Source organism: Thiorhodococcus minor (genome assembly GCF_010820565.1).
GTDB classification, from domain to species: Bacteria; Pseudomonadota; Gammaproteobacteria; order Chromatiales; family Chromatiaceae; genus Thiorhodococcus; species Thiorhodococcus minor.
In genome coordinates this window covers 1-50,667 of sequence record NZ_JAAIJQ010000042.1, presented here as the reverse complement: position 1 = coordinate 50,667, position 50,667 = coordinate 1, and the positions used below count along the sequence as shown (strand labels likewise).

The window sequence follows — 50,667 nt, the reverse complement described above, 5'->3', positions numbered from 1 at the left end:
CTTGGTCCCCTCTTTTTTTTTTCTTGGGGGGGGGGTGGGCCCCTCTCTGGGGCCGCCCCCCCCCTGGGGCCCAAAAAACCCCCGGGCGGCGGGGGGCGGGCGACTCGGCCACGTCAAGATGTCAGCAAGTCAGCGTGCTTGGTCCTGAGCTTGGCGAGCTTGGGCGAGATGACGACGCTACAGTAGCCTTGGCCGGGATTGCGACGGAAGTAGTCCTGGTGATAGCTCTCGGCGGGGTAGAAGGTCGGCGCCGGCTGGAGCTGGGTGACGATGGGATCGGACCAGGTGCCTGCCTCTGACAGCCTGGCCATGACCTGCTCTGCCGTCAGGCGCTGCTCATCCGAGTGGTGGAAGATCACCGAGCGGTATTGGGTCCCGACGTCCGCACCCTGGCGATTCAGGGTCGTGGGGTCGTGGATGGTGAAGAAGACCTCGAGCAGAGTCTCGAAATCGACTTGCGCATTGTCGAAGCTGATCTGCACCACCTCGGCGTGGCCGGTCGCGCCGGTACAGACTTGCTGATAGGTGGGATCCGGCCGCGCACCGCCGGCATAGCCGGACACCACGGATTGCACGCCGCGGACCTGCTGAAACGCCGCTTCCAGACACCAGAAGCAGCCGCCGCCGAGCGTCGTCGTTTCGATTGCCATGCGTCTTGATCCCCTTATGAGCGCCAGCTAGAGGCGCGGTTTGGCCGCCGAGTGCGGCGGCCTGCTTCGCAGTCAGTTGGGGATCAGCCCGTAGCGCTCAAGCTTGCTGCGCAGTCCAACGCGTGACAGACCCAGCTCGTCGGCGGCCTGGGTCTTGTTCCATTGATGGCGGATCAGGGTCTCGCGAAGGATTCTGGCCTCCAGGGCCTCGACGCGATCCTTCAGGGTGCCGTCCGCGGGCAGGGCTTCCGCGCGGTTGGGCTCGGCGAAGGGCACGTCGGCATCGTCCGCGCGCAGGATTCTAGGGTCGAGGAGATCCGCCGTGAGCTGATGCCCGGGAGCCAGCACCAGGACGCGCTGGATCTCGTTCTGAAGCTCACGCACGTTCCCCGGCCAGGAGTAGCGCGCCATGCAGTCGAGCGCTTCCTGCGTAAAGCCCTCGACGGGCTTGGCGAAGTCCCGCACCGCTTCGGCGAGGATGTGCTCGGCGATGGGCCAGATGTCCATCGGACGCTCGCGCAGCGGCGGGAGATGGACCCGGACGCCCGCGAGCCGGTAGTAGAGATCTTCCCGGAAACGGCCCTCGCGGATCTCCTGCTCCAGGTCGCGGTTGGTCGCAGCGACCACCCGAACATTGACCTTGCGGCGCCGATTGGAGCCGATCGGCCGCACCTCCTGCTCTTGCAGGACGCGCAGCAGCTTGACCTGAAAGCTGGTCGAGACCTCGCCGATCTCGTCGAGGAAGATGGTGCCGCCATCGGCCTGCTCGAAGAGCCCGACCCGGGCATTGACGGCGCCGGTGAAGGCGCCCTTCTCGTGCCCGAAAAGCTCGCTCTCGAGGAGCTGATCCGGCATGGCGCCCGTGTTCTCCGCGACGAAGGGCTTGTCGGCCCGCGGGCTGTTGTAGTGCAGCGCACGGGCGAGCAGCTCCTTTCCCGTACCGGACTCGCCGGTGAGCAGCACCGGGATGTCATAGGGTGCGATCTGCGCGATCTGGTCGCAGACCTGGTTGATGGGGCTCTCGGGGCTGCGCACGATGGCGTCGAGGTTGAAGTTGCGCTTGAGGCGCTCGCGCTGCTTGGCGACGCGCTGCTCCAGGGACTGCCCCGTCATCTTCATCTCGAGCGCCAGCAAGGCATTCTCGCGCTGCAGCTCGACCAATCGGCAGGCGTTGCGCACGATCAGCAGCAGGTTGTCCGGGTGCCAGGGCTTGGTGATGTACTGGTGGATGCCGGCGCGATTGATCCCATCGATGATGTCCTCGGCTTCCGTGTAGCCGGAGATGATGATGCGCGCCATGTCCGGCCAGCGATCACGCACCCGCGCCAGCAGCTCGACCCCCGTCATTTCGGGCATGCGCTGATCGGAGATGACGACCTGGATCCAGTCTTCCTCCAGGATGCGCTCGGCATCGAAGGGGTTGGTCGCGGTGCGGACGTCGAACTCCTCGTCGAGGATGCGCGCGAGCGTCTCCAACGACAGCGGCTCATCGTCGACCAGGAGGACCCTTGGTCGACTCATTTTGGGTCCTCGTGGATGGTCACGCGCACCTGCGGCTGCTCGCCGTCGAGCTCGCGAATGATGTCGCCCGAGTACATGACGCCCTGGCGCTCATGGCGCCGATCCTCGAAGTAGAGATCGAGCGTCTCGCGCACCGTCTGGAAGGCAATGAGGTCCCGGGGGATCTCGTCCTCCTCGAACAGCCGGACCTCCAGACTCTCCTCGCCCGGACTGAACCCCAGGTCCAGAAGGCGCGCGCGGAACAGCAGGTAGACTTGGTCGATGTGCGGGAGGTTGAAGAGGCTGTAGAGTGGGCCGACCTCGACCCGCGCGTTCGCCTCCTCCAGGGTCTCGCGCGCGGCGCCCTCGCGGGTCGTCTCGCCGCGCTCCATGAAGCCGGCCGGAAGGGTCCAAAGGCCGTGGCGGGGTTGAATCGCGCGCCGACAGAGCAGAATCTTGTCCTCCCACTCGGGGATGCAGCCGACGACGACCTTGGGATTCTGGTAGTGGATGGTCCCGCAGGCGTCGCAGACATGGCGCTGGCGATTATCCCCGGGCGGGATCTGGAGACTGACGGGAGCCCCGCAGTCACTGCAATATCTCATCTGTACCCTGTCGATCGCTTGGGAAGCATCCGCCCAAGTAGACAGCATTCACAGCGTTTTTCATACAGCGGGAGCCCAAGTCGCCATCATGCATGCCGAGCTGATTCGCGTCCGCGGACTGGTCCAAGGCGTCGGTTTTCGCCCGACCGTCTGGCGATTGGCACAGACCCACGCACTGGTCGGCGAGGTGCTGAACGACGGCGAGGGCGTGCTGATCCGCGCCCAGCCAGCCGCGGGTGGAGACGCTAGCGCACTGGATGCCTTCTGCGACGCACTTCGGGCCGAATGCCCGCCGCTGGCCCGCATCGACGCCATCGAGCGCAGCGCGCTCGACAGCCCCTTATCGACCGGCAGCTTCATCATCCGTGCCAGCGACGCCTCCGAGGTACACACGGGCATCGTCCCGGACGCGGCGACCTGCCCCGACTGCGCGGCCGAGATCCGCGACCCGGCCAACCGGCGCTACCACTACCCCTTCACCAACTGCACCCACTGCGGCCCGCGACTCACAATCGTTAAGGGCATCCCCTACGACCGGGCCAAGACCAGCATGGCCGTCTTTCCGATGTGTCCGCGCTGTGCCGCCGAGTACGCAAATCCAGCCGATCGGCGCTTTCACGCCCAGCCCAACGCCTGCGGAGACTGCGGCCCCAGCGTCTGGCTGGTCGACAGCAAGGGCGAACGACTCGACCCTGCCGGCCTTGGCGACCCAGATGCCGTCGCAACCGCAAGCAGACTCCTGCGGGAGGGACGCATTCTGGCGGTCAAGGGCATCGGCGGATTCCATCTCGCCTGTGATGCGACCAATGCGGCGAGCGTCGCCGAGCTGCGCCGCCGCAAGCGGCGGTTCGGCAAGCCCTTCGCCCTCATGGCCCGAGATCTCGGCGTCATCCGCGCCTATTGCCACGTCGGCGCAGACGAGGCCGCACTGCTGCAGAGCTCGGCCGCCCCCATCCTGCTCCTGGATCAAGCCCGCTCCAGCCAGGCAGCACCACTGGCGCCGGACATCGCCCCAGGTCAGCGCGCGCTCGGCTTCATGCTGCCCTACAGCCCGCTCCATCACTTGCTGCTGCAGGATTGGGACAAGCCACTCGTCATGACGAGCGGCAATCTGAGCGAGGAGCCCCAGTGCATCGACAATGCGGACGCGGCCGACCGTCTGGGCAGGCTCGCCGATCTGACCCTGCTGCATGACCGCGAGATCGTCAATCGCGTCGACGATTCCGTGGTCCGCCGCATGGCGGGTGCCCCACGCCTGCTGCGAAGGGCTCGCGGCTACGCCCCAGCCCCGATTCTTCTGCCACCTGGCTTCGAGCACAGCCCCCCGATCCTCGCCCTGGGCGGCGAGCTGAAGAGCGCCTTTTGCCTGCTGAGCGATGGTCAGGCCATGCTGTCCCAGCATCTCGGCGACCTCGAAAACGCCCGCACCGCGCGCGAGCTGGAGGTCACGCTGGATCTCTATCTCGAGCTCTTTCAGCAGGCCCCGGAGCGCATCGCCGTCGACCTGCATCCGGACTATCGCTCGACCTTGCTGGGTCGCGAGCGCGCGGCACGCAACGGCCTGCCGCTCGAGAGCGTCCAGCATCATCACGCCCACCTGGCCTCGACCTTGGCGGACAACGGCTGGGCCATGGATGCGGGGCCGGTCCTCGGGATCATCCTGGACGGGCTCGGCTTCGGGCCGGACGGCAAGATCTGGGGCGGAGACCTGCTGATCGGTGACTACCTGGACTTCGAGCGCGTCGCCCACCTCAAGCCAGTCGCCATGCCGGGTGGCACCAAGGCTATCCTGGAGCCTTGGCGCAATCTCTTTGCGCAGTTGGAGGCGGCGGGCGGATGGGAAGTCCTGCACGAGCGCCATCCGTCGATCGAGAGCCTCCGACGGCTCGGCGATCGCCCGCTGGAGGTGCTTGGGCAGATGATGGCCCGCGGCGTCAACGCCCCGCTCTCGAGCTCCGCCGGCCGCCTCTTCGACGCAGCTGCGGCGGCGCTCGGAATCGGTGGGGACAGCATCACCTACGAAGGACAGGCGGCCATCGAGCTGGAAGCGCTGGCCGCGGAAGCCATGGACCCCGGCCTGGAGGGCTACCCGCTCACGGCAACCAAGCAGGCTTCCGGGGTGGTGATCGATCCTGCCAGTCTTTGGAGCCAGCTCCTTGCCGATCTCGAACGAGGCGTGCCGAAGACGCTGGTCGCCGCACATTTCCATGCGGGCCTGGCGCGAGCACTCACCACGCTGGCGATCGAGCTTGCCGAAGCGCATGCGCTGGGAAGGATCGCACTCTCCGGAGGGGTCTTCCAGAATCGGATCCTGCTGGAATCCGTTCAGGCCCAGCTCACCGCCGCGGGGCTCGAGGTACTGCTCCAGCGCCAGGTCCCGCCCAACGACGGCGGACTTTCGCTCGGCCAGGCCTGCATCGCGGCGGCACGAGCCATTCGGGCAGGCTGACGGCGGCATCCGCCGCCGCCTCAGCCTCAGGCCGCCAGGGACGGCTCCGATCGCTCTTGGGTCTCGACCGCATCCACGATCTCGAGAAGCTCGAGGACGCGGTCACGCGACGGGCCGTTGAGGTCCGTTCCGTAGCGCGAATCATAGTTTTCGCAGAAGGCGACCGCGAGCCGATAGCCCTCGGAGGGGCCGGCGGGATCGTAGAGAAAGACCTCGAGTCCCATCTCGATGATCAAGAGACGCTTGCTTTGGATCGTTCGGACGCGCCCCCATCCAAGCCGCTTGTACTCGTCCTGGAAGGCCTTGAGGCGGCCGTGAAGGATCTTCGCCGCCACACGGTCGGGCGCGGGCGCGTCGAGCGACCAGTCGCCGAGCAGATTCCGGGCGAGATCCAAGAGACAAGGATCCTCGCCGTCCGCGACATCCTCGACCCTGGCCGCCCTTGCAGCGAGCGACAGGGCAAAGCGCTGGAGCCGCTTAGGCTGCTGGAGCCACTTCTTCAGAGCGGTCAGCCGCATCTGGTTGGCGTGTCCAGTGCGATCGATCTCGTCGACGATCGCGGCCAACTTATCCTGAATGCGTCGCGTCATCGCCATACCCCCCAAAAGAAAACGGGCCAGCTGCATCAGCAGCTAGCCCGTTCTTCTCAGATGGCGTCCCCACGGGGGTTCGAACCCCGGTTACCGCCGTGAAAGGGCGGTGTCCTAGGCCACTAGACGATGGGGACAGAAACACTTCCCAAAAGAAAACCGGCTCATGACCAACTTGCCGGATTTCCTCTAAATTGGTGGAGCCAGGCGGGATCGAACCGCCGACCTCAACACTGCCAGTGTTGCGCTCTCCCAGCTGAGCTATGGCCCCGTTGAGCTGAGACGCGGCATATTAAAGGCCGATTTCCGCGATGTCCAGCATTTTTTCGCTTTTGTTGGCTTGCCGATGTCCCTATATGCTGTGCCGATATCTTGCGGCAACCGTCGGGGCCAGTACCCCTCAGCGAAGGCCGCGTATAGTACAGAGATTCCCCCTCGTTGACTAGGAGCTTTTGATCCATGATGCGAATCTTTTTGTTCCTGGCGACCAATGTGGCGATCCTGGTCGTCATCAGCGTCGTCTTCCGCTTGCTGGGGATCGACGGCATCCTCCAGGAGAGCGGCGGCATCGACATGGGCGCGCTGCTGATCATGGCCGCCATCATCGGCTTCAGCGGCTCGCTGATCTCGCTCTTCCTGTCGAAGACCTTGGCGAAGCGCTCGATGGGCGTGCAGATCATCGCGCACCCGTCCACCCCGTTCGAGCAATGGCTGGTCGATCTGGTCGCACGCCAATCCGAGCGGGCCGGCATCCAGATGCCTGAGGTCGGCATCTTCGACTCACCGGACCCCAACGCCTTCGCGACCGGCTGGAACCGCAACGATGCCCTGGTCGCGGTCAGCACCGGGCTGCTGCAGCACATGAACAAGGACGAGGTGGAAGCCGTCGTCGGCCATGAGATCAGCCATGTCGCCAACGGCGACATGGTGACGCTTGCGCTCATTCAGGGCGTGGTCAACACCTTCGTCGTCTTCCTCGCCCGCATCATCGGTCACGTCGTCGACCGCGTGGTGCTGAAGAACGAACAGGGCTATGGGATCGGCTACTTCGTCACCTCCATCATCGCCGAGATCATGCTCTCCGTCCTGGCGACCATGATCGTCATGTGGTTCTCGCGCTATCGCGAATTCCGCGCCGACGCCGGTGGTGCCATGCTGACCAGCCGTCATCAAATGGCCGATGCCCTGCGCGCGCTTCAGCGTGTGCACGAGCCCCAGGACCTGCCCGCCGGCGAGTTCGCCGCCTTCGGCATCTCGGGCAAGATCGGCGAGGGCTTCGCCGCCCTCTTCCGCAGCCATCCGCCACTCGACAAGCGTATCGCCGCCCTGGAGCACGCCGAGACCTGATCGACGACCTCGAGCAAGTTGCACCCTCCTCGCCCGCAAGCGGGCTCCTACGCGAGCGTCGCCGCCGTAGGAGGCTGCTTGCGGGCGACGATCCCGCAGGATTGACTCAAGGATCCGCGGCCTCCAGGTACTCCATACCGCGAGCAGATAGCAGAGCCGGGGTCATCCTGCATGTGGCGCAGCACGGAGAACGCCTATGGTCTGGTCACCATCCTCTTTCATTGGCTGACCGCGCTCGCCGTGATCGCGCTCTTCGGCCTTGGCCTCTGGATGGTGGAGCTGACCTACTATGACGCCTGGTACCGAACGGCGCCCTGGATCCACAAGAGCCTCGGCGCACTGCTGCTCATCGCGCTGGCATGGCGTCTTGGCTGGCGCATCATCGACAGACCACCGCCCCCTGAGCCCAGCTTGAGCCGCTTCGAGCGCATCGCGTCCCGCTCCACGCACTTGATCCTCTACCTGCTGCTCTTCGCCGTCGCGATAACCGGCTATCTGATCTCGACCGCTGAGGGTCAAGGGATCAGCGTCTTTGGCGTTTTCGAGATCCCGGCGACGCTGAGCCACCTCCCTGGTCAGGCGGACTGGGCTGGCGAGCTTCACTTGGCCCTCGCCATGGCCCTGATCGGCCTGGCCGCGGCGCATGCCCTAGCGGCCTTGAAGCATCATTTTCTCGACCGCGACCGCACACTGCTGCGCATGCTCGGTCGCTCCAGCTCTCCACAACAGCCCACTCAAGAGAGGAGCCCCAGATGAAGCCAGCCATCTCGACCCTCGCCGGCCTCGTTCTAGTCTTTGCCTGCCAGGCCAGCCTCTTCGCCGCGCCCGAGCGCTACCTGATCGATACCGAAGGTGGCCATGCGTTCATCCAGTTCCGCATCAAGCACCTCGGCTACAGCTGGCTGTACGGGCGCTTCGACGACTTCGAAGGGAGCTTCGTCTACGACCCTGACGACACCAAGCAGTCATCGATCGAGGTCAAGATCCGGACCGCGAGCCTCGACTCCAATCATGCGGAGCGCGACAAGCATCTACGCGGGGATGACTTCCTCGACGTCGGCAGGTATCCGACGGCGTCTTTCAAGAGCACGTCCTATCGCGAGACTGGATTCAACAAGTCCGTGCTGGAGGGCGAGCTGACGCTCAAGGGGATCACCAAGCCCATCACGGTCGAGGTGAGGCGAATCGGCAACGGCCCGGACCCCTGGGGCGGCTACCGGCGCGGGTTCCAGGGCTCGACCGAATTCGCGCTGAAGGATTTCGGCATCGACTACAACCTGGGTCCAGCGTCGCGGAAGGTCGAGATGATCTTGTCGATCGAAGGCATCCGGCAGTAAGCGCCTGCGAATAGCGGCCAGCCAGTGCCTGGCCATCATGCCCGGCAGCCGAATCTGGCCTCAGTCAGTCGAGTAGCTCGGGGAAACTGTCTCGCAAGGCCGATGTGAGCGCGTCCAGGTCGACGGCGTCGAAGTCTGGGGCAGGAATTTCCCTGGGCCAAGGACGACGCGGCGCGAAACGCCCGGTTCGCACCAGAGCGGTCCTCATGCCGAGACGCTCCGCTCCAGCGATGTCCGTATCCGGCCGGTCGCCGATCATGATGCACTCGCCCGCCGAGCAGCCAAGCAGCTCAAGGGCCATCTCGTAGAGCAAGGGCTCGGGCTTGCCGATGATGGTCGGCGTCACGCCCGTGGCCGTCGCAAAGGGCGCGATGAGCGCGCCGCCGCCAGGAAGCACGATCCGCCTTCCGTTGCGGACTGCATCCACACTGTGATCGGGATTGGTCCCGATGAGGCGCGCACCTCGGTCGAGGATGAGGTTGATGCCCAGGGTCAGCTGCTCGAAGTCGAGCCCAGGCCCCTCGCCCACGATCACGAAATCCGCCTGCTCGGCATCCGGCCGACCGACGGCGCGCAAGGCGGCATCCAGGCCTCCCGCCCCGACGGCGAAATAGCGGAATCCGGGGTGAACGCGCGCAAGCCAGCGCGCGGTGGCAAGCGCGGACGTCAGGATCAAGCTGGGGTCTGGCCGGGGAAGCCCCATGGGTCCGAAAGACTCGGCAACCTCGTTTGGGGTCCGAATTGGGTTGTTGGTCAGGTAGGCGTGCGGCACATCCGCCAGCGACTCAAGGAGATCCGCCGCGCCCGGAAGCGGCTGGTGTCCGTGAAAGAGAACGCCGTCCATATCGAGCAGGACGGCGCGCGGATCGGGTCTCTTCATCTCCTGCACATGGACCCAACTCCTCTCGGGCGAGGCCTAGCCTAGGTCGGCGGTCAGTGAATCGCGGACGTCCGGCCTGGCCTCGACCTGGTAGCTGTAATCCGGATGGTCGGAGCCTACCCTGAGCGAGGCCCCTTCCTTCATGGCCGCGACCATGGACGGGGTGAGCTCGAAGCGCATGAAATGGACCGACGACGTCTTGGTCTCATCTTCCCGCTCCAGGTCTTCGTCCGCAATGGCGAAGACCTTGTCGAAGCCCGACACCTGTACCCAGACCATAGCCTCGATGCCACGCAGCCGCATCAAGGCCTCGCGCCGCTCGTCCGGGCTCTCGTACTCGATCATGAAGGTCGCCTTCCAGTTCGAGCCGTCCGGGATCAGCGGATTGTAGGCATTCAGCTCGTCCTCGATGCCCTCGGGCTCGAAGATGCGCTCGACCCGCAGCATCTCTTGAATCTGATACTGGATCGTCAACTGGTCCTCGAAATAGAGGGTGGTGTGCGCACCGATCGGCACCTGGCGGGTTTTCTTGTGCGCCATGACCTTGGCGCGGAAGTCGCCGCGTGCTTGCGCGTATTGCTCGAGGCTGAAGAGGTCGTTGCGTGTCAGCTGCATGCCTATCTCCGAATCTTGAGGCCGGCGAACATCAGACTGCACCGGCGATTAGATGCCATAAGCCAAGCGCAGCAGCGTGATTGGATGCTGCTGCTCCCCGTCCTGCCCCAGCGCGTGGGCAATGTGGGCACCCGCCATCGGGCAGTCGCTGCCGAAGTGGTCCGCCGCGGCCTTCTCGACCCGGCTGGCGACGGGCTTGACAATCTTCATCGAGGAGGCATGGAACTCCTTCTTCACCGCATAGGTCCCGTCGTGACCTGAGCAGCGCTCGATCACCTCCACCTTGGTGTCCGGAACCAGCGCGAGGACGTCGCGCGTCTTCGGCCCGATGTTCTGCACGCGCTGATGACAGGAAGCCTGGTAAACCACGGTCCCAAGCGGTTGCTTGAAGTCCATGTTCATCCTGCCACCTTTGTGGCGCAGCATCAGGTATTCAAAGGGATCGTAAATGTGGTCTTTGACCAGGAGGACGTCGGCATCGCCCGGAAACATCAAGGGCAGCTCCTGCTTGAACATCAGCACGCAGGAGGGGATGGTCGCGACGATGTCCCAGCCCTGCTCGATCAAGCCCTTGAGCACCGGGATGTTGGCCTCCTTGGCCTGACGCACCGCATCGAGGTCGCCGAGCTCGAGCTTGGGCATGCCGCAGCACTGCTCCTTCTCGGCCAGTGTCACGGGAATGCCGTTGTGCTCGAAGACGCGGATCAGGTCTTGATTGACGCCAGGCTCGTTGTAGTTGCCGTAGCAGGTCGCGAAGAGCGCGACCTTGCCGGTCGTGGGACCGGCCGGCTCTCCAGTTGCCTCGCGACCGATCCGCCCCTTCTCCGCCTTGCGCAGCGCCGGGCTGGTATAAGGCGGGACGCGCGCGTCCTTATGGACCTCCAGCACGGACTCCAGCGCCTTGCGCCCCAGCGAGCTGGCATTGAGGGCGTTGACGATGCCGTTGATCACCGGGATGCCAGCAAGGCTGCCGACCTGGTCGGTGCTGGTCAGGATGCGGTCGCGGAGCTTGACGTCTCCCTGCTTGAGCTTGACCGCCTTGGCGCGAAGCATCAGATGCGGAAAGTCCAGGTTCCACTCGTGCGGCGGCACATAGGGACACTTGGTCATGTAGCAGAGGTCGCAGAGATAGCAGTGATCGACCACCTTCCAGTAGTCGTCCTTCGCAACCCCATCGACCTCCATGCTCTCGGACTCGTCGACCAGGTCGAACAAGGTAGGAAAGGACTGGCACAGGCTGACGCAGCGCCGGCAGCCGTGGCAGATGTCGAAGACGCGCTCGAGCTCCGCGAAGAGCGCGCCGCTATCATAGAAGTCGGGATTCTGCCAGTCGATCGGATGCCGGGTGGGCGCTTCGAGACTTCCCTCCCGAAGAGTTGGCGACGCCATGATTGTCCTCCCGCTATTTAGGATTATGGTTGCGAGCCTCGCCGGTCAGAGGTGTCCCGCCGCTCGATCGGCGCGCGGCGCTCTGGGCCGATCGAATCCTTGTGATCCGCGAAACTTAAGACCAAGCGCCCAAGGAATCCAATCGCCGCTTCAAATTGAGGTCATCGAGCCGACCCATCGCCGCCGGACCCGTCGCCGTCACAAGAGCTTGTCGATCGCCTTGACGACCTTGCCACTCTGCGGCTTGGTGATGCTGGTGTAATAGTCGACCAGGTTGCCCTCGCGATCGATCAGGTACTTATAGAAGTTCCACTTCGGGTAGGGGGCGCCGGCGGCGGCAAGACGGTCGAAGAGAGGCGCCGCCTTACCCTTCTTGACGCTAACCTTTTCGAACATCGGGAACTCGACCGAGTAGGTCAGGCGGCAGAAGGACTTGATCTCCTCCTCGGAGCCCGGCTCCTGGTTGGCGAAGTCGTTGGAGGGGAAGCCGAGGACGACCAGCCCCTTGTCCTGATAGTCGCGGTAGAGCTTCTCCAGCCCCTCGTACTGCGGCGTAAAACCGCACTTGCTCGCCGTGTTCACGAGCAAGATGACCTTGCCCTGATAGGCCTCGCACAGGTTCACCACCTCGTCGCTCGCCAGCCGACGCACGTCCAGATCGAGCAATGACGCGCAGCGCTTCGGCTCGGCGATCGCGTTCGTACTCATCGCCGCCAATCCGAGCAATAGCCAGGGGTATCTCATGTTGAAATCCTCGTTTCGAGAAAAGACCACGACGCCGACTAGGTAGAGCGGGCGAAACGGGATTGCAATGCCGGTTGAAGGACCGATCATCCAGGAACAACGCCACCGGCGCGTCTCCACCCGCCCGATCTCCGGCGGATTCGACCGGCCACAACCTGGGGCCGCAGATCGAAGGGGATGCAGGCCAGGCAGAGCGCCCAAGACTCAGCGTCTAGGTAGCAGTCGATCACCACAGAGAGCAGGACAGGATATGAACGATTGGGTCAAAGCGAAGGTCGTGGGTAAGCATCAGTGGACGGAGGGGCTCTACAGTCTGCAGTTCGACGCGCCGATCGCGGACTTCGTTGCAGGTCAGTACATCAAGGTTGGTCTGGATATCGATGGCGAGCGCGTCGGGCGCCCCTATTCGCTAGTCAACCCGCCTCAACAACGCCCGCTGGAGATCTTCTTCAACGAGGTACCCCAGGGCCCGCTCACGCCGCCGCTCTCAGTGCTCGAGCCCGGTGACCAGGTGTGGCTCACCGGCACCGCGAGTGGGATTTTCACGCTGGAGACGGTTCAACCGGCCGACACGCTCTGGATGCTCGCCACCGGCACCGGCCTAGGGGTGTATCTCTCCATTCTGCGCACACCGGATCCCTGGGAGCGCTTCAAGCGGGTCATCCTCGTCCATGGCGTCCGCATGAGCAGCGACCTCGCCTATGCGGAGACCTTGAACGAGATCGCCACTCAGTACGGCGATCGCTTCACCTACCTGCCAGCGGTAAGTCGCGAAACGCAGTCCGGAACCTTGCAAGGGCGCATCACTGACCTGCTCAATGACGGCCAGCTCGAGGCCCGTGCCGGTGCCGCCATCGCTCCGGAGACGAGTCACGTCATGCTCTGCGGCAACTCGGCGATGATCAAGGACGCCAAGGCGATCCTAGAGGGTCGGGGACTCGTGCGTCATCGCCGGCAAGCCCCCGGGCACTACACCACCGAGGGCTATCACTGACCTGGGCCTCGCCCGCGGACGGCGCCGCAAGGCGGGCGCCGACGGGGGCGGCCCAACGCGAGAGGTAGACCGATGAACGCCGACGTCATCATCGTTGGGGCCGGACTCTCCGGGCTGGCCTGTGCCTTGACCCTGCGCGATGGCGGGCTGGAGCCGCTGATCGTCGAGGCCTCGGACGGCGTCGGCGGACGCGTGCGCACGGACCATCGCGAGGGATTCCTGCTAGATCGTGGCTTTCAGGTCCTGCAAACCTGGTATCCGCAGGCCCGAGAGATGCTGGACTACAGCCGGCTCGATCTGCGGGCCTTTTACCCAGGCGCGCTGATTCGCACCCAAGGCCGCTTTCAGCGGGTGAGTGACGTCTGGCGCAAACCGGCACGGCTGCCCGAAATGCTGCTCTCACCGGTCGGCACCCTGACCGACAAGCTGCGGCTCCTCGCCCTGCGGCGACATTGCCTGAAGGGGGACTTGGAAAGGCTGTATCGCCGTCCCGAGTCGACCGCCATCGAGCATCTGCGCGCACTCGGCTTCTCGACACCCATGATCGAGCGTTTCTTCAAGCCCTTCTTCAGCGGCGTCTTCTTCGAGCCCGAGCTGAACGTCTCCTCGCGCAGCTTCGAATTCGTCTTCCGCGCCTTCGCCCTCGGCGACACCGCGCTACCGGCACGCGGCATGGGCGAGATCCCAGCGCAGCTCGCGGCACGTCTTCCGAATCACGTCGTTCGACTCGGCGCCAAGGTCGATCGCATCGAGCGCACAGACGTGCATCTCGAATCCGGCGAGCGGCTCAAGGCGCGGGCCGTCGTCATCGCCACGGAAGCGAAAGAGACGGCCCGCCTCCTCCATCGACCCTTTTCCGAGCCACCCGGCCGCGGCACCACCTGCTTCTACTTCGGTGCCCATCACGCACCCATCCAAGGCAGCTACCTCGTCCTCAACGGCGAAGGGCGTGGCCGCATCAACAGCATGCTCTTCCCGAGCAACCTCTCCGAGTACTATGCACCGCCCGGCCGCAGCCTCATCACCGTCAACGTCCACGGCACCGAAGAGAATCCGGACGCGCTCGAAACACGCATCCGCTCCGAGCTCTATCCCTGGGTGGGCGAGCAGGTCCGTGACTGGCGGCGCGTCGCCGTCTATCGCCTCCCCAACGCCCTACCCGCCCAACAGCCGCCCGTACCCTACCCAGGGTCGCAAGAGCTACGCCGGTCGGAGTGGCTCTGGAGCTGCGGCGAATACCAAGCAGCACCCTCCATCCAGTGGGCGCTTCACTCGGGCCGACGGGCGGGGCGCGAGGTTGCCGCTGCACTCAAGGGCACATCCATGAGCCAGCTCGCCAACACCAGGCATCCGACGCACTAGGGCGATTTCTGTCAATTCCCATACCATCTGGCTTGTCTTGACGCCCGCCTTCTGTGTCGCCCCGCCAGTCACATAGCCCAGCCATGCTCCTGGCGGCGCTCCTTGAAGGCGGACCTCAATCCGGCGCCGCCTGGTATAAGAATTTCCGGCAATCGCCTAATCGCCGACAACGCGCCGCCGGGCGGCCATCCTCTTTCGCTTCTCGACAAAGGCCTGGGCCGAGGGCGTTGCGCTCAACAGGTCGAGCGATTCTTCTTGACCCTCCGCATCCGGCGTCATGGCGACATCTCTGTAGGCACTGGGATTCGGATCTGCCAGCACCTTCGCGAGAATGCTGCGGTAGCGCCTGTGCATCCGATAGGCTCCCGCATACTTCGCGAGGAATTCCCAAGCCAGCTTCGGATAGAAGCGCCAAGCGCTCTCTACGGGAAATCCGGAACGCCGATCGCGCCGTCGCTTGATGCGGATCAGCCCGCCTTCCAGCGGATGCATGCGCTCGTAGACGATGGGCGCATGGAAGGCGAAGAGCTTGGCGAGCATCTGCTTCGGGTCATAGCCCCAGGCACGCGCGCGCCGCAGCACGGTCTCGACGTGGGCATCCGAGTAGTAGAGATCCCAAACCTCGCGATAGATCGCCTCCCACTCGGCCTTGGTCATGAGCGGATGGGCCGTGGTGACGTGCTGGGTATCGTAGTTGTTCATGTCGGGGTCGAGCGGCACGCCCTCCTCGACCAGACGCTGATGATCCTTGGAGCCGGGCAGCGGCGTCAGAATGAAGAACTCCATGATGTCGATCGGCAGCTCGCGCTGGATGATGCCGATGTCCCGCCGAATGGTCTCGGGCGTATCGCCTGGAAAGCCGATGATGTAGCCGGCGTAGGTCAGCACGCCGGCGCGGTGCCAGGCCTGCAGCATGCTGCGGTAGTCGGTGATCTTGTTCTGCCCCTTCTGCGCACCCTTGAGCGCATCCGGGTTGATGTTCTCCATGCCGATGAAGACGCGGTCGACGCCGGCGCGCCCGGCCTTCTCGATGAAGCCGGGGATACGATGCGATTGGGTGTCCGCCTGAATCACCAGCCGGACCGGCAGACCGGCCGCCTTGAGCGCGATGATCCGGTCGAAGATCGCCTCCCAGTTCTGATTGCGCGCGAAGTTGTCGTCCGTGATGAAGAAGTTGCTGATACCGTCCTCGGCACTCGCGCGGATCAGGCGCTCGACGTCATCCGCCGAGCGATGGCGGGACTTGCGGCCCTGGACGTTGATGATGGTGCAGAAGCTGCAGAGATAGGGACAGCCGCGACCGGCGTCGAAGCTGGCCCGTTTTCCCATCGTGAGACGGATACGGTCAGGAGGCAGATAGGGCGGCGGCGTCCCGCGCATGTCGGGCAAATCGCCGAGATAGTCGTAGACTGGCTTCAAGCTCCCGCTCGCCGCGTCTTGAAGCAAGGTCTCGAGCCGTCCCTCCAGCTCGCCGGCGAAGAGACTGATGCCGAGCCCAAGGGCCTCCTCTAGCTCAGGCGGACGCTGCTTGAGCATGGACAGGCAGCCACTCACGTGGAAACCGCCGATCACGACGCTGATGCCCGCCGCGCGAAACCGCTTCGCGAGGTCCATCGCACGCGGATACTGGTTGGTCTGGACGCCGACCATGCCCACCAGGGCATCGCCGCCAGCGGCATGGATCCCGTGCGCGATCCGCTCGACGTCGATGCGCGTATTGGTCTCGTCGAGCACCTGGATGCGGATCTCGACGTCGCGGCCGAGCACGGATCGCTGTGCGCAATCCAGCGCGTTGCCGTAGACGGCCGCCAGGCTGTTGGAGGGCAGCGAAGAGCGCCACCACTGAATCACGTAGCCGTCGTCGTCATAGTGCGACGGCTTGATCAGAACGAGATGAAAAGGATGCGGATCTGTCGTGGACTGTTTGTTGGGCACCTGTGCTTGGCTCCGAATACCGAGCGCCGACACCGTGCCGGCAAGAACGACGGCTCAAGGACGCTGCGGATACGGCTCCTTGCCCCGCAGCGGCACGAGCACCGCTTCTGCGGGCTAGATTACGCAATTCGGCACTAACGCGCCCCGTCACTTGCCCCGAACACAGAGCCTCGACGGCAGTAGGCAGGGCTCTGGCGTCACCTCCTCAGGATCGGGGCACGCTCACTCCAGGGGCCAAAGCCAAGCCGCCCCGCGTACCCCTGAGGCATCGCCATGGCGTGCCGGTAAGAGCCTGGTGACCACAGCGTCCGAGAAGATGTGCGGCAGCCAAAGCCTGGGGACTTCCTGGTAGAGCCGGCCGAGCTTGGAAAGCCCGCCACCAAGCACGATGACATCTGGGTCGACCAGATTGATGACCACGGCCAGGGCGCGCGCCAGCCGCCGTTCGTAGCGCTGGAGGCTGTCCAGACAAGCGGGATCGCCTGCGGCGCCAGCGGCGGCGATATCCACCGCCGCGAGCGCGCCGCCTTGGCGGCGGGCGTGGTCCAGCGCCAGGCCCGGCCCGGACAGATAGGTCTCGACACAGCCAGCCCGCCCGCAATAGCAAGCCGGCAAGGGGTAATCCTCGGCGTCCGGCTGCGGCAGCGGCGAGTGGCCCCACTCGCCGGCGATCGCGTTCGCGCCGGTGAGCAACGCCTTGTTCACGACCAGCCCGCCGCCAACACCTGTCCCCAGGATCGCCGCGAAGACCACAGCGGCAGCGGCGCCCGCGCCGTCCGTGGCCTCGGACACGGCGAGACAGTTGGCGTCATTGGCGAGACGAATCTCACGATCCAGCCGGGTCTCCAGATCCTCCTTGAGCGGCCGTGCGTTGAGCCAGGTGGAATTGGCATTCCGGACCACGCCCGTGCGAGGAGAGACCGAGCCCGGAATGCCAACCCCAAGCTGCGCCTGGACCCCGAGGTCACGCTCGGCCGCCTCCACGAGATCGGCGATGGCCGCAACCGTGCCCGCGTAATCGCCCTGGGGCGTTGGCACACGCCTGCGCCACAGCTCGCGCCCATCCGGCCCCAGGGCAAGCAGCTCGATCTTGGTCCCACCCAGGTCGACACCCATACGTACCATGGCTCAGCTCCCCGCAGGGTCCTCCAGCGCAGGCGCCGGTCGCGCCGATGGATGCGCCCATGCTCGAGCCCAGCGCACCTCCAGCGGCAGGTCTCGCTCGGTCATGCAGACGCTCGGAAGCGCAGCGGCAGCGCCATGCTGGGGAGATGCGAAGACCAGATCGGCCCACTGCTGCCAATCCGATCTCGACGCGAGCGGCCTATTCGGGCAGGCGCGGCGCAGGGGCTTTGTCGCTCCCGCTTTGCGGCGTGACGACGATGGTGCCACCTGGACCCGATCCGGGGTAGCCGCCCCAAGGAGCAGCGCCATCGCCATAGGGACTCTCCAGTGGCACCCGCTGGCTCGGGTCCGCAAGCGGGCTCCGACGCGGTCTTCTCGGTAGGAGCCCGCTTGCGGGCGATGCCTCCGGGACCGGAGTGTCGCGTCTGCGCTCGTGATACCCGTCGGGTCGATCCCTCGCCGACGGGACTCGCGCAGGGCGACAACCTTCTCAGCCCGGGCCGTCCCGCTCCGGGTCGCTGCTCCACCTCGAGTAGCGCCGTCGACGCACTCGGGCTGCGCACGACCCTACGACGAATGACTCTACGGCGTGTGTGACTGCGCTCTGCATATTGCCTTCACGACGAAGGACTAACGCCCTTCGCCATTCCGGCAATACGCCCGCGCACACGCCTACCCGGGACTACCGGCCTCGCGCTTTGCGCTTCCCTGGCCGGCAGCGGACGCGGGATCGATGAGCCATCAGGGGCGCCAGGCTCTCATCCCCCAGGCGCTTGCGGAGCATCCTGGGCTTCCCGAGCGCCATGGGTTGTTGGTACGGCAGTTTTGAGAAATCGCCTTAGCGTCATGAGGGGGAGCCAACACCTATCGAGCCGCCGCCCAGCGTCCTTGGACCCCGGACCACAAGACTGGTGATCGGGCGACCGATTCGCGCGAGATGCCAGACTGGATGCGGAGCAGAGTCAGGGTTGGTCCCCCTTGCCCACGCGGCGCAATGGACGGGCGACATACTGCCACGACGCGACAGCCAGTGCCGCAAGGCCAATCAGTCGCATCATCCAAGCCGCTTCGTGATAGCCGGCATCATCGAACAAGAGCGTCAAGGCCAATGCGGCCGCGATGAGCACGAAGCTGAGATGAAGGGCGACATTGGCCGCGGGTCCGGGCCAGCGCGCGCTCAGCCATCCACCGAGCCAAGCCGCAAGGGACCCGCCCATGAGGCCGAAGGCGACATCCACCGGCCAGTGCACACCAACGGCGACCCGGCTCAGCCCCACCAGGATGGCAAGCAGCAGCCAGAGGACGCGCAGCTCGATCCAACGCGAATGGTAGATGAGGACGCCGAAGAAGACGGCGGCGGTGACGCTGTGGCCCGAGGGGAAGCTGTGGCGCTCATGCCCCGGACCCAGCAGATGAAAGCTCTCGGCCGGCAGCACCGCCGGCGGACGCATGGCGTCGAAGAGCTCCTTGAAGCCGCGGCTGTAGGCGATGGCGATCAGCGCCGCGACGATCAGCGTCCAGAAGACCCTGGGATAGCTCAGCGAGAAGAAGAGCGTCAGCGCGAAGGCCGTGCGCTCGTCGCCCAGGACCGTCAGACACTGCCAGACCCAGCTCGGATAGGTCGCGGCAATGTCGTTTAGGCGGATGAAGCCGGCATGGTAGCCGCAGGCCAGATAGAGGCTCAGCCCGACGATCAGGCACACCAGCGCCAAGCCCGGCAGCCAAAGGTCACCGCCACGCGGCTGCAGCGGCGTCCGTGCGAGACCCGCCTCCAGCTGAGCCCGCCAAGCGTCTCGCCAATCGACGGCTTTCAGCTCTGAAATCACGCCTTGCCTCCTAGATCGATCCAATCGCGTGGGACTATTCCGGGCGCCGGGCGCGCAAGAGCGCGACGGCCCCGCGCTGATAGATGAGCTCCAGCTCCAATCTGGGGTCGTCCGCGACCAGCTTCTGGAGCTTGTCGGTGCGCAGGAAGACCAGCTCGCCGTCCTTCGGGATTCGATTCGGTGTGATGGCGTCGCGATAGACACTGAAGCTCGGCATGGAGGTGCGGTAGACGACGGTCGGCAAGCCCATGGCTTTCGCCTTGAGCGCGGCCTCCTTCACCGGCGTCTGCATGGTGTCGAAGACACGCGGCACCAGGACACCGAAGACGATGACCGTCTGCAGGATCCCGACGAAGACCAAAGCCTGCCAGACCAGCGTCCTCGACCAGCGCATCAAGACAATGGTCAGCGCCACCCCGGCCAGCGTGGCGAGCACATAGGGGCGGTCGATCACCTTGCGGCCGTACTCGAAGAGCGCAACCTCATGGGGTTTGTCCGCCAGCACGATGGCGACGTCCAGTACCGCCGGCAGCAGGGCCAGGAGCACGAAGAAGAGGATCGGCGGCACAAAGGCCAGCCATCGGCTCCTGAGCGCGTCCCGGTGCTTCGCCATGAGAATGAAGAGGGGCGTCGCGCCATAGAGCAGATAGTGCGGCAGCTTGGTACCTGAGAAGGAAAAGAAGACGAAGACGACCAGAAACCAGAGCCACAGGAAGCGGTCGAGCGGATCCTGCCACGCCGATTTGTAGCCTTTGAAGAGACTCAAGAACCATCCGGTGAAAGGCAGCAGAATGAGCGGCAGGATGACGAAGTAATAGCCGGGGAAGCCGCCGTGGCTATGCTTGACCCCGTCGAAACGGCCGACGTTGTGCTCGAGAAAGAAGCTGCGGAAGAAGCCGCCGCCATCGTCGATGAGGATCGCCAGGTACCAAGGCCCGGCCACGAGCAGAAAGATCAGCCAGCCGCTGCCCGCGAAGGCCGCGCGAAACCAGCGCCCGAAGGTCTTCCAGCTCGCACGCGTGAGGCGCAGCTCGGACAGGAAGAAGAGGAAGCTGACGACGACCGGAAAGAAAACCGCGACCGGCCCCTTGGTCAGGAAGCCCAGCCCCATCCACAGGTAGGCGCGCCAGATGTACTTGCGGTTGCGCCCTGGATCCGGCTCCAGGTAGTAGCGATAGATCTCGAAGAAGGTCAGCGCGATGAAGAGATTGAGCAAGGCGTCCGCGACCGCGGCCTTGGCGATGATGGACACCTGAAGACACAGCGCCATCACCAGACCGGCGACCGTTGCCGTGGGCGCATCGACCCGAGCGCGCACGAAGAGCCAGAGCGCCAGCACCCAGAGCGTGGCGGCGATGGCCGATGGCAGCCTGAGCGCGAATTCGCTGAAGCCGAGCCATTGGACCGACGCCGCCTGCGCCCAGTAGATGAGCACCGGCTTGTCGTAGCGCGGCTCGCCGTCCTTGTGCGGCGTGATGAAGTTGCCGCTGGCGAGCATCTCCCGAGTCGCCTCGGTGAAGGCACCCTCGTCCAGGTCGTAGAGGGGCACGGCGCCCAGCTCCCAGAAGAAGCTCAGCGCGAGCACCAGCGCCAGCAAGAGCGGCGAGGTCATGATGCTCCGCACGGCCTCCTGACGCCGGCCAGGCAGGGTCGATGTGTCAGTCGTCATCGGCAAGTCTTCCAGCCGGCCGTCTCCGGATCGGACGCCCAGCGAATGCGGTGATGGGTGCGCTCACCCGTGGCATAGAAGGTCCGTGTCAGCAGCTCGGCCAGCACACCGGTCGTGAGGAACTGCAGCGAGGCCACCAGGAACAGAATGGCGACGAAGAGCAGCGGCCGATTGCCGATATCCTCTCCCAGCCCGAATTTCACCACCATCAAATGGGCCATCATCAGCCCGCCGAGCAGGCCGAAGAGGATCCCGATCGAGCCGAAAAAGTGGCCTGGTCGCGATCCGAAGCGGAGAAAGAAGAAGGCCGCCAGCAAGTCGAGCAGCACGCGAAAGGTCCGCGAGATCCCATACTTGGAGCGCCCGAACTGCCGCGCCTGGTGGGCGACCTGGGTCTCGCCGATGCGCTCAGGGGCGGTCACGCCCGCCACCCACACAGGGATGAATCGATGCATCTCGCCGAGCAGCCTCACCTCCTGGATCACCTCGGCGCGATAGACCTTGAGGCTGCAGCCATAGTCGTGCAGGCGCACCCCGGTGACCTTGCCGATGATGGCGTTGGCGATCCGCGAGGGGATCTTGCGCATCACGAGGTCGTCCTGCCGCTTGTGCCGCCAGCCTTGCAGGAGGTCGAGATCGCGCGCCAACAGCTCGTCGACCATGCGCGGGATGTCCGCCGGGTCGTTCTGCAGATCGCCGTCCAGGGTCGCGATCAGCTCACCCCGCGCCGCGTCGAAGCCGGCCTGCATGGCGGCTGTCTGACCGAAGTTGCGCCGCAGCTGGAGGACGCGCACATGCGGACCGGCCTCCTTCGCGATCTCCCTCAGGCGAGTCCCCGTCCCATCGCGACTGCCGTCATCGACGCAGATCAGCTCCCAGTCACCTGGATAGGCCGCGAGCCCCTCGTGGACGCGCTCGACCATGGGCCCCAGGCTCTCGATCTCCTCGTACATGGGGATGACGACGGAGAGAGCGGGCCGTCTCGACGGATTCTGATCGGCAGCGGCGGATAAGGACATCTTCGGGGGTGAATCCTGCGCTCAGAGCAAAGTCGCTCCAGCCGCGGCAAGCTATACGCCAGCGCTGGAAAATTCAACCTGAGCAGGATTCCGCGCGCAGGGACACACCACGAAGGACTGCCCTGCTCCGATGGGCATCGCGACGCTTTGCGTCGCGAAGCATCACCAGTCGGTGACCACATCGATCAGGCCCGGCAGCCCCTCGTAGTTGCGCGCACTGGAGTAACGCCAGTGGACGGGGCTATCGACATAGCCTCGACTGACCGGAGTGTTGTGGATGTAGGTCAGCTTCTGCAGCGCCATCTTCCGGCCTTCGACCATCTCTGGGTGTGAGCCTTCCTGCCAGAGCTGGTAATCGCGGTCGACTTTGTGCCGAGCCTTGTGGAATGCCAGGAGGTCCAGCATGGGCGACCGTCGTACAGCCAGTCGGTCGATGATCTGGCGGGCGGTGAAGGACTTGAAGCTCGCAACGGCCTTGCCGAGCTCAGGAGAGCGGGCGAGCAGGTGGCAGTGATTCTCGAGGATGACATAGCCTTAGAGGCGGAGACGTGAATGGTCCTGCAGGTACTGGAGAGAATCGAGAAAGATCTGGGCGTGGGCTGGCTGGGCGAAGACGGGGAGCCACTGGACGACGGTACAGGTGAGGAAATGCGGCGCAGTGGGGTCGAGGATGCGGCAGCGGTCTCTTGCCATTCAGCGGCTCCTTGCTTCGGCTGACGCGACGCTGGAGCCTCGCTTGACTGCTCCCACGCGGAGCGTGGGAGCTAGAGGAACGCAGAGCGTGGGAGCTAGAGGGCATCATGCTCCATCGCCTCGCGGAGGAAGCGGAAGAGCTTGCGCGGGGCGTCCGGCTTGCCGCGCTCGCTATCCTTCTTAGCCTTGCGGACCAGGGCGCGGAGCTGTTGGCGATCGACGCTGGGGCAATCGTCGACGAATTCGGTGACGGCGGCATCGCCTTCGGCGATCAAGCGCTCGCGCCAGCGCTCCAGGGCATGATGGCGGGCGGTCTCCTCACGCTCGCGGACATCCGCCTCGTCGACCAAAACGCGCACGGCGTGCATCTCCTCGCGCTCCAAGAGATTGGCGATGCGCTTCCAGTGGCGCTTGCGGGCGCGCAGGTCCTTGATGCGCGGCGTCTCGTCGATAGCGGCCCAGGTCGCCTCGCTGAGATTCAGACGCTCCAGCTCGTGCCTGGGCATGCCGGCCATGCGCTCGGCGAGGGCTTGCAGGGCGTGCTTGTCCCGCTTGATCTGGCTCTTGCTGGGCCCCTCGGGCAGGTCTTCCAGCGTCTCGTCGAGGTCGTCTTCGTACTCTGTCATGGCATCGGTCCGATCGCGGTCAAGTGAGCGCCTCCAGGTGGTCCAGCATGAGCTGCGGCGCGCGGACGCCACGATACTCGTTCACGTCCAAGCGGTAGGCGAGACGGATCTTGCCGCACGCCCTCGACAAGTGCTCGCCCAGGTTGAAGCCGATGGCATCGATCTGCAGCCCGGGCTCCGGCGAGACCCTGAGCTTGAGGTGACGCTCCCCGACCAAGCGGGCGCTCAGCACCTCGAAGCTGCCGTCGAAGCATGGCTCGGGGAAGCCCTTGCCCCAGGGGCCGGCCAGACGCAGCAGCTCCGCGGTCTCCAGGCTCATGAGACGCGGGGGCAGCGCGCCGTCCGAGAGGATCTCGGGCTGCGGAGGCACGTCGCCGAGCTGCGCGCGCACCGCCTCGACGAAGGCATCGCGAAAGGGATCCAGGCAGGCGCTCCTCAAGGTCAGGCCGGCGGCCATGGCATGTCCGCCGAAGCGCTCGACGAGACCAGGGTGCGTGCGGTCGACCAGGTCGATGGCATCGCGCATGTGCAGTCCGTCGATAGAGCGGGCCGAGCCCCGCAGCCGGCCGTCACCGGCATCGGCGAAGGCGATCACCGGACGGTGATAGCGCTCGCGGATCCGCGCGGCGACGATTCCCGAGACACCCTGGTGCCAATCCTCGCCGAAGAGACAGAGGGCCGGCGGCAAGGCTTCGCCGTCCAGGCTGAGGGTCTCCAGCAGAAGCTCGGCCTCGTCCTTCATGCCGTCCTCGATCTCGCGACGCCGCCGATTCAGCTCATGGAGCTGCCGCGCCATCTCGGCGGCGCGGGCGGGATCCTCGGTGATCAGACAGTCGACACCCAGTGACATTTCCTCGAGCCGCCCGGCCGCGTTCAGGCGGGGCGCGGCGAAGAACCCGAGATCCGTCGCCGTGACCCGACTGGGGTCGCGTCCCGCCACCTCGAGCAGCGCCTTCACCCCGGCGCAGCAGCGACCAGCACGGATCCGGCGCAGCCCCTGCTCGACCAGGATGCGGTTGTTGCGATCCAGGGTAACGACATCGGCGACCGTCCCCAGCGCCACCAGGTCCAGCAGCTCGGCGAGATTGGGCTCGCGCCGGTCGGCCCCGAGCCAACCTGTCTCGCGGAGGCGGGTGCGCAGGGCGACCAAGAGGTAGAAGACCACGCCGACGCCGGCCAGGTGCTTGCTGGGAAAGGCGCAGCCGCCCTGGTTGGGATTGACGATGGCAGCCGCATCCGGGATGCGCTCTCCGGGGAGATGATGGTCCGTGACCAGCACCGGAATGCCAAGCGCATTGGCGCGCTCGACGCCGGACAGGCTGGAGATCCCATTGTCGACCGTCATGATGAGGTCTGGCGCCAGCTCGGCGGCCGCCTCCACAACCGCCGGGCTCAGACCATAACCATTGTCGAAGCGGCTCGGCACCAAGAAGGACACCCTGGCCGCCCCCAAGGCCCGCAAGCCACGCACGGCCACGGCGCTGCCGGTCGCGCCGTCCGCGTCATAGTCGCCGACGACGACGATGTGTCCGCCGCCGCGAAGCCGCTCGGCAAGCAGGTCAACCGCGGCGTCCAGCCCCCGCAGCTGGGACACGGGCGCAAGATCCGCGAGACCGGGCGCGGCCTGCGTGGGGTCCATCAGTCCGCGATTGGCATAGATGGCTGTCAGCAGGTCGTCGGGCGAGCAGGCCTGGCGACAGGCGTCGTCCGGGGCACGGCGGCGGATGCGGATAGGGGTCACTGCGTGGCTTTGAGGTCGCTGAGCTGAAGGGATACGCCGAGATCACGGGCGTGCAGCGCCCATTGAGCATTCGGCGGCAGTCTATCTCGCATCGCCAGCGCGGACTAGGTCGAGCAGTGGACACGCCGTCGCCGCCCGGACCGGCGGCGCGGCAACCGCGCGCGACATGGGCCCGAGACGCCATGGCCTGGTTGGCAAGCGGCATGGGCGCTTCGAGATCGCTGAGGACGAAAGGGTCGGCCTGCCCCGCCACGCGGATGGAGCGCGGCCGCAATGACCGAAGGTCGCGATCGAGCGGGCGATGGGGGTGCCGGTCGATGCGCTCCTTCAGGTCGTGGATGACGCCGTCCAGATCCTTCAGTCTAGAAAGAGCTGCCAGCCACCAGCAGCCAGCTGAAAGCTTTGTTTTGGTGCTGCTTTCAGGTCTTCTCCGAGGGCGTCGATCATCAGGCCGCCCAGTCGGTTGACCGGGCGCCGCGCATCCTTGAAGCAAAGCGACGTGGGAGCGGCGCCTCGCCGCGATCACGCGACCGTCGCGGCGGGGCGCCGCTCCCACCGGTCGTGCGCTTGGACAAAACGATGATCAAGGCCTCTCCGAGTCACCCAAGGGGTGAGCGGCTGGCCGGCCACAAAGTCCGGCAACTGTATGATTTTCCTCCGCTGGCGGCTGGAAGCTGACTGCTCCAATTAGGTTCGGCGTCGACGCTGCCAGTGTTGCGAATGTCCACGCGAGGCCGACAGCTGTTGACCTGGCGGTCGACATTCACGGAGGCGCCTGAGCCACAAGCTGGCCCAGGAATTCGATTTGACCCACCCGCAATAAGCACATTCTAATAGTGGGCTTGGTCTTTCGGTGCCCAGTCGCGCGCTTTGCGTCACTGGGGTAAACGGGAAGTCCGGTGCCCGACCGCTTGGGTCGGAAGGCCGGCGCTGCCCCCGCAACGGTAGACGAGTCAAAGCGCGACAAGATGCCACTGTGATCCGTCATGGGAAGGCGTCGCGCTGGGGTCATCACCCCGCTCGTGAGCCCGGATACCGGCCGTGAGACCCGAGGCCCTTCGCCGATCACGAAGCAACAGGCTGACGTCTTCCCGACGTGCGGCCTTGCGGGTGCTCTGGCGGAGCGGCCTCCGAACCGGGGTCGCGAGGGGCGATTTCCCGCGACGCCACTGGAGCCCCGTGCTTCCATCCTCGTGCTCGCCTGCCTCCCTCGACGCCACCTCTTGAGCAGACCCGTGCGGGTGCGCGCGGCTCACAGTTGGAGCACCTTGATGAAACATTCCCTGATGCTGGCGGCCTGCTCGCTGTCGCTGGCAAGCGTGGCCTTTGCCGAAGAGCCCGTCACGTCCCTCGAGCCCGTGGTGGTCACCGCCACGCGAACACCGCAAGCCGATTCATTGGCATCCGTCACCGTCATCGATCGCGCCGAGATCGAGCGCAGACAGGCGCGCTCCGTCCCCGATCTGCTTCAAGGACTTGCTGGAATCACGGTCTCGCGCAGCGGCGGCGCCGGCCAGGGCGCGTCCGTCTTTCTGCGCGGGACCAATTCGGACCACGTGCTGGTGCTGGTCGACGGCGTCAAGATCGGCTCGTCGACGGCCGGACAGACGCCCTTCGAGAATCTGCCGATCGACCAGATCGACCGCATCGAGATCGTCCGCGGCCCGCGCTCCAGCCTCTACGGCTCTGAGGCGATCGGCGGCGTCATTCAGATCTTCACCAGGCGCGGTGGTGGCGCCCTGACGCCGCGCGTCAGCGTCAGCGCTGGCAGCCGCGGCGCCGCGGATGTTGCGGCAAGCCTCGGCGGTGGGGGCGAGCAAGCCTGGTGGAGTGCGGGCGCCAACCTGACGAGCACGGACGGCATCAATGCCTGCGACGGGCGCGCCTCCCCCTTCGCCGGGTGCGGCGTCGAGCAGCCGGACCGCGACGGCTACCGCAATACGAGCCTCAGCCTGCGCGGCGGCTACGCCTTCAGCGATGCGGCCAAGCTGGATGTCTACCTGCTGCGCTCGGAGAACCGCACCGAGTTCGATGGCTCCGAGTACGCCGGCAACCTCTCCCGCGCCGAGCAGCAGGTGCTGGGCACCACGGCGGTCCTGCAACCGCTCGAGCCCTGGACCCTGAGGCTCACCGCCGGGCGTAGCTGGGACAAGTACCGCGCCTATTTCGAGGATCCGGACACTGGGGCGGACGAGACCTTCGTCGACAGCTTCGACACCGAGCGCGACACCTTCTCGCTGCAGAACGACCTGACCATCGGGACGGCGCACCTGGTCACGCTCGGGCTCGACTATCAGGAAGACCGTGTCGGCGGCAGCGTCGACTACAGCGAGGATTCACGCGACAACCTCGGCGTCTTCGGGCAGTATCAGGGCTATCTCGGCGCGACGGACCTGGAGCTCAGCCTGCGCCACGACGACAACCAGCAATTCGACGGCCATACCACGGGAAGCGCCGCCATCGGCTATCGCATCGGCCCTGACACGCGCGTCTCGCTTTCATACGGCACGGCCTTCAAGGCACCCACGTTCAACGACCTCTACTACCCCAGCTACGGCAGCCCAGATCTGGACCCGGAGCAATCCGAGAGCCTCGAGCTCGGCTTGACCGGCATCCTGCCACTCGGAGCGAGCGCGAGCGGCAGCTGGGACGTCCGCCTCTACGAGACCCGCATCGACGACCTCATCGCCTATGACGCGGCCGCGAGCGCGGTCGCCAACGTCCAAGAGGCGCGCATCCGTGGGCTGGAGGTATCGAGCACGGTGCGCTACGCCGACTGGAGCACCCAGGCCAACCTGACCCTCTTGGATCCGGAGAACCGCTCCGAGGGGCCGAGCCAAGGCAATCTCTTGCCGCGCCGTCCTCAGCAGAGCTTCCGGCTCGACATCGATCGCCAGCTCGCGCGCTGGGCCGCCGGGGCATCCCTCTACGTCGCCGGACGCAGCTTCGACGACCTCGCCAACGACGACCGTCTCGACGGCTATGCCTTGGTCGATCTGCGCGCGGAGTACGCGCTCACCCAGGCACTCAAGATCCAGGCGCGGGTCGAAAACCTGCTCGACGAAGACGATGAGACCGCCTACCTGTACAACAGGCCCGGCAGGTCCTTCTATCTGACCCTGAGCTACCAGCCGGCGAGCGCCAATTGACCTGACTCCCCGCATCGCCTTGGCATCGGCTTGCTCCGGCCAAGCAGGACCGGAGCCACCACAGACAGAGACCACGACGCAGCATGACCACACCATTGAGACAGACCCCTGCCCTCGCGGCCCCCACCATGGCCGCAATCACCTGCCCCGTCGGCGGAGACGCATCATGAGCACAGACGTCAGCTGGGTGCACGCGCCTTGCCACCCCATCGACTCAGAGGCCGCCGAGGCCGCGCGCCAGCGCCAGGATCAACTGACCAAGCCCCAGGGCTCGCTTGGCAGACTGGAAGAAATGGCGATCCGGCTCGCCGGAATGCAGGCCACCGCCTCCCCATCGGTCGACCCCGTGCAGATCCTGCAGTTCGTCTCGGATCACGGGGTGGCCGCCGAGGGCGTCTCGCTCTTCCCGCAGGAAGTCACCATTCAGATGCTCCGCAACATCGCGCGCGGCGGCGCGGCCGTCTCCGTCATGGCCGAGGCCATCGGGGCACGCATGGAGATCTTCGATATCGGGATCGCGACCGACCCAGGTCCGGTCGAGGGCGTCATCTCCGCTCGGCTCGGCGCCGGCAGCGGCAACATCGCGCGCGAGCCGGCCATGACCGAAGCGCAGCTCGCCGACGCCCTCGCGCTCGGACGCACGGCGGTCGAGCGCGCGCTCGACAATGGCGCACGCCTCATCGTCTGTGGCGAGATGGGCATCGGCAACACCACGCCCGCGACCGCCCTGTCATGCGCCCTGCTCGAGCTCGAGCCGCATGAGCTGACAGGTCCGGGCACAGGGCTGAGCGCCGAGGGCGTCGCGCGCAAGACCCAGGTCGTCGCGCAGGCGCTGGCGCTGCATGCCGCCTCCGAGCAGTCGCCGCTGGAGCTGCTGCGCCGACTCGGCGGCTTCGACACCGCCGCCTCCACGGGCGCCTTCATCGCGGCGGCCCAGCATGGCCTGCCCATCCTGGTCGACGGCTTCATCATCAGCTCGGCGGCCCTAGCCGCGGTGCGCATCAATCCGGACACGCGTCACTGGATGCTCTTCTCGCACAGTTCCGCCGAGCCCGGCCACAGACGTATGATGGAGGCACTGGGCGGCGACCCTTACTTGAATCTCGGACTACGCCTCGGCGAGGCCACTGGAGCGGCTGCCGTCGTCCCCTTGCTCCGTCTCGCCTGTACCATTCATCGCAAGATGGCGACCTTTGGAGAAGCAGGTGTCAGCGAAGCTTGATGAGGTGACCGACCGTCATGTGGATCTCTTGCGCCACGGCGAGGTCGCGGGCGGCGTCTGCTTTCGCGGTCGCTCCGACGACCCCTTGAGCGACCTGGGCTGGGCGCAGATGTCACAGGCGGTGGCCGATGCCCCGACCTGGACGAGCATCCTCAGCTCCCCCTTGCAACGCTGCGCCGCCTTCGGCGAGTGCTTCGCCGACACCCATGCCCTGAGGTTGGAGCGCGTGGATGCCTTGAGCGAGCGCGACTTCGGTGCCTGGGAAGGCATGCCCGCCCATGAGATCGCAACAGAGGATCTGACCCGCTTCTGGGCGGACCCCGCCAGTTTCACGCCGCCGGAGGCCGAGCCGTTCGAGGCCTTCCGCAGGCGCGTCCTGGAGACCTGGCAGAAGCTCCTCGAGCGGCCGGACCCGCACAGCCTCGTCATTACGCACGGCGGTGTGATCCGCGTGATCCTCGCGGAGCTGCTGCAGATGCCGACGACGTCGCTGCTGCTAATCGACGTGCCGCACGCCTGCCGCACCCGCATCCGCATCCCCAAGCCACCCGGGCGTCCGAGCCTGGTCTTTCATCGGTGCAACTGAGTAACGCCGGGCCCATGAGACTGCGCCCGCTGTGGATCGCAGGCCGCTTCCTGAGCCGGCTGCCCTTCCCAGACCCCGGCGAGGCAACGGCGGAGGACATCGGGCGCTCCGTGCCCTGGTATCCCCTCATCGGGCTCATCATGGGGCTCCTGGCGGCACTCACTGCCGCGGGCACTGGCGCTCTCGGCCCCGAGCTGGCGGCCACGCTGACGCTCATGGTCTGGGTCTGGTCGAGCGGCGCGCTGCATCTGGATGGCCTGGCCGACAGCGCCGACGCCTGGATCGGCGGACTGGGCAGCCGCGAGCGCACGCTGGAGATCATGAAGGATCCCCGCAGCGGCCCAGCGGCCGTCACCCTGATCGGCCTGGTCCTGATCGCCAAGTGGTCTGGGCTCAAGGTGCTGATCGAGGCAGACGCGCCTTGGCTGCTGCTTTGGCTGCCGATGCTGGCGCGGGTGCAGCTCTTGCTGGTGCTGCGCTCGATCCCCTACGCGCGCGAGCAGGGCATGGCGGCGGCCCAGTCGCGCCAACTGCCCCGGCGGGCAACCTGGATCGCCATGCTCTTGGCCTCCGGTGCCTGCGTCCTCGCCACCGGATGGACGGGGCTCGTCCTGCTCACCGCCACCCTCGCCGGCTTCGCGCTCGCAAGACGCAGCATGATGCAGCGCCTGGGCGGATTCACGGGCGACACAGCCGGCGCCCTGGTCGAGCTGACAGAGACCCTATTGCTGCTCATCTGCGCCGCCCTGCTTTAGCCGCCAGCTCGGCTCCGGCCTGTGGGTCCAGAGACGTCGGTGCTCCTCGCGATAGCCGATCGGCGGCTGGATGATCCCGGAAGGCCCCATCTCGAAGCGGATCGCGCCGGCGGAGGCGGTATCGAGAACCCACGCGCCAGCGGCTTGCAGCCGCCGCACGACCTCCGGCGTCGGAAACCCGAAGGCGTTCGCATAGCCCGAGGAGACCAGCGCCCACGCCGGCGAGACGGCCTGGACGAGCGCCGTCGAGGTCGAGGTGCGGCTGCCATGATGCCCGGCGATGAGCACGTCGGCGTCCAGCTGGGTGCCAAGGCGCTCGACCAGATCCAGCTCGACCGCCCGCTCGACATCTCCCATTACCAGCAAGGCGGCTCCTGCCGTCCTCACCATGAGGACACAGGAGGCATCGTTGCCGGTTGCGCCCTGTCCTTGCGGATGCAGATAACGGAAGGAGACGCCGGACCACTCCCAGCCCGCACCCGCGCGGCAGGGCTCTGCGCCTGGGATGTCGAGGTCGTCCGACTCGCCACTGTGGATCTCCTCGACCTGGATCGATGCCATGAGGCCCTCCACGCCGCCCGCATGGTCGCGGTCCGCATGGCTGAGGACGAGCCGATCCAGGCGGTCGATGCCCTGGGCACGCAGGAACGGGGCGACGACGGTCGACCCGGTCTCGAAGCCGCTCGGATACCTGGGGCCGGTGTCGTACACCAGGGTGCCCTCGGCAGTCCGCACCACCAGGGACAGCCCCTGGCCGACGTCCAGCAGCGTCAGCCAGGCCACGCCATCAGGCGGATGCGGAGGACGCGCCAAGAACATCGGGAGCAGCAAGATGCCTCCGAGCCATCGACCTGGGAGCCCGCGCGGCGCCAGCAAGAGGAGCGCCCCGAGACCAGCGAGACCCCACACCCAAGGCGGTCGCGCGGAAAGCGTCATCGCCGCCCAGGGCCGATCCGACAGCCAGGCCAAGCCACGCACCGCGAGGTCCAGCAGGTCCGCCGTCGCCGCCAGCGGCCACTCGAGCCCTGGAATGAAGCTCAAGAGGGTGCCGACCAGGACCAGCGGCAGGAGCAGCAGACTGAACAGCGGCACGGCGACCAGATTCACCAGGGGCGCAATCACAGATGCCTTGGCGAAGAAGTGGAAGAGCAGCGGCATCAGGCCGATGCCGATCGCCCACTGCGCGCGGCCCCAGCGCGTCCAGGGGTCCCGACTCGGCAGACGCTGACCGAGACTGAAGAGCAGCAGGCCCACGGCGCCGAACGAGAGCCAAAAGCCGAAAGACAGCACGGCTTGGGGATCCCAGATCAAGACACCGACGAGCGCCAGGGTCAGCGCATGGTAGGGCCTCAGGGTGCGGCGCCATAGGACGGCACCCAAGACCACCGCCAGCATGATGAGCGCGCGCTGGGTCGAGATGGCGAAACCGGCCAGACCGGCATAGACCAAAGCGGCCAAGCCGGCGGCAATGGCCGCGGCGCGCGGCGCGGCGAGCAGAGAGACCGCCCGCCCCGAGAGCGCCCAGCCAAGCCGCACCAGAAAAAAGACAGCGGCGGCAATCAAACCGACATGAAGCCCGGAGATCGCCATCAGGTGATTGGTGCCCGTGCGCGTGAGCACGTCCCAAGTCGCGCGGTCGACACCAGAGCGCTCGCCCAGGGTCAGGGCCTGCACCAGACCAAGCTGGCGCGACTCCCCGAGGACGACCGCGAGATGCGCGGCAAGGGCCTGACGCCAGCGGGTCAGCCAGTAGGTTCCTGTGCCGGCATCCAATCGCTCCAGCTCCGGGCCGCGTCGCGTGTAGCCGGTCGCGAGAATCCCGGCCTCGAACAGCCAGCGCTCGTAGTCGAAGCCATTCGGGCTGGCAAAGCCATGCCTGGGCTTGAGGCGCACGGGGAAGCGCCAGCGCTCGCCCGCCTTGAGATCTGGGCAGTCCCTGTAGCAGGAAAGACGGACCAGGCCCCGGAACGGCAGCGCCTGGCCATCGCGCGAGGTACGCTCGATCTCGAAACGAAAGCGCGTGCTGTGCGCCCCTTGGACAGGGAGCGAGGCGATGCGGCCCTCGACAAGGAGCGTGGCGCGCGCCAAGGCATCGGGAAACGGCTCACAGAGGATGAGGCAGGCGTGCCACTGGGCCCAGCAGGCGCCGAGCACGAAGACCAGCACCGGACGCAGCCACAACACGCGCCAGGCAAACAGAGCTGTCGCGAACAGCGCCCCGGCCCCGAGCCAAAGCGGCGGCATCTGCCAAAGGAGATGGAAGGACGCCACACCTGCGGCGAAGGCGAGACCGAGCGCTAGCACGGCAACCGCCCCTTCCCGGCATCGCGCTCTGGCTGGGCCGCGCAGAACGAAGGCCCTTGATGTGCATTAGGTTTGCCGTCCATGACAAAAGTCCACGGGGATGTCGCAGTCTGACCTATACTCGCGCCTTCTGATTGGGCCTGAGACCGAGCGAGCTTGTCGCGTGAAGAAGTGGCTTAGAAGGGTCATGCCGCCGCCTAAAGCGATCCACGGCAACCGTTGTCTTGGCGTCTTCGGCAAGCTGCTGCAGGATCCCAATCTCTGGCACCTCAATCGGCACTCCGTGGCCGGGGCCTTCGCAGTCGGGCTCTTCGTCATGTACCTGCCGCCAGTCGGGCACGTGCTCATCGCCGGCGGCCTCGCCATCTATCTGCGCGTCAACCTACCGATCGCGATCACGCTGGTGTGGATCTCCAATCCGGTCACCATCCCGCCGATGTTCTATTTCGCCTACGTGGTGGGCTGCTGGGTGCTCGGCATCCCGCCGGTCGGCTTCAAAGTCCAATTCTGGCTGGACTGGCACAATTGGCTCGCCGTCCTCGGCCCCCTGCTCCTCGGCTGCCTCATCTGCGGCGCGGTCTGCTCGGTACTCGGCTATGCCACCATCCAGATCCTCTGGCGCTGGAAGCTGATGCGCCAGATCCGGAAGCGCAAGGAGCGCTATCGCGAGCTGTCCGAATCACGGCTGAGGACGCCGTCTTCCAATCGCCAGACGTGACGCATGCGGGAAGCCAGATCGCGATCATGCGTCACGATCACCAAGCTGGTCCCGATCTCGCGATTGAGCTCCAGCATCAGCTCATAGACATCCGCGGCCGTGCCGCTGTCGAGATTGCCCGTGGGCTCGTCGGCCAATAGACAGGCGGGCCGCGTCACCAAGGCCCGCGCGATCGCCGCGCGCTGACGCTCCCCGCCGGAGAGCTCGCCTGGCTTGTGCGTCGTGCGATGCCCGAGCCCGACGCGCTCCAGCAGCGCCTGCGACTCGGCCTTGGCCTGCTGCGGCGAGGCGCCGCCGATCAGCAATGGCATGGCGACATTCTCGAGCGCGGTGAACTCCGGCAGCAGATGATGGAATTGGTAGACGAAGCCAAGGTGGCGATTGCGCAGCAGGCCCAGCTTGGCCTCCGACAAGCGACCAACCTCTTGGCCCATCCAGCTCACCTGCCCTGCCGACGGCCGGTCCAGCCCGCCAACGCAATGCAGCAGGGTGCTCTTACCTGAGCCAGAGGCCCCGACGATGGCGATGCGCGAGCCGGGGTGAACGCGAAAACTGATCTCCTTCAGCACCTCGACGACTTGAGGCCCCTGCCGAAAGGTCTTGGCCAGACCGCGGACCTCGATGACAGGCTCCGGCTTATTCATAGCGCAGCGCCTCCGCCGGCTGCGTTCGAGCGGCGCGCCAAGCCGGATACAGGGTTGCGAGCACGGACATAAGGAAGGCCCCGCCGCCGATGGAGAGCACATCCGAGAGATGGACGTCGGAGGGCAGCTCACTGATGTAGTAGATGCTCGGATCCAGAAAATGGACGCCGAAGACCTGCTCGATGGCGCCCACGACCGGCTCGACGTTCATGGCCAGCAGCACGCCCGCGACCATGCCGAGGATGGTGCCGATCAAGCCGATGGCGGTCCCCTGCACCATGAAGATGCCCATGACGCGAGCGGGCGAAACGCCCAGGGTGCGCATGACCGCGATGTCCGATTGCTTGTCCGTAACGACCATCACCAGGGTCGAGACGATGTTGAAGGCCGCGACCGCGACGATGAGGAAGAGGATGATGCCCATCATCCGCTTCTCCATGGCCAGGGCACTGAAGAAGTTGGCATGGACCTGGGTCCAGTCCACCAGGCGGTAGACGCCGCCGAGGTCATAGGCGATCTCGCGCGCCAGCCGCGGCGCCTCCCACATATCATCCAGCTTGAGCCGGACCCCGGAGACCGCATCCCCCAGACTCAGCAGCTTGGCGGCGTCGTGCATCGCGATGAAGGCCGCGTTGCGGTCGTAGTCCGCCATGCCGACCGCGAAGATGCCACTCACGGTGAAGCGCTTGAGCCGCGGCATGATACCCACGGGCGTCGCACTCACCTGGGGCGTCACCACAGTGACCTTATCGCCGGGGCCAACGCCCAGGAAGGCGGCCAGATCTCGGCCCAGAACGATGTTGAAGCCGCCGTCGACCAGATCATCGACCGAGCCGCGCACCATCTCCCGGCGCAGATCGGCGACCTCGTCCTCTTCCTTGGGAACGATGCCGCGAATCAGGGCCCCGCTGACCTGGGAGCCATTGACCAGCATCCCCTGCACCTCGACGAAGGGCGCGGCGCCGACCACGTCCTGGTGCGCGCGCACCTGATCCAGGACCTCGGGCCAGTTCGCCATGCCGCCATAGGGGTCGGTCAGGGTGGCATGCGAGGCCATGCTGAGGATGCGCTGCTGGATCTCCTTGTGAAACCCATTCATCACCGAGAGCACCACGATGAGGGCGACGATGCCCAGGGTGATCCCGACCATGGATGTGCCGGAAATGAAGGAGATGAAGTGGTTGCGGCGCTTCGCGCGCGTGTAGCGCAGGCCGATATAGAGGGAGAGGGGGTGATACATAGGCGCGGCATTTAATCACAAAGTCGGAAGGCGTGCGCAACCGGCGCGTGACCGCTCGGAGACTGCACCGAGACGGCAGACAAGGCCGTCGCTCCGACTGAGACAGCGCTGGCGGCGACAAGGCTCCCGCCGCCTGAGCGCAACGCAGCGAGTAGAATCCCGGCCTCTGTCCGAAGCCATCGAGAAACGCCCTATGAACCGCCTTCCCGCCGAGTGGGAGCCCCAGAGCGGGGTCATGCTGACCTGGCCGCACGCCGACACAGATTGGGCCGAGCAGCTCGACGCCGTCGAGGCGCTCTATGCCGAGCTTGCGGCCATGATCAGCGAGTACGAGAGCGTCCTGATCGTCTGCCGCGATGAGAAGCACGCCGCCCATGCAAGAGCACGGGTGACGGCCAAGGCCGCCGACCCCGCGCGCCTGCACCTGGCGCTCGCCCCCAGCAACGACACCTGGGCGCGCGACCATGGCCCCATCACGGTGCTCGACGAGCAGGGCGCGCCAAGGGTGCTCGACTTCCGCTTCAACGGCTGGGGCGGCAAGTTCGCCGCCGAGCTGGACACCCAGATCACCGCCCGGCTCCACGGGTCGGGCATCTTTGGCAGGGCCCCGCGCGAGGCGGTGGATCTGGTGCTGGAAGGCGGGGCGATCGAGAGCGACGGCCAAGGCACGCTGCTGGCGGTCACCCGCACCCTGGTCGACCCGCGGCGCAACCCTGGCCTGTCGCGCCCGGAGATCGAGCAGATGCTGGCGGAGCGGCTGGGGATCCGTCATTTCCTCTGGCTCGAGCATGGTGCCATCAGCGGGGACGACACGGACGGCCACATCGACACCCTGGCCCGTTTCTGCGCCCCAGACATCATCTGCTATGCCAGCTGCGAAGATCCCGGCGATGCGGACTATGCAGCGCTGAAGGCGATGGAAGGAGAGCTCCGAGCACTCCGCGACCACAGTGGCAAGGCCTATCGGCTGGTTGGGCTCCCGCCCCCCAAGCCGGTCTTGGATGCCGAGGGTGAGCGCCTGCCCGCCGGCTACGCCAACTTCCTCATCATCAATGGGGCCGTGATTCTCCCCACCTATGGCGACCCGGCAGATGCCCAGGCCGCAGCCATCCTGGCGGAGCTCTTTCCCGACCGCGCGATCCGGACGCTGGACTGCAGCACGCTAATTCGCCAGGGCGGTAGCCTACACTGCATCAGCATGCAGCTTCCCCTGGGCGCCCTGAGCATCCCGCAGTGAAGCCGCGCCCACCTGAAACCTCCGGAGAAGCGACCCATGACCAAGCACTGCCGACGTCTCTTCGTCGCGATCGCCCTGCCCCTCGCGCTCCAGGCAGGCGCGGCCGACGATGATGAAGACACCCTCTATCAAGTCTCCACCATCGACGCCCTGCTCGCCGGCGTCTATCAGGGCGTCGCCGCCATTTCCGACGTCCTGCCCCACGGCGATTTCGGGCTCGGCACCTTCGCGGCGCTCGACGGCGAGCTGATCCTGCTCGACGGCATCGTCTATCAGGCTGCGGCCGATGGCCAGGTCAATGAGATGCCCGCCACGACCCGCACCCCCTTCATCAGCGTCACTCACTTCGAGGCCGACCAGCGGCTGACGCCGCCACCAGGCCAGGACTATGCGGCCTTCAAGACCTGGCTCGAGGCACAGCTGCCCAGCCGGAATATCGCCTACGCCGTGCGCGTCGAGGGCAGCTTCGCGCGCATGACCTACCGCAGCGTCCCACGCCAGCAGCAGCCCTACCCGCCCCTGCTCGAGGCATCCAAGCAGCAGCGCGTCTTCCAGCAAGACCAGATCAGCGGGACCTTGATCGGCTTCTGGTGCCCCACCTTCACCAAGGGCCTGAATGTGCCCGGCTTCCATCTGCACTTCCTCTCCGCGGACCATGCCCACGCCGGTCACGTGCTGGACTTCGAGCTGACCCAAGGCCAGCTCGCGCTGGATCCGACCAACGGCTGGCAAGTCGAGCTTCCGATGAGCCCCGCCTTCTTGGAGACGGATCTGGGTCAGGACCGCAGCGCCGCCCTGCACCATGTCGAGCAGCGCAAGTCCGGCCGTTAGTCGGCTTGCACCGCGCGATCACGCGCGGCGTCAACTCGCGATCACAACGGGATACAAGCCGAGCCGCAAACCTGGCAAACTTGGCCCGCACTCGGTCACGGGACGACGCCCCATCGCCGCTCCCGACCGGATCAGGGATGACAGCATCTTTTTCGAGCGGATGAAGCGCTTGAAGCAAGACTGCGACTCGAAAATTCTGTCTTCGCGTCGCGCGCCGACTGGAGTGCCTTCAAGGCACCCAGTCGGCATCTCGATAGACCAGCGGTGATCCAATGGAGAGGCGACGGCACCGCGCTCGGCGCCGTCGGATGGGACCCCGGATGCCGTCGCATGCCGGACTCCCGCCGCCCCCGGTAGGCGAATGCCACTGGGGCCGAAGCACATGCATGTGCCGCGGGAAGCGCAGCGCTCGAGCCAGCGCTTCCCTCTGCCGCCGGCCGCGCCACCACTACTGAGACCATTGCCAGCATGAGCGACCCAGTCAAATACCTGCTCGACGAGCAGCAAATCCCCCGCTTTTGGTACAACATCAACGCCGATCTGCCGGAGCCGCTGGATCCCGTCCTCCATCCAGGGACCAAAGCGCCCATCACCCCGGAAGAGCTCGGCGTCATTTTCCCGCGTGCCGTCATCGAGCAAGAGGTCAGCACCGAGCGCGAGATCGAGATCCCCGAGCCGGTCCGCGATGTTCTTCGCCAGTGGCGCCCCTCCCCGCTCTTCCGCGCGCGCCGTCTCGAGAAGGCCCTGAATACCCCGGCGAAGATCTTCTATAAGTACGAGGGCGTCAGCCCGCCCGGCAGCCATAAGGCCAACACGGCAATCGCCCAAGCCTTTTACAACAAGGCGGAAGGCGTCAAGCGCATCACCACGGAGACCGGGGCCGGTCAATGGGGCTCGTCGCTCGCCATGGCCGGGTCCATGTTCGGACTCGAGATCCTGGTCTACATGGTGAAGGTCAGCTACAACCAGAAGCCCTACCGCCGGGCCTTCATGGAGTCCTTCGGGGCCAACTGCATCGCCAGCCCGAGCGACACCACAGAGTCCGGCCGCGCCATCCTCGCCGAGCACCCGGACAGCACCGGCAGCTTGGGGATCGCCATCAGCGAAGCGGTCGAGCTGGCCGCGCAGCGCGACGACACCAAGTACGCCCTCGGCAGCGTGCTCAATCACGTCCTGCTGCACCAGACGGTGATCGGTCTGGAGGCCCAGAAGCAGCTGGAGATGGCGGACGCCTATCCGGACATGGTCATCGGCTGCACCGGCGGCGGCAGCAATTTCGCCGGTATCGCCTTCCCCTTCCTCGGCAATCAGCTGCGTGGCGGCCGCGAGGTCGAGCTCGTCGCCGTCGAGCCGTCCGCCTGCCCGACCCTGACCAAGGGGCTCTTCGCCTACGACTTCGGCGACACCGCGCACCTCACGCCGCTGTGCAAGATGCACACGCTGGGATCCACCTTCGTCCCGCCCGGCTTCCACGCCGGCGGTCTGCGCTATCACGGCATGGCCCCTCAGATCAGCCACCTGGCCAAGCTCGGCTACATCAGCCCCCGCTCCTACAACCAGCTCGAATGCTTCGCTGCTGGGGTTCAGTTCGCCAAGGCCGAGGGCATCATCCCGGCGCCCGAGGCCACGCACGCGGTTCGGGCGGCGATCCACGAGGCCGACAAGTGCCGTGAATCTGGCGACCCCAAGACCATCCTCTTCAATCTCAGCGGGCACGGCAACTTCGATATGCAGGCCTACACGGACTACCTCGGCGGCAAGCTGAAGGACCTCGACTACGCCGAGAACGAGGTCGCCATGGCACTCGCCGGCCTGCCGTCGGTCGGCTAGGCAGCCTGGACAGCGAGCACGCGAGAGAGTCCCGGATGCGACAAACCGACGCAATGCAGACCCGTGGAAAGGTCTCGCTCCTGCTCGTTCTCGCCAGCCTGGTGGGGGCCTGCTGGCCCTCACCGGCCGCGCTCGCCGAGGAGCGCCCGCCAGCGCCCTCGACGGACACTGCCGCCCAGGAGCCGAGCCCGCCGCCAGAGACGCGAGCCCAGCTCTACGACAGGATCCAGGTGCTCGAAGCGCGTGTCCAGGGCATGGAAGGCAAGCTCAAGGACTCCGCGCTCGCGCGCAAGACCGCCGATCAGGCGCGCATGGAGGCCGAGCGACGGCTGGCCCAAGGCAATCAGGCGGTCGAGCAGATGCATGGTGAGCTCGAGGCCCTCCAAGCCCGACAGGCAGAGCTCGAGGAGGCGCTGGCGGAGCAGCAGACGCTCGTCGAGCACCTGGCGGCAGCGCTCGAGGAAGAGCGCAAGCACAATGCCCTCCTGACCTCCCAGGTGGAGGCCTTGGCCGCCCAGCTCCCGGAGACCGAGGGCGGCATCTTGACGGAGCAAGCCGCTCGGACAGCGGCCACCCAGGCCTTTCTCGCGCTAAGAAGCCAGATCCAGCGCCCTGGCGGGGCGGATGCGGCGACTGGTATCCAGAGCCGAGCCGAGGCCGAAGACCTGCTGCGCAAACGCCAGCTGAAGCTCGCGCGCGCGACGGACGCACTCAGCGTCTACCGGGTCAGAGAGCGCGACAGCCTCGGGCGCATCAGCAGCCGCTTCTACGGCAGCAGCGGTCAGTGGCATAGACTCTTCGAAGCCAACCGCCACTTGCTGGACAACCCGGATCAGCTCACTCCAGGGATGACGCTCGTCATTCCTTGAGCGAAGCCCAGGCGTGGCCCGCCTCGGCAATCCAGGTACTCCCTTCGAGGCGCCGAGCCTAAACGTCGAGGCCGAGCTGCTCGGTTTGGTGCAGGATGCCTCGTGAAGGGGGTGCAGATGCAGCCAGGCTCAGTGACTCTTCTTGGGGCCAGCATGACCACTTCATGCACGAGGCGACGGTTGCGCTGCCTTTCCACGCTTGCCCCGCGCACAAGGGACCATGATCCGCCAGCTCAATCCCGCTTCGTATAGAAGACGCTCTTCCCGGGTACATCCTGCTCAGGGTCATATTCCATCGGCAACTGATGCGCGATGCCCTTGTGGCAGTCGATACAGGTCAGCCCCGCATCCTCCGCGTCCTGATGGCCCTGCGAGCTGCGCGACTCCTGCTTGGTGTAGTCCATGGAGTCGAACTCATGGCAGTTGCGGCACTCGCGGCTGTCCGTCTCCTTCATCGCGGTCCAGACGTTCTGCGCCAGTCGGAAGCGGTTCGCCTCGAACTTCTCGGGCGTGTCCACGTCACCCTTGAAGTGGTGATAGAGCTCGCTGGTCGCCTGGACCTTGCGCACGAACTTGTGCACCCAGTCCTTGGGCACATGGCAGTCCGGGCAGGTCGCGCGCACGCCGGTGCGATTGGTGTAGTGGATGGTATCCCTGTACTCCTGATAGACGTTGACCTTCATCTCGTGGCAGGAGATGCAGAACTGCTCCTGATTGGTCGCCTCCATGGCGGTGTTGAAGCCGCCCCAAAAGAGGATGCCGACGACGAAGGCCGCGAATAGGCTGATCCAGGCCGCGCGGCGGCCGCGAGAGGATTTTGGCTTGGAAGTGTTGTTTTGCTCGGACATGGTCTCTTCCCGAATCTCAACGTGACTTGAAGGCACCCGCGGCAGGGTCAGCGCTCGCCGAAGACGTTATCGACCAGGGGCATGGCCCCGGTTTGCGGGGCATGGCACTGCGTACAGAAATAGCGGCGCGGCGCCAGGCGATCGAGCTTCTTGCCGTCGCGGTCGAGGAAATGACTCTCCGCCACGCGCGGAGCGTTGGCCGTCTCGAAGGTCGCCTGGCTATGGCACTTCAGGCAGCCGTTCTGACGCAGATCGATGCTGTACTTGTCGATCGGGTGCGGGATCATCGGCGGCTGCTCCTCCCAGCCCACGCCGAAGCCCCCAGGGACCGCTAAGGTCGCCTTGTTGAGCGCCGGGTCCGAGGAATCCGTCACCGCATGACCGCGCAACGACTCCACATCGGCCGCCCAGACCGTGCCGCTCAGGCACACCGCGGCCGTCCCGAAAAGCAGCGCCACAAATCCTCTACTCATGTTCTCTCTCCGCCGTGTCGGTCAGCTGAATGGATGGGTCCTGACCCGATGGGATTGGGCGTCGGGCAGCTCTACCGGCACCTCGATCGGACGCCGATCCCCCATCCGAAACCGAAAGACCCGCTTGCTGCAAACATCGATACAGCGCCCGCAGTTGGTGCAGTTGAGATCTGTGATGATCGGTCCCCTGCCCCGCGCGGCACCCTTGAGCGCTGGCTTGATGACCTGCGGCTCGGGGCAGATATGGAAGCAGTCCGTGCAATCGTCGCAACGGCTCCTGCCCTCCGCACTCACCCGCACGGCCGCACGCATCCCAACAAGGCTGTAGAAGGCGCCGACCGGACAGAGATGCCCGCACCAGCCGCGCCGCACGATCAGAAGGTCGTAGAGCAGCACGGCCACCAAGATCGTCCAGGCCCAGCCCAACCCGAAGATCAGCCCGCGATGCGCCATGGAGACCGGATTCAGGTACTCCCAGACGATCACGCCGGTAACGAGCGGAAAGAAAAGCACCAGCGCCAAGATCCAGTACCGCAGGTCGCGCGAGAGGCGGCCCGCCGCCCGAATGTCGAAGCGCCGCCCCAGCCAGGCCGCCAGATCCGTCACCAGATTCACCGGGCAGACCCAGGAGCAAAACACGCGCCCGCCGACCAGCGCATAGAAGACCAGGACGATCAGCGCGCCGATCGCGCCGCTCAGAACCGGCCAGGCGCCCGACAGCATCGATTGGGCCAGCAGCAAGGGATCGGTCAGCGGCAGCACCCCAAGCGTCATGCTCGCCGAGAGATTGCCCGTCACGATCCAGACACCCGCCAAAGGTCCCGCCAGGAAGAGCGCGAGAACCCCGATCTGGCTGAAACGCCGCAGCAGCAGCCACTTGTGGGCCTTGAGCCAGCCGTGCTCGGCGCTGGCGGTATCGCCCGGAAAATCCTTCATAGCGCCCCCTTGCGGTTCAGCGTCTCCAAGGGATCGCCTGGAAACGGAGACTCCGGCTGCCCAGGTGCCGACTCGTCGATCAGCCCCTGTCCGCCGTGCTCATAGCGCATCCCCTCGGGCAGGTTGTAGCGATGCTCAACATCAGGCGTCACCAGCGCCTCGCCCGCCTGCCGCTTCTGCTCCCAGCCGAGCCGGTAATGTGCGCCCAGCTTGCCCTTGGCCAGGTGTCGCGGCAGCACCTTGATGGCCGCCTCATCCAGGATGCAGGCCTCTTCGCACTTGCCGCACCCGGTGCAATGGTCGGAGTGAACGACCGGAATGAACCTGGCATGCTTGCCGGAGCGGGTGTTGTGCTGCATGTCGAGCGTCAGCGCCGCGTTGCGGACCGGACAGATGTTGAAACAGACCTCGCAACGCAGCCCCTGAACGGCGATGCAATTCTCCTGATCGATCAGGACCGCCAGCCCCATGTCCGCGTCTAGAATGTCTTCCAGAGCATGATCCAGGGCATTGGTCGGACAGGCCGCCACGCAGGGGATGTCCTCGCACATCTCGCATCCGGCCTCGCGGGCGATGAAATAGGGCGTGCCGGTCGGCACCTCCTCACCCAGCTTGGCCAGGTGGAGCATGTCGAAGGGGCAGTCCCGCACGCAAAGCCCGCAGCGGATGCAGGCCCCATTGAAGTCGTCTTCCGGGATGGCGCCCGGAGGCCGGATCGCCCAGGCCGGCAGGCTGCTCGCACGCTGGCTGTAGAGCCCCAGGCCAAGACCAAAGAGCCCCACACCACAGGCCGTTTTCATGACGCCCGTGATGAACTGGCGGCGGTTAAGGGGCTTGCTGGGCTTGGGGCTTTCGTTGGTCACGGCAAATGGCTTCTCGGATCAAAATCACCCATCGAGGGTGGACAAGCGCGGCGCAGTCCACCAGCGCCGGTGCGGGATTCGGTCGACTGCGCTCGCGCTTGTCCACCCTAGCCGTCACGACATCAACAGGGACCGTCAGGCCCGCATCACCTTACAAGCGCACTTCTTGTAATCCGTCTCCTTGGAAAGCGGATCCGTCGCGTCCAGGGTGAGCTTGTTGACCAGGCGATTGGCGTCGAACCAGGGAACGAACACCAGCCCATTCGGCGGGCGGTTGCGCCCGCGCGTCTCCACCCGCGCCTTGATCTCGCCACGACGGCTGGAGATCACGGCCATCTGGCCGTCGCGCAGACGCCGCTGCTTCGCGTCGTCCTTGCTCATGTAGACGACCGCATCCGGCACCGCGCGGTAGAGCTCGGGCACACGGCGGGTCATGGAGCCCGAGTGCCAGTGCTCGAGCACGCGGCCGGTGCAGAGCCAGAGATCGAACTCCTCATCCGGGCTCTCGGCCGGCGGCTCGTAGGGCGCGAAGATGACGTTGGCCCGACCATTCGCATTGCCGTAGAAGTAGACGTCGCCCTTCGCCACCTCGGGGTTGTACTCGCGCACGTGCGGGTCATAGCCCTCGCGGAAGCGCCACAGCGTCTCCTTGCCGTCAAGCACCGGCCAGCGCAGACCCCGCGTCTTGTGATAGGCCTCGAACTCGGCCATCTCGTGACCCTTCTTGATGATGTCCGGCCCGGAGTTGAAGAGGCGGTACTCCTCGAACAGACCCTTTTGGACGTAGTAGCCGAAGTCCGTGCTCTCGTGGTTCTGGTACGCATTGCCACGATCGTCGACGACCTTCCCATCGAAGGGGAACTTGTCGACCTGGCCATTGGTGTAGAGCACCTCATAGAGCGTCTTGCCCGCATACTCGGGCATCTTGGCGACCTGCTCCTCCGGCCAGACGTCCTCCACCTTGAAGCGCTTGGCGAATTCCATGATCTGCCAGACGTCCGACTTGGACTGACCGGGCGGCGCAACCTGCTCGCGCCAAAACTGGGTGCGCCGCTCGGCGTTGCCGTAGGCGCCTTCCTTTTCGACCCACATGGCCGTGGGCAGCACCAGGTCGGCGGCCTGGGCCGAGACCGTCGGATAGGGGTCGGAGACGGTGACGAAGACGTCCGGGTTGCGCCAACCGGGATAGGACTCCTCGTTGAGGTTGGCCGCCGCCTGCATGTTGTTGTTGCACATCTGCCAGTAGCAGTTGAGCTTGCCGTCTTTCATCATGCGATGCATGAGTACGGCGTGATAACCCACCTTGCCGGGAATGGTGTCCTCGGGCAGCTTCCAGAGCTTCTCGGCAAAGGCCCGGTGCTCCGGCTTCTTCACCACCAGATCCGCCGGCAGACGGTGCGCAAAGGTCCCGACCTCGCGCGCCGTCCCACAGGCGGACGGCTGTCCGGTCAGGGAGAAGGGGCTGTTGCCCGGCTCGGAGATCTTGCCCATCAGCAGATGGACGTTGTAGCAGTTGTTGTTGACCCAGACGCCGCGGGTGTGCTGGTTGAACCCCATGGTCCAGAAGGAGCTGACCTTGCGCTTGGGGTCGGCATAGGCCTTGGCGAGGCGCAGCAGGTTCTCCTGCGGCACGCCGGACAGCGCGGAGACGTACTCCAGGGTGTAGGGCTCGACCTGCTTGGCGAACGCCTCGAAGCTCGACGGCAGCTTCTTGCCGACGCCTGAGTTGGCCGCCTTCTGCTCGCGCGGATCGGTCGGCCGCAGGCCATAGCCGATGTCCGTGGTTGCCGTCTCGAACTGGACGTGCTTGTCGATGAATGCCTGGTTGTAGGCCTTGGCTTGGATGATGTGGTTGGCGATGTAGTTGAGGATCGCCAGATCCGTCTGCGGCGTGAAAACCATGGGGTTGTCGGCCAGCTCGAAGCAGCGGTGCTCGAAGGTCGAGAGCACATGCACCTCGCAGCCTGGCCGCGTCAGCCGCGTATCCGTCAGGCGCGACCAGAGGATGGGGTGCATCTCGGCCATGTTCGCGCCCCAGAGCACGAAGACGTCGGCATGCTCCAGGTCGTCGTAGCAGCCCATGGGCTCGTCGATGCCGAAGGCGCGGATGAAGCCACCCACCGCCGAGGCCATGCAGTGGCGGGCGTTCGGGTCGAGGTTGTTCGAGCGCATGCCACCCTTGAGCAGCTTGGAAGCGGCATAGCCCTCCCAGACGGTCCACTGCCCCGAGCCGAACATCCCGACCCGCGAGGTCATCTCGTCGACGGACTTCCCTTTGTTCTCCTCCAGGCTGCGCTTGATGGCCTTCTTCCAGTGCTCGGCCATGACATCGAAGGCCTCGTCCCAGCTCACGGCCTCGAAGCTGCCTTCCTTGTCGAACTGGCCGTCCTTCTTGCGCAGCAAGGGCTGGGTGAGCCGGTCCTTCCCGTAGAGGATCTTGGGCAGGAAATAGCCCTTGATGCAGTTGAGTCCGCGGTTCACCGGCGCATCCGGATCGCCTTGGCTGGCGACCACCTGGCCGTCCTTCACGCCCACGAGCACCGAGCAGCCCGTCCCGCAGAAGCGGCATGGCGCCTTGTCCCAGCGCACATTGAGGTCGAGCGGCTGATCCTGCGTCTGAGCGAGCACCCCGGCTGGCAGGCTGGCGCCGGCGACGGCCGCGGCGGCTGCGACGGCCTGGGACTTGATGAATTCACGCCGAGTCATGGTCACGGGAGGTTCCTCCTGGGGCTCGAAATGCGATGACAGGGTTCCAGGCCGCGCGTCGCGCCGCCTTAGTCGGCCAAGGCGTCCGGCGACTGCGACGCCAGCGCCTGTCCGCCAAAGTGGTAGATCAAGATGGTGTTGATGACCCCCTCGATGTGGTTTGGCGCGCCCAGCATCTCCGCCGCCGGCTGGCCCGCCACGTCTTCGATGGTGATCACCAGCTTGTCGATCTCGGCTCCGCAATGGACCTCGACGCCCGCCAGGGCGCCGACCACAGCGGCCACCTCGGACCCCATGCCGGGCTTCGTGTAGACCACACAGCTGAGGATGTCGCCTTCGGGCAAGACCTGGCCGGCCTGGGTAGCCGTAGCATCGACATACCGCGGCTCCCCGGTCATGCCCCCCGACTCAGGGCGCTGCCGTTGTGAAGGGTGCTGGTTGAGCATGAGCATTGGACTCCATGAGACGTTGACCTTGATGGGATGCGCGTGCGGTCTCACGCCAAGGTGCGTCGACGCGCGCGAATGCCTGCAGGCGAGCCATTGAGGGAATGTGGATGAAGCGGCGTTGGACCTGGATGAGACCTCGCCGTGCGAGGCCGTGAAGCTCGCGAGAAAAGGTCTCGGGCGAGAGATTGAGGCTCGAAGCGACCACCGCCTTGGCCGCCGGGAGTGTTGAGGTCGCCTGATCCGAATCGACTTGGTCGGACTCGGCCTCACGCAGCAGGAAGCTGGCGACCCGCTGAATGGCCGAGTGCAGACAACAGGCCTCCAGATCCTCGGTCAGGCGCTGGGTGCGCTCCGCGATCAGCGTCAGCATCATGAAGGCGACCTCCGGCCACAGCTCCATGGCGCGACGCAGACGTATGAGATCCACGTGAAGCAGCTGCGAGTCTGTCAACGCCTGAGCATAGAGTGGATAAGGGCGACCCAGAACCGCCGCCGATTCCGCGAAGGTCTGCCCAGGGAGCACGATGTCCAAGACCCGCTCCGCACCCTCCCGAGAGAGGACGGCGAGCTTGATGCGGCCGCTGATCAGCAGAAAGAAACCCTTGAGTGCCTCACCCTTTTCGTAGATGACTTGATTGCGCAGAACGCTGCGCAAATAGCTGCCGCCCGCAACCAAGCGTAACGCCTCGCGCGGCAATGCCCGGAATCCCGGTGCCGTTTCAAGCAGCGGCAGACTTGCGCGCTCCAGATCTTGGCAGTTCACCTCGACCCCCACCTCCGTCGAGCTGAGTCATGGCCCTCGAATCGAGGCTTGCCGGCCCAGCCCAAGCGACAGGTATTCTTGATCTATCGCAAGACTAGGCCGTCGCAGAAAAGCAGCAAGACACGGAAAGACCAACCGAAACATTCCGAGATACCACCAAGGTGGTAGTCACAGAGGGAGTCCAATCAACTGATCCGATTGAGGTTTCAAGCTGGCGGATGACATCTGGCCGTCATCCAAGCGGGCGCGGGAGAATTTGGGGGTATCCCCTTTTGCCTCCGGGAGACATGACGTAGAACACCGTTATGGCCGAGCAGCGCGACCAACAGACAAGCCACTCCATCCTGATCACCGTCGGCGTCCTGATGGCCGGGGTGGTGCTGCTCGGCATCACGGGCATGGTCAGCTCCATCGTCATCGCCCAGATCAACCAGGGCATGGCCGCTGCGGTCAACCAGTCGGGCACCCTGCGCATGCAGTCCTACCGCATCGGCGTCGCGCTCGCGTCCGAGGCGCCGACGCTTGAGGAGCGCCAGGCGCAGGTACTGAGCTTGGTCGAGGAGTACGCGGAGCGGCTCGCCAGCCCGCGGCTCACCGCCGCCATCCCAACGCTTGCAAGCGATCCCGTCAGCCTCGCCTATGAGCGTGTGCGCTGGCGCTGGACGCACGAGATGCGCCGCGCCGCGCTGCGCTTCGTCGAAGCGGGAGCGGATAGCGCTGCAGCCAGCGCGGGACGGCAGGCCTATCTGGGCCAGGTGGACGATTTCGTCGACGACATCCACACCCTGGTGCGGGTGCTGGAGGATCGCTCCGAGCACCGCATCCTGCTCCTGCGCTGGATTCAGGGCGTGGTGCTGGCGCTGACCCTGGCCGTCGTCGCGGTCACCATGATCCTGGTCCAGCGACGTATCGTGCGGCCCATCGCCGAGCTGGTGAGCTGCGCCGATCGCACCCGCCGGGGCGACTTCTCCGGACGCACCAGATTCACCGGCACAGACGAGCTCGGCCGCGTCGGGGCCGCCCTGAACCTCATGACCCAAGGCCTGTCGCAGATCTACGGCGAGCTCGAGGAACGGGTCGCCGACAAGACGCTCGACCTCGCGCGCTCCAACCGCTCGCTTACCCTGCTCTACCGCACCAGCCGCGCGCTCGAAACCTCGCACCTGACGGATGAGCTGCTGCAAAAGGTCCTCGACGACGTGCGCAGCCAGCTCGGGCTGGCCGCAGTCGCGCTCTGCCTGCGCGACCCCGACTCCCTGCGCAGCGGCGACTGCATCAGCGCGAGCCAGTCCGACGCGGCCGACGCAGCGATTCGCGCTTGCAGTCTCTGCACCGGGCCGGAGCCAGATAGCGGCGCCAGCCCAGACAGCTTCGCGAATGGCGAGCGTATCGCCAGCTTCCCAGTCCGCGACCAGGGCCGCAGCTTCGGCACCCTGCGGGTCGCCTTTCGACCGCACAAGGCACCCGAGACCTGGCAGCAGCCCTTGCTGGAGTCATTGGCCGCCCATCTCGCGACCGCGCTCAACCTCATGAGCAGGATGCACGAGGGACGGCGCCTGGCGCTGCACGAGGAGCGCAGCATCCTCGCCCGGGAGCTCCACGACTCATTGGCGCAATCCCTGTCCTACCTCAAGATCCAGGCCGCCCGGCTGGATGCCGCACTGCGCGAGGCCGGCGACCGAGCCGACTCTGAGCGCGGCGCATCCGCCGACAGCGCACTCCCGCCGCCCGCCGTCATCCTGAGCGAGATCCGCGAGGGCATCAGCAGCGCCTATCGCCAGCTGCGCGAGCTGCTGACCACCTTCCGCCTGCGCATCGTCGGCCAGGGACTCGCCAACGCCCTCGCGGAGACCGTGCAAGAGTTCCGTGAGCGCAGCGACGTCGAGATCAGCTTCGACGATCAGGTCCCGTCCGGTCTGCTCTCGCCAAACGAAGAGGTCCACGTGATGCAGATCATCCGCGAGGCCCTGTCCAACGTCGTGCGCCACGCCGAGGCGCGCCGCTGCACCATCCGGCTCGAAACGGACGCAGATCGGATTCGGGTCAGCATTGCCGACGACGGCAAGGGACTCGGCGCCAAGGCGGCCGGGCGCGGACACTATGGGATGACGATCATGCGCGAGCGCGCGCTCACCCTGGGCGGCTCGCTCGACATCGAGAGCGCCGGCAGCGGCGCCAGCGTGCACCTGAGCTTCCGCCCGCGCGGGCGTGGCGTCGACGCCTGAGCACACTCATCATTGGGGACATACCTGCATTCAGGTCATCACGAGGAAGACAGCCATGAGCGATGCCATCGAGACCCGCGTCCTAGTGATCGACGACCATCCCCTATTTCGCAAGGGCGTCGCCGATCTCATCGCCATGGAGCCATCGCTGCAGCTCGTCGGCGAAGCGGCCGACGGCAGCGCCGGACTCCAGCTCGCGCAGGAGCTGCACCCCGATCTCATCCTGCTGGATCTGAACATGAAGGGTCTGGACGGCATCGAGACCTTGAGACGCCTGCGCGCCGACGAAGCCCTCGACGCCAGAATCGTCATGCTGACCGTCTCGGACACCGAGACGGACGTGGTCGCCGCACTGCGTGCCGGCGCCGACGGCTACCTGCTCAAGGACATGGAGCCGGAAGACATCCTCGCCATGCTGGGCGAGGCCGTGCGCGGCCGCCTGGTCATCAGCAGCCAGCTCACCGAGCTCCTCGCCCGCGCCCTGCGGGAGGCGCCCGCCCCCACCACGCTCGACCAAGCCGACCTCACCCCGAGGGAGCGCGAGATCCTCGACCTCCTCGCCCAGGGCTGCAGCAACAAGCTCATCGCCCGCGAGCTCGACCTCGCCGTCGGCACCATCAAGGTCCACGTCAAGCACATCCTCAAGAAGCTCGGCCTCAAGAGCCGGGTCGAAGCCGCCGTCTGGGCCCTGAATGCCCAGCCGAAATAGCCTGCGACCGCAATCCGGTTTCCCACGGCACTTACGAAGCGACAAGAGCCAGTCGGTAGCCCGTAGGGTGAAGAACAGTGTCAGGTCTTGCCTTTTGCCTTTTCGGCTGCGCGAACGATCCGGCTGATCCGCGCGTAATGCAGACCAAAATGGTCGCCGATTTGCTTCAGGGTGTACCCGCCGCTCGCGTAAGCCGCTGCAATGGCCTGGTCTC

The 50,667-nt window shown here is 65.9% G+C and carries 45 protein-coding genes, 2 tRNA genes, 1 pseudogene and 1 riboswitch; of the genes and pseudogenes, 17 read left to right on the top strand and 31 right to left on the bottom strand.

Annotated elements, in window-relative coordinates:
- Positions 1-113: 113 nt before the first annotated feature.
- The 3 genes from msrA to G3446_RS14795 form a co-directional block, all read right to left on the bottom strand.
- Complete coding sequence (msrA, locus tag G3446_RS14805) at positions 114-650, bottom strand: peptide-methionine (S)-S-oxide reductase MsrA (RefSeq protein ID WP_164453602.1); 537 nt, start codon at positions 648-650, stop codon at positions 114-116.
- A 72-nt stretch (positions 651-722) separates the two neighbouring features.
- The gene (locus G3446_RS14800; RefSeq protein WP_164453601.1) at positions 723-2,171 is read right to left on the bottom strand and encodes a sigma-54-dependent transcriptional regulator; all 1,449 of its coding nucleotides are present in this window, start codon (positions 2,169-2,171) and stop codon (positions 723-725) included.
- Positions 2,168-2,755: an NUDIX hydrolase gene (locus G3446_RS14795; RefSeq protein WP_164453600.1), complete on the bottom strand. Its 588-nt coding sequence runs from the start codon at positions 2,753-2,755 to the stop codon at positions 2,168-2,170. Before G3446_RS14795 ends, G3446_RS14800 begins: the two co-directional genes overlap by 4 nt.
- An 88-nt stretch (positions 2,756-2,843) precedes the next feature.
- On the opposite strand from G3446_RS14795, the gene hypF reads away from it, so the two are divergent.
- On the top strand, positions 2,844-5,204 hold the full coding sequence (gene hypF / locus G3446_RS14790; RefSeq protein WP_164453599.1) for a carbamoyltransferase HypF: 2,361 nt from the start codon (positions 2,844-2,846) through the stop codon (positions 5,202-5,204).
- A gap of 26 nt (positions 5,205-5,230) precedes the next feature.
- Here hypF and G3446_RS14785 read toward each other — a convergent pair whose 3' ends face one another.
- The 3 genes from G3446_RS14785 to G3446_RS14775 all read right to left on the bottom strand — a co-directional run bounded on the left by G3446_RS14785 (position 5,231) and on the right by G3446_RS14775 (position 6,065).
- Positions 5,231-5,794 carry a hypothetical protein gene (locus G3446_RS14785; RefSeq protein WP_164453598.1) on the bottom strand — a complete coding sequence of 188 codons (564 nt, stop codon included), beginning with the start codon at positions 5,792-5,794 and terminating at the stop codon, positions 5,231-5,233.
- A 61-nt stretch (positions 5,795-5,855) separates the two neighbouring features.
- Positions 5,856-5,931: transfer RNA gene (locus tag G3446_RS14780), tRNA-Glu, on the bottom strand.
- Between the two features lie 58 nt (positions 5,932-5,989).
- Positions 5,990-6,065, bottom strand: a tRNA-Ala gene (locus G3446_RS14775).
- Between the two features lie 188 nt (positions 6,066-6,253).
- Here G3446_RS14775 and htpX point away from each other — a divergent pair.
- The 3 genes from htpX (at position 6,254) to G3446_RS14760 (ending at position 8,478) form a co-directional block, all read left to right on the top strand.
- Positions 6,254-7,141: a protease HtpX gene (htpX, locus tag G3446_RS14770; protein WP_164453597.1), complete on the top strand. Its 888-nt coding sequence runs from the start codon at positions 6,254-6,256 to the stop codon at positions 7,139-7,141.
- Positions 7,142-7,312: 171 nt separating this feature from the next.
- Positions 7,313-7,897 (top strand): cytochrome b, encoded by a 585-nt coding sequence (locus G3446_RS14765; protein WP_164453596.1) that lies wholly within the window; start codon positions 7,313-7,315, stop codon positions 7,895-7,897.
- Positions 7,894-8,478: a YceI family protein gene (locus G3446_RS14760; protein WP_164453595.1), complete on the top strand. Its 585-nt coding sequence runs from the start codon at positions 7,894-7,896 to the stop codon at positions 8,476-8,478. The genes G3446_RS14765 and G3446_RS14760 overlap by 4 nt, the downstream gene beginning before the upstream one ends.
- A gap of 64 nt (positions 8,479-8,542) precedes the next feature.
- Here G3446_RS14760 and G3446_RS14755 read toward each other — a convergent pair whose 3' ends face one another.
- The 4 genes from G3446_RS14755 to G3446_RS14740 all read right to left on the bottom strand — a co-directional run bounded on the left by G3446_RS14755 (position 8,543) and on the right by G3446_RS14740 (position 12,070).
- Positions 8,543-9,358, bottom strand: a complete 816-nt coding sequence (locus G3446_RS14755; RefSeq protein ID WP_164453594.1) for an HAD-IIA family hydrolase — start codon at positions 9,356-9,358, stop codon at positions 8,543-8,545.
- A 36-nt stretch (positions 9,359-9,394) separates the two neighbouring features.
- Positions 9,395-9,973: a DUF3501 family protein gene (locus G3446_RS14750; RefSeq protein ID WP_164453593.1), complete on the bottom strand. Its 579-nt coding sequence runs from the start codon at positions 9,971-9,973 to the stop codon at positions 9,395-9,397.
- Positions 9,974-10,021: 48 nt separating this feature from the next.
- Positions 10,022-11,362: a heterodisulfide reductase-related iron-sulfur binding cluster gene (locus G3446_RS14745; RefSeq protein WP_164453592.1), complete on the bottom strand. Its 1,341-nt coding sequence runs from the start codon at positions 11,360-11,362 to the stop codon at positions 10,022-10,024.
- Positions 11,363-11,560: 198 nt separating this feature from the next.
- The gene (locus tag G3446_RS14740; protein WP_245232517.1) at positions 11,561-12,070 is read right to left on the bottom strand and encodes a glutathione peroxidase; all 510 of its coding nucleotides are present in this window, start codon (positions 12,068-12,070) and stop codon (positions 11,561-11,563) included.
- A 286-nt stretch (positions 12,071-12,356) separates the two neighbouring features.
- On the opposite strand from G3446_RS14740, the gene G3446_RS14735 reads away from it, so the two are divergent.
- Both G3446_RS14735 and G3446_RS14730 read left to right on the top strand, forming a co-directional pair.
- Positions 12,357-13,100 (top strand): ferredoxin--NADP reductase, encoded by a 744-nt coding sequence (locus G3446_RS14735; RefSeq protein ID WP_164453590.1) that lies wholly within the window; start codon positions 12,357-12,359, stop codon positions 13,098-13,100.
- Positions 13,101-13,172: 72 nt separating this feature from the next.
- Positions 13,173-14,462 carry a protoporphyrinogen/coproporphyrinogen oxidase gene (locus tag G3446_RS14730; RefSeq protein WP_164453589.1) on the top strand — a complete coding sequence of 430 codons (1,290 nt, stop codon included), beginning with the start codon at positions 13,173-13,175 and terminating at the stop codon, positions 14,460-14,462.
- Between the two features lie 156 nt (positions 14,463-14,618).
- Here the strand turns inward: G3446_RS14730 and G3446_RS14725 are convergent, their stop codons facing one another.
- The 10 genes from G3446_RS14725 to G3446_RS28975 all read right to left on the bottom strand — a co-directional run bounded on the left by G3446_RS14725 (position 14,619) and on the right by G3446_RS28975 (position 25,622).
- Positions 14,619-16,397, bottom strand: coding sequence for a radical SAM protein (locus G3446_RS14725; RefSeq protein WP_164453588.1), 1,779 nt, complete (start codon positions 16,395-16,397; stop codon positions 14,619-14,621).
- Positions 16,398-16,619: 222 nt separating this feature from the next.
- On the bottom strand, positions 16,620-17,522 hold the full coding sequence (locus G3446_RS14720; protein WP_164453587.1) for an ROK family protein: 903 nt from the start codon (positions 17,520-17,522) through the stop codon (positions 16,620-16,622).
- Between the two features lie 962 nt (positions 17,523-18,484).
- On the bottom strand, positions 18,485-19,348 hold the full coding sequence (locus tag G3446_RS14715) for a phosphatase PAP2 family protein (protein ID WP_342450120.1): 864 nt from the start codon (positions 19,346-19,348) through the stop codon (positions 18,485-18,487).
- A gap of 34 nt (positions 19,349-19,382) precedes the next feature.
- Complete coding sequence (locus tag G3446_RS14710) at positions 19,383-21,017, bottom strand: ArnT family glycosyltransferase (RefSeq protein ID WP_164453586.1); 1,635 nt, start codon at positions 21,015-21,017, stop codon at positions 19,383-19,385.
- Entirely contained in the window at positions 21,014-22,036 is a 1,023-nt protein-coding gene (locus G3446_RS14705; RefSeq protein ID WP_164453585.1) for a glycosyltransferase family 2 protein, read from the bottom strand. The genes G3446_RS14710 and G3446_RS14705 overlap by 4 nt, the downstream gene beginning before the upstream one ends.
- 162 nt (positions 22,037-22,198) lie before the next feature.
- Positions 22,199-22,441 carry a hypothetical protein gene (locus G3446_RS28095; RefSeq protein ID WP_245232516.1) on the bottom strand — a complete coding sequence of 81 codons (243 nt, stop codon included), beginning with the start codon at positions 22,439-22,441 and terminating at the stop codon, positions 22,199-22,201.
- A 129-nt stretch (positions 22,442-22,570) separates the two neighbouring features.
- A complete protein-coding gene (locus tag G3446_RS28090) occupies positions 22,571-22,729 on the bottom strand; it encodes a hypothetical protein (protein ID WP_245232515.1) in 159 nt (52 codons plus the stop codon).
- A gap of 95 nt (positions 22,730-22,824) precedes the next feature.
- On the bottom strand, positions 22,825-23,355 hold the full coding sequence (gene yjgA / locus G3446_RS14695; protein ID WP_164453584.1) for a ribosome biogenesis factor YjgA: 531 nt from the start codon (positions 23,353-23,355) through the stop codon (positions 22,825-22,827).
- Positions 23,356-23,374: 19 nt separating this feature from the next.
- Positions 23,375-25,027 carry a single-stranded-DNA-specific exonuclease RecJ gene (gene recJ / locus G3446_RS14690; protein WP_209262435.1) on the bottom strand — a complete coding sequence of 551 codons (1,653 nt, stop codon included), beginning with the start codon at positions 25,025-25,027 and terminating at the stop codon, positions 23,375-23,377.
- The gene (locus G3446_RS28975) at positions 24,915-25,622 is read right to left on the bottom strand and encodes a DUF6858 family protein (protein WP_342450119.1); all 708 of its coding nucleotides are present in this window, start codon (positions 25,620-25,622) and stop codon (positions 24,915-24,917) included. Before G3446_RS28975 ends, recJ begins: the two co-directional genes overlap by 113 nt.
- Positions 25,623-25,930: 308 nt before the next feature.
- A riboswitch (cobalamin riboswitch) is annotated at positions 25,931-26,154 on the top strand.
- Positions 26,155-26,367: 213 nt separating this feature from the next.
- Between G3446_RS28975 and btuB the strand changes: the two genes are divergently transcribed.
- From btuB to G3446_RS14670, 4 genes are all read left to right on the top strand, one after another.
- Entirely contained in the window at positions 26,368-28,245 is a 1,878-nt protein-coding gene (btuB, locus tag G3446_RS14685) for a TonB-dependent vitamin B12 receptor (RefSeq protein ID WP_209262432.1), read from the top strand.
- Positions 28,246-28,411: 166 nt separating this feature from the next.
- The gene (gene cobT, locus G3446_RS14680; RefSeq protein WP_164453581.1) at positions 28,412-29,467 is read left to right on the top strand and encodes a nicotinate-nucleotide--dimethylbenzimidazole phosphoribosyltransferase; all 1,056 of its coding nucleotides are present in this window, start codon (positions 28,412-28,414) and stop codon (positions 29,465-29,467) included.
- Positions 29,451-30,053 carry a histidine phosphatase family protein gene (locus tag G3446_RS14675; protein ID WP_342450118.1) on the top strand — a complete coding sequence of 201 codons (603 nt, stop codon included), beginning with the start codon at positions 29,451-29,453 and terminating at the stop codon, positions 30,051-30,053. Before cobT ends, G3446_RS14675 begins: the two co-directional genes overlap by 17 nt.
- 14 nt (positions 30,054-30,067) lie before the next feature.
- Positions 30,068-30,808 carry an adenosylcobinamide-GDP ribazoletransferase gene (locus tag G3446_RS14670; protein WP_164453580.1) on the top strand — a complete coding sequence of 247 codons (741 nt, stop codon included), beginning with the start codon at positions 30,068-30,070 and terminating at the stop codon, positions 30,806-30,808.
- Here the strand turns inward: G3446_RS14670 and G3446_RS14665 are convergent.
- Positions 30,776-33,112, bottom strand: a complete 2,337-nt coding sequence (locus G3446_RS14665) for a DNA internalization-related competence protein ComEC/Rec2 (RefSeq protein WP_342450117.1) — start codon at positions 33,110-33,112, stop codon at positions 30,776-30,778. The two genes, G3446_RS14670 and G3446_RS14665, sit on opposite strands and share 33 nt — an antisense overlap.
- A 163-nt stretch (positions 33,113-33,275) precedes the next feature.
- Between G3446_RS14665 and G3446_RS14660 the strand changes: the two genes are divergently transcribed.
- Positions 33,276-33,830 (top strand): DUF2062 domain-containing protein, encoded by a 555-nt coding sequence (locus G3446_RS14660; protein ID WP_164453579.1) that lies wholly within the window; start codon positions 33,276-33,278, stop codon positions 33,828-33,830.
- Here the strand turns inward: G3446_RS14660 and lolD are convergent.
- Together lolD and G3446_RS14650 are read right to left on the bottom strand one after the other, a co-directional pair.
- Positions 33,773-34,474 carry a lipoprotein-releasing ABC transporter ATP-binding protein LolD gene (lolD, locus tag G3446_RS14655; RefSeq protein WP_164453578.1) on the bottom strand — a complete coding sequence of 234 codons (702 nt, stop codon included), beginning with the start codon at positions 34,472-34,474 and terminating at the stop codon, positions 33,773-33,775. The two genes, G3446_RS14660 and lolD, sit on opposite strands and share 58 nt — an antisense overlap.
- Positions 34,467-35,714, bottom strand: coding sequence for a lipoprotein-releasing ABC transporter permease subunit (locus G3446_RS14650; protein ID WP_164453577.1), 1,248 nt, complete (start codon positions 35,712-35,714; stop codon positions 34,467-34,469). Before G3446_RS14650 ends, lolD begins: the two co-directional genes overlap by 8 nt.
- Before the next feature lie 193 nt (positions 35,715-35,907).
- Here G3446_RS14650 and G3446_RS14645 point away from each other — a divergent pair, with 193 nt between their 5' ends.
- The 4 genes from G3446_RS14645 (at position 35,908) to G3446_RS14630 (ending at position 40,481) form a co-directional block, all read left to right on the top strand.
- Positions 35,908-36,951 (top strand): agmatine deiminase family protein, encoded by a 1,044-nt coding sequence (locus G3446_RS14645; RefSeq protein WP_164453576.1) that lies wholly within the window; start codon positions 35,908-35,910, stop codon positions 36,949-36,951.
- A gap of 36 nt (positions 36,952-36,987) precedes the next feature.
- A complete protein-coding gene (gene budA / locus G3446_RS14640; protein WP_164453575.1) occupies positions 36,988-37,782 on the top strand; it encodes an acetolactate decarboxylase in 795 nt (264 codons plus the stop codon).
- 468 nt (positions 37,783-38,250) lie between these two features.
- Positions 38,251-39,612, top strand: coding sequence for a TrpB-like pyridoxal phosphate-dependent enzyme (locus G3446_RS14635; RefSeq protein ID WP_164453574.1), 1,362 nt, complete (start codon positions 38,251-38,253; stop codon positions 39,610-39,612).
- A 35-nt stretch (positions 39,613-39,647) separates the two neighbouring features.
- The gene (locus tag G3446_RS14630; protein ID WP_164453573.1) at positions 39,648-40,481 is read left to right on the top strand and encodes a LysM peptidoglycan-binding domain-containing protein; all 834 of its coding nucleotides are present in this window, start codon (positions 39,648-39,650) and stop codon (positions 40,479-40,481) included.
- Positions 40,482-40,714: 233 nt separating this feature from the next.
- Here G3446_RS14630 and G3446_RS14625 read toward each other — a convergent pair whose 3' ends face one another.
- The 7 genes from G3446_RS14625 to G3446_RS14595 form a co-directional block, all read right to left on the bottom strand.
- Entirely contained in the window at positions 40,715-41,329 is a 615-nt protein-coding gene (locus G3446_RS14625; RefSeq protein WP_164453572.1) for a NapC/NirT family cytochrome c, read from the bottom strand.
- Between the two features lie 47 nt (positions 41,330-41,376).
- Positions 41,377-41,802, bottom strand: a complete 426-nt coding sequence (locus tag G3446_RS14620; RefSeq protein WP_164453571.1) for a nitrate reductase cytochrome c-type subunit — start codon at positions 41,800-41,802, stop codon at positions 41,377-41,379.
- A gap of 21 nt (positions 41,803-41,823) precedes the next feature.
- Positions 41,824-42,738 (bottom strand): quinol dehydrogenase ferredoxin subunit NapH, encoded by a 915-nt coding sequence (gene napH, locus G3446_RS14615; protein ID WP_164453570.1) that lies wholly within the window; start codon positions 42,736-42,738, stop codon positions 41,824-41,826.
- A complete protein-coding gene (gene napG / locus G3446_RS14610; protein WP_164453569.1) occupies positions 42,735-43,601 on the bottom strand; it encodes a ferredoxin-type protein NapG in 867 nt (288 codons plus the stop codon). Before napG ends, napH begins: the two co-directional genes overlap by 4 nt.
- Before the next feature lie 135 nt (positions 43,602-43,736).
- On the bottom strand, positions 43,737-46,307 hold the full coding sequence (gene napA, locus G3446_RS14605) for a nitrate reductase catalytic subunit NapA (protein WP_164453568.1): 2,571 nt from the start codon (positions 46,305-46,307) through the stop codon (positions 43,737-43,739).
- Positions 46,308-46,375: 68 nt separating this feature from the next.
- The gene (locus tag G3446_RS14600; protein ID WP_164453567.1) at positions 46,376-46,705 is read right to left on the bottom strand and encodes a chaperone NapD; all 330 of its coding nucleotides are present in this window, start codon (positions 46,703-46,705) and stop codon (positions 46,376-46,378) included.
- A 10-nt stretch (positions 46,706-46,715) separates the two neighbouring features.
- Entirely contained in the window at positions 46,716-47,519 is an 804-nt protein-coding gene (locus tag G3446_RS14595) for a cyclic nucleotide-binding domain-containing protein (RefSeq protein WP_164453566.1), read from the bottom strand.
- Between the two features lie 305 nt (positions 47,520-47,824).
- Between G3446_RS14595 and G3446_RS14590 the strand changes: the two genes are divergently transcribed.
- Both G3446_RS14590 and narL read left to right on the top strand, forming a co-directional pair.
- Positions 47,825-49,744, top strand: a complete 1,920-nt coding sequence (locus tag G3446_RS14590) for a type IV pili methyl-accepting chemotaxis transducer N-terminal domain-containing protein (RefSeq protein WP_164453565.1) — start codon at positions 47,825-47,827, stop codon at positions 49,742-49,744.
- Between the two features lie 55 nt (positions 49,745-49,799).
- Positions 49,800-50,453: a two-component system response regulator NarL gene (gene narL, locus G3446_RS14585; RefSeq protein WP_164453564.1), complete on the top strand. Its 654-nt coding sequence runs from the start codon at positions 49,800-49,802 to the stop codon at positions 50,451-50,453.
- Between the two features lie 80 nt (positions 50,454-50,533).
- On the opposite strand, the pseudogene G3446_RS28085 reads toward narL, so the two are convergent.
- Positions 50,534-50,667 (bottom strand): annotated as a pseudogene (locus G3446_RS28085) (addiction module toxin RelE); the annotation flags it as partial.

Coding starts and splice junctions, on each gene's coding strand:
- cobT (WP_164453581.1), top strand. CDS start 28,412: ATGAGCACAGACGTCAGCTGGGTGCACGCGCCTTGCCACCCCATCGAC.
- G3446_RS14645 (WP_164453576.1), top strand. CDS start 35,908: ATGAACCGCCTTCCCGCCGAGTGGGAGCCCCAGAGCGGGGTCATGCTG.
- G3446_RS14740 (WP_245232517.1), bottom strand. CDS start 12,070: ATGAGTACGAACGCGATCGCCGAGCCGAAGCGCTGCGCGTCATTGCTC.
- G3446_RS14705 (WP_164453585.1), bottom strand. CDS start 22,036: ATGTCCTTATCCGCCGCTGCCGATCAGAATCCGTCGAGACGGCCCGCT.
- G3446_RS14765 (WP_164453596.1), top strand. CDS start 7,313: ATGTGGCGCAGCACGGAGAACGCCTATGGTCTGGTCACCATCCTCTTT.
- G3446_RS14745 (WP_164453592.1), bottom strand. CDS start 11,362: ATGGCGTCGCCAACTCTTCGGGAGGGAAGTCTCGAAGCGCCCACCCGG.
- G3446_RS14800 (WP_164453601.1), bottom strand. CDS start 2,171: ATGAGTCGACCAAGGGTCCTCCTGGTCGACGATGAGCCGCTGTCGTTG.
- btuB (WP_209262432.1), top strand. CDS start 26,368: ATGAAACATTCCCTGATGCTGGCGGCCTGCTCGCTGTCGCTGGCAAGC.
- napA (WP_164453568.1), bottom strand. CDS start 46,307: ATGACTCGGCGTGAATTCATCAAGTCCCAGGCCGTCGCAGCCGCCGCG.
- msrA (WP_164453602.1), bottom strand. CDS start 650: ATGGCAATCGAAACGACGACGCTCGGCGGCGGCTGCTTCTGGTGTCTG.
- G3446_RS14755 (WP_164453594.1), bottom strand. CDS start 9,358: ATGAAGAGACCCGATCCGCGCGCCGTCCTGCTCGATATGGACGGCGTT.
- G3446_RS14590 (WP_164453565.1), top strand. CDS start 47,825: ATGGCCGAGCAGCGCGACCAACAGACAAGCCACTCCATCCTGATCACC.
- lolD (WP_164453578.1), bottom strand. CDS start 34,474: ATGAATAAGCCGGAGCCTGTCATCGAGGTCCGCGGTCTGGCCAAGACC.
- G3446_RS14750 (WP_164453593.1), bottom strand. CDS start 9,973: ATGCAGCTGACACGCAACGACCTCTTCAGCCTCGAGCAATACGCGCAA.
- G3446_RS14630 (WP_164453573.1), top strand. CDS start 39,648: ATGCGACAAACCGACGCAATGCAGACCCGTGGAAAGGTCTCGCTCCTG.
- G3446_RS14650 (WP_164453577.1), bottom strand. CDS start 35,714: ATGTATCACCCCCTCTCCCTCTATATCGGCCTGCGCTACACGCGCGCG.
- hypF (WP_164453599.1), top strand. CDS start 2,844: ATGCATGCCGAGCTGATTCGCGTCCGCGGACTGGTCCAAGGCGTCGGT.
- G3446_RS14760 (WP_164453595.1), top strand. CDS start 7,894: ATGAAGCCAGCCATCTCGACCCTCGCCGGCCTCGTTCTAGTCTTTGCC.
- narL (WP_164453564.1), top strand. CDS start 49,800: ATGAGCGATGCCATCGAGACCCGCGTCCTAGTGATCGACGACCATCCC.
- yjgA (WP_164453584.1), bottom strand. CDS start 23,355: ATGACAGAGTACGAAGACGACCTCGACGAGACGCTGGAAGACCTGCCC.
- G3446_RS14735 (WP_164453590.1), top strand. CDS start 12,357: ATGAACGATTGGGTCAAAGCGAAGGTCGTGGGTAAGCATCAGTGGACG.
- G3446_RS14710 (WP_164453586.1), bottom strand. CDS start 21,017: ATGACGACTGACACATCGACCCTGCCTGGCCGGCGTCAGGAGGCCGTG.
- napH (WP_164453570.1), bottom strand. CDS start 42,738: ATGAAGGATTTTCCGGGCGATACCGCCAGCGCCGAGCACGGCTGGCTC.
- G3446_RS14625 (WP_164453572.1), bottom strand. CDS start 41,329: ATGTCCGAGCAAAACAACACTTCCAAGCCAAAATCCTCTCGCGGCCGC.
- G3446_RS14795 (WP_164453600.1), bottom strand. CDS start 2,755: ATGAGATATTGCAGTGACTGCGGGGCTCCCGTCAGTCTCCAGATCCCG.
- G3446_RS14670 (WP_164453580.1), top strand. CDS start 30,068: ATGAGACTGCGCCCGCTGTGGATCGCAGGCCGCTTCCTGAGCCGGCTG.
- G3446_RS14785 (WP_164453598.1), bottom strand. CDS start 5,794: ATGACGCGACGCATTCAGGATAAGTTGGCCGCGATCGTCGACGAGATC.
- G3446_RS14635 (WP_164453574.1), top strand. CDS start 38,251: ATGAGCGACCCAGTCAAATACCTGCTCGACGAGCAGCAAATCCCCCGC.
- budA (WP_164453575.1), top strand. CDS start 36,988: ATGACCAAGCACTGCCGACGTCTCTTCGTCGCGATCGCCCTGCCCCTC.
- G3446_RS28095 (WP_245232516.1), bottom strand. CDS start 22,441: ATGCTGGACCTCCTGGCATTCCACAAGGCTCGGCACAAAGTCGACCGC.
- G3446_RS14600 (WP_164453567.1), bottom strand. CDS start 46,705: ATGACCGGGGAGCCGCGGTATGTCGATGCTACGGCTACCCAGGCCGGC.
- G3446_RS14730 (WP_164453589.1), top strand. CDS start 13,173: ATGAACGCCGACGTCATCATCGTTGGGGCCGGACTCTCCGGGCTGGCC.
- G3446_RS28090 (WP_245232515.1), bottom strand. CDS start 22,729: ATGGCAAGAGACCGCTGCCGCATCCTCGACCCCACTGCGCCGCATTTC.
- htpX (WP_164453597.1), top strand. CDS start 6,254: ATGATGCGAATCTTTTTGTTCCTGGCGACCAATGTGGCGATCCTGGTC.
- G3446_RS14720 (WP_164453587.1), bottom strand. CDS start 17,522: ATGGTACGTATGGGTGTCGACCTGGGTGGGACCAAGATCGAGCTGCTT.
- G3446_RS14620 (WP_164453571.1), bottom strand. CDS start 41,802: ATGAGTAGAGGATTTGTGGCGCTGCTTTTCGGGACGGCCGCGGTGTGC.